Source organism: Amycolatopsis methanolica 239, from assembly GCF_000739085.1.
Lineage (GTDB): Bacteria > Actinomycetota > Actinomycetes > Mycobacteriales > Pseudonocardiaceae > Amycolatopsis_E > Amycolatopsis_E methanolica.
Genome location: NZ_CP009110.1, coordinates 1 through 54,276, shown reverse-complemented (window position 1 = coordinate 54,276; position 54,276 = coordinate 1). Strand labels below are relative to the sequence as shown.

The 54,276-nt window shown below is 69.9% G+C and carries 61 protein-coding genes, 2 tRNA genes and 1 pseudogene (1 of these 64 only partly in view); 34 read left to right on the top strand and 30 right to left on the bottom strand.

All coding sequences use genetic code 11. The features are described 5' to 3' along the window. The 5 genes in view from AMETH_RS00290 to pknB are tightly spaced (at most 37 nt apart) and all read left to right on the top strand, a layout consistent with a single transcriptional unit that may run on beyond the window. On the top strand, positions 1 to 1,135 hold the 3' portion of the coding sequence (locus tag AMETH_RS00290; protein WP_017986008.1) for a PP2C family protein-serine/threonine phosphatase. It extends 191 nt beyond the left edge of the window; 1,135 of the gene's 1,326 nt are visible here — the last part of the coding sequence; the start codon falls outside the window, past its left edge; the stop codon is at positions 1,133 to 1,135. Next, positions 1,135 to 2,631 (top strand): FtsW/RodA/SpoVE family cell cycle protein, encoded by a 1,497-nt coding sequence (locus AMETH_RS00285; protein WP_017986007.1) that lies wholly within the window; start codon positions 1,135 to 1,137, stop codon positions 2,629 to 2,631. Before AMETH_RS00290 ends, AMETH_RS00285 begins: the two co-directional genes overlap by 1 nt. Beyond that, positions 2,628 to 4,094 carry a peptidoglycan D,D-transpeptidase FtsI family protein gene (locus AMETH_RS00280; protein ID WP_017986006.1) on the top strand — a complete coding sequence of 489 codons (1,467 nt, stop codon included), beginning with the start codon at positions 2,628 to 2,630 and terminating at the stop codon, positions 4,092 to 4,094. The genes AMETH_RS00285 and AMETH_RS00280 overlap by 4 nt, the downstream gene beginning before the upstream one ends. Positions 4,095 to 4,097: 3 nt before the next feature. Continuing rightward, on the top strand, positions 4,098 to 5,279 hold the full coding sequence (locus tag AMETH_RS00275) for a protein kinase domain-containing protein (protein ID WP_017986005.1): 1,182 nt from the start codon (positions 4,098 to 4,100) through the stop codon (positions 5,277 to 5,279). A 37-nt stretch (positions 5,280 to 5,316) separates the two neighbouring features. Further along, entirely contained in the window at positions 5,317 to 7,299 is a 1,983-nt protein-coding gene (gene pknB, locus AMETH_RS00270) for a Stk1 family PASTA domain-containing Ser/Thr kinase (RefSeq protein ID WP_038531769.1), read from the top strand. A 49-nt stretch (positions 7,300 to 7,348) separates the two neighbouring features. On the opposite strand, the gene AMETH_RS00265 is transcribed toward pknB, so the two are convergent. The 3 genes from AMETH_RS00265 to AMETH_RS00255 form a co-directional block, all read right to left on the bottom strand. Continuing rightward, positions 7,349 to 7,834 (bottom strand): hypothetical protein, encoded by a 486-nt coding sequence (locus AMETH_RS00265; RefSeq protein WP_017986003.1) that lies wholly within the window; start codon positions 7,832 to 7,834, stop codon positions 7,349 to 7,351. A gap of 145 nt (positions 7,835 to 7,979) precedes the next feature. Then, positions 7,980 to 8,624 (bottom strand): ATP-binding cassette domain-containing protein, encoded by a 645-nt coding sequence (locus tag AMETH_RS00260; RefSeq protein WP_223843278.1) that lies wholly within the window; start codon positions 8,622 to 8,624, stop codon positions 7,980 to 7,982. A gap of 125 nt (positions 8,625 to 8,749) precedes the next feature. Beyond that, the gene (locus AMETH_RS00255) at positions 8,750 to 9,391 is read right to left on the bottom strand and encodes an aminodeoxychorismate/anthranilate synthase component II (protein ID WP_017986000.1); all 642 of its coding nucleotides are present in this window, start codon (positions 9,389 to 9,391) and stop codon (positions 8,750 to 8,752) included. A gap of 172 nt (positions 9,392 to 9,563) precedes the next feature. Between AMETH_RS00255 and AMETH_RS00250 the strand changes: the two genes are divergently transcribed. Further along, entirely contained in the window at positions 9,564 to 10,880 is a 1,317-nt protein-coding gene (locus AMETH_RS00250) for an FAD-dependent oxidoreductase (RefSeq protein ID WP_017985999.1), read from the top strand. On the opposite strand, the gene AMETH_RS38495 is transcribed toward AMETH_RS00250, so the two are convergent. After that, the gene (locus AMETH_RS38495; protein ID WP_017985998.1) at positions 10,877 to 11,032 is read right to left on the bottom strand and encodes a hypothetical protein; all 156 of its coding nucleotides are present in this window, start codon (positions 11,030 to 11,032) and stop codon (positions 10,877 to 10,879) included. The genes AMETH_RS00250 and AMETH_RS38495 overlap by 4 nt on opposite strands. Continuing rightward, a complete protein-coding gene (locus AMETH_RS00245) occupies positions 11,032 to 11,868 on the bottom strand; it encodes a class E sortase (protein ID WP_017985997.1) in 837 nt (278 codons plus the stop codon). Before AMETH_RS00245 ends, AMETH_RS38495 begins: the two co-directional genes overlap by 1 nt. 92 nt (positions 11,869 to 11,960) lie before the next feature. Here AMETH_RS00245 and crgA point away from each other — a divergent pair, with 92 nt between their 5' ends. Then, positions 11,961 to 12,227, top strand: a complete 267-nt coding sequence (gene crgA / locus AMETH_RS00240; RefSeq protein ID WP_017985996.1) for a cell division protein CrgA — start codon at positions 11,961 to 11,963, stop codon at positions 12,225 to 12,227. Positions 12,228 to 12,416: 189 nt separating this feature from the next. Continuing rightward, a complete protein-coding gene (locus AMETH_RS00235; RefSeq protein WP_017985995.1) occupies positions 12,417 to 12,716 on the top strand; it encodes a PH domain-containing protein in 300 nt (99 codons plus the stop codon). Here the strand turns inward: AMETH_RS00235 and AMETH_RS00230 are convergent. Next, on the bottom strand, positions 12,713 to 13,657 hold the full coding sequence (locus tag AMETH_RS00230) for a rhomboid family intramembrane serine protease (protein WP_017985994.1): 945 nt from the start codon (positions 13,655 to 13,657) through the stop codon (positions 12,713 to 12,715). The two genes, AMETH_RS00235 and AMETH_RS00230, sit on opposite strands and share 4 nt — an antisense overlap. A gap of 22 nt (positions 13,658 to 13,679) precedes the next feature. After that, positions 13,680 to 14,231 (bottom strand): peptidylprolyl isomerase, encoded by a 552-nt coding sequence (locus tag AMETH_RS00225; protein ID WP_017985993.1) that lies wholly within the window; start codon positions 14,229 to 14,231, stop codon positions 13,680 to 13,682. Between the two features lie 97 nt (positions 14,232 to 14,328). On the opposite strand from AMETH_RS00225, the gene AMETH_RS00220 reads away from it, so the two are divergent. After that, complete coding sequence (locus AMETH_RS00220) at positions 14,329 to 14,931, top strand: hypothetical protein (RefSeq protein ID WP_223843020.1); 603 nt, start codon at positions 14,329 to 14,331, stop codon at positions 14,929 to 14,931. A gap of 148 nt (positions 14,932 to 15,079) precedes the next feature. On the opposite strand, the gene AMETH_RS00215 is transcribed toward AMETH_RS00220, so the two are convergent. Together AMETH_RS00215 and AMETH_RS00210 are read right to left on the bottom strand one after the other, a co-directional pair. Beyond that, entirely contained in the window at positions 15,080 to 15,532 is a 453-nt protein-coding gene (locus AMETH_RS00215; RefSeq protein ID WP_026153664.1) for a DUF6918 family protein, read from the bottom strand. A gap of 162 nt (positions 15,533 to 15,694) precedes the next feature. Further along, the gene (locus AMETH_RS00210) at positions 15,695 to 16,210 is read right to left on the bottom strand and encodes a DUF2020 domain-containing protein (protein WP_026153663.1); all 516 of its coding nucleotides are present in this window, start codon (positions 16,208 to 16,210) and stop codon (positions 15,695 to 15,697) included. 99 nt (positions 16,211 to 16,309) lie between these two features. Here AMETH_RS00210 and AMETH_RS00205 point away from each other — a divergent pair, with 99 nt between their 5' ends. Both AMETH_RS00205 and AMETH_RS00200 read left to right on the top strand, forming a co-directional pair. Next, entirely contained in the window at positions 16,310 to 17,341 is a 1,032-nt protein-coding gene (locus tag AMETH_RS00205) for a M14 family metallopeptidase (RefSeq protein ID WP_223843018.1), read from the top strand. A 33-nt stretch (positions 17,342 to 17,374) separates the two neighbouring features. Beyond that, positions 17,375 to 18,004: a helix-turn-helix transcriptional regulator gene (locus tag AMETH_RS00200; RefSeq protein WP_017985988.1), complete on the top strand. Its 630-nt coding sequence runs from the start codon at positions 17,375 to 17,377 to the stop codon at positions 18,002 to 18,004. Here the strand turns inward: AMETH_RS00200 and AMETH_RS00195 are convergent. From AMETH_RS00195 to AMETH_RS00170, 6 genes are all read right to left on the bottom strand, one after another. Beyond that, positions 17,994 to 18,872, bottom strand: coding sequence for a spermidine synthase (locus AMETH_RS00195; protein ID WP_026153662.1), 879 nt, complete (start codon positions 18,870 to 18,872; stop codon positions 17,994 to 17,996). The two genes, AMETH_RS00200 and AMETH_RS00195, sit on opposite strands and share 11 nt — an antisense overlap. Before the next feature lie 10 nt (positions 18,873 to 18,882). Next, complete coding sequence (locus AMETH_RS00190) at positions 18,883 to 19,719, bottom strand: hypothetical protein (protein WP_017985986.1); 837 nt, start codon at positions 19,717 to 19,719, stop codon at positions 18,883 to 18,885. Further along, the gene (locus tag AMETH_RS00185; protein WP_223843017.1) at positions 19,716 to 21,029 is read right to left on the bottom strand and encodes a hypothetical protein; all 1,314 of its coding nucleotides are present in this window, start codon (positions 21,027 to 21,029) and stop codon (positions 19,716 to 19,718) included. Before AMETH_RS00185 ends, AMETH_RS00190 begins: the two co-directional genes overlap by 4 nt. After that, complete coding sequence (locus AMETH_RS00180) at positions 21,026 to 21,316, bottom strand: DUF6403 family protein (protein ID WP_209436836.1); 291 nt, start codon at positions 21,314 to 21,316, stop codon at positions 21,026 to 21,028. Before AMETH_RS00180 ends, AMETH_RS00185 begins: the two co-directional genes overlap by 4 nt. 256 nt (positions 21,317 to 21,572) lie before the next feature. After that, a tRNA-Ala gene (locus AMETH_RS00175) sits at positions 21,573 to 21,645 on the bottom strand. A gap of 29 nt (positions 21,646 to 21,674) precedes the next feature. Further along, positions 21,675 to 21,863: a DLW-39 family protein gene (locus AMETH_RS00170; RefSeq protein WP_017985983.1), complete on the bottom strand. Its 189-nt coding sequence runs from the start codon at positions 21,861 to 21,863 to the stop codon at positions 21,675 to 21,677. Between the two features lie 169 nt (positions 21,864 to 22,032). Here AMETH_RS00170 and AMETH_RS00165 point away from each other — a divergent pair, with 169 nt between their 5' ends. Together AMETH_RS00165 and mbp1 are read left to right on the top strand one after the other, a co-directional pair. Then, a complete protein-coding gene (locus tag AMETH_RS00165; protein ID WP_017985982.1) occupies positions 22,033 to 23,430 on the top strand; it encodes an FAD-binding oxidoreductase in 1,398 nt (465 codons plus the stop codon). A 60-nt stretch (positions 23,431 to 23,490) separates the two neighbouring features. Beyond that, positions 23,491 to 23,724, top strand: coding sequence for a microaggregate-binding protein 1 (gene mbp1 / locus AMETH_RS00160; protein WP_017985981.1), 234 nt, complete (start codon positions 23,491 to 23,493; stop codon positions 23,722 to 23,724). 642 nt (positions 23,725 to 24,366) lie between these two features. On the opposite strand, the gene AMETH_RS00155 is transcribed toward mbp1, so the two are convergent. Both AMETH_RS00155 and AMETH_RS00150 read right to left on the bottom strand, forming a co-directional pair. Then, positions 24,367 to 25,224: a YceI family protein gene (locus tag AMETH_RS00155; RefSeq protein WP_017985979.1), complete on the bottom strand. Its 858-nt coding sequence runs from the start codon at positions 25,222 to 25,224 to the stop codon at positions 24,367 to 24,369. 103 nt (positions 25,225 to 25,327) lie between these two features. Continuing rightward, on the bottom strand, positions 25,328 to 26,461 hold the full coding sequence (locus tag AMETH_RS00150; RefSeq protein WP_017985978.1) for a PP2C family protein-serine/threonine phosphatase: 1,134 nt from the start codon (positions 26,459 to 26,461) through the stop codon (positions 25,328 to 25,330). Between the two features lie 107 nt (positions 26,462 to 26,568). Here AMETH_RS00150 and AMETH_RS00145 point away from each other — a divergent pair, with 107 nt between their 5' ends. After that, complete coding sequence (locus tag AMETH_RS00145; RefSeq protein WP_223843016.1) at positions 26,569 to 27,429, top strand: LLM class flavin-dependent oxidoreductase; 861 nt, start codon at positions 26,569 to 26,571, stop codon at positions 27,427 to 27,429. Positions 27,430 to 27,930: 501 nt separating this feature from the next. Next, complete coding sequence (locus tag AMETH_RS00140; RefSeq protein ID WP_017985976.1) at positions 27,931 to 28,470, top strand: NUDIX hydrolase; 540 nt, start codon at positions 27,931 to 27,933, stop codon at positions 28,468 to 28,470. On the opposite strand, the gene AMETH_RS00135 is transcribed toward AMETH_RS00140, so the two are convergent. Continuing rightward, entirely contained in the window at positions 28,456 to 29,583 is a 1,128-nt protein-coding gene (locus tag AMETH_RS00135) for an NsdA family TPR-like regulatory protein (protein ID WP_026153659.1), read from the bottom strand. The two genes, AMETH_RS00140 and AMETH_RS00135, sit on opposite strands and share 15 nt — an antisense overlap. Positions 29,584 to 29,736: 153 nt before the next feature. On the opposite strand from AMETH_RS00135, the gene AMETH_RS00130 reads away from it, so the two are divergent. Then, entirely contained in the window at positions 29,737 to 29,943 is a 207-nt protein-coding gene (locus tag AMETH_RS00130) for a hypothetical protein (RefSeq protein WP_017985974.1), read from the top strand. 17 nt (positions 29,944 to 29,960) lie between these two features. Here the strand turns inward: AMETH_RS00130 and AMETH_RS35415 are convergent, their stop codons facing one another. Continuing rightward, positions 29,961 to 30,311, bottom strand: a complete 351-nt coding sequence (locus AMETH_RS35415) for a winged helix-turn-helix domain-containing protein (RefSeq protein WP_209436835.1) — start codon at positions 30,309 to 30,311, stop codon at positions 29,961 to 29,963. Positions 30,312 to 30,456: 145 nt separating this feature from the next. Here AMETH_RS35415 and AMETH_RS00120 point away from each other — a divergent pair, with 145 nt between their 5' ends. From AMETH_RS00120 to AMETH_RS00060, 15 genes are all read left to right on the top strand, one after another. Beyond that, positions 30,457 to 30,750, top strand: a complete 294-nt coding sequence (locus tag AMETH_RS00120) for a hypothetical protein (protein WP_017985972.1) — start codon at positions 30,457 to 30,459, stop codon at positions 30,748 to 30,750. Between the two features lie 11 nt (positions 30,751 to 30,761). Further along, positions 30,762 to 31,631 carry a hypothetical protein gene (locus AMETH_RS00115; protein WP_156131580.1) on the top strand — a complete coding sequence of 290 codons (870 nt, stop codon included), beginning with the start codon at positions 30,762 to 30,764 and terminating at the stop codon, positions 31,629 to 31,631. A gap of 120 nt (positions 31,632 to 31,751) precedes the next feature. Then, entirely contained in the window at positions 31,752 to 32,072 is a 321-nt protein-coding gene (locus tag AMETH_RS00110) for a hypothetical protein (protein WP_017985970.1), read from the top strand. Continuing rightward, positions 32,069 to 32,329: a hypothetical protein gene (locus tag AMETH_RS00105; RefSeq protein ID WP_017985969.1), complete on the top strand. Its 261-nt coding sequence runs from the start codon at positions 32,069 to 32,071 to the stop codon at positions 32,327 to 32,329. The genes AMETH_RS00110 and AMETH_RS00105 overlap by 4 nt, the downstream gene beginning before the upstream one ends. Beyond that, positions 32,326 to 32,502, top strand: coding sequence for a hypothetical protein (locus AMETH_RS38490; RefSeq protein WP_017985968.1), 177 nt, complete (start codon positions 32,326 to 32,328; stop codon positions 32,500 to 32,502). Before AMETH_RS00105 ends, AMETH_RS38490 begins: the two co-directional genes overlap by 4 nt. Beyond that, entirely contained in the window at positions 32,502 to 32,741 is a 240-nt protein-coding gene (locus AMETH_RS00100; RefSeq protein ID WP_017985967.1) for a hypothetical protein, read from the top strand. The genes AMETH_RS38490 and AMETH_RS00100 overlap by 1 nt, the downstream gene beginning before the upstream one ends. A 5-nt stretch (positions 32,742 to 32,746) precedes the next feature. Then, positions 32,747 to 32,995 (top strand): hypothetical protein, encoded by a 249-nt coding sequence (locus AMETH_RS00095; protein ID WP_223843015.1) that lies wholly within the window; start codon positions 32,747 to 32,749, stop codon positions 32,993 to 32,995. Beyond that, on the top strand, positions 32,982 to 33,329 hold the full coding sequence (locus AMETH_RS35410) for a hypothetical protein (protein ID WP_017985965.1): 348 nt from the start codon (positions 32,982 to 32,984) through the stop codon (positions 33,327 to 33,329). The genes AMETH_RS00095 and AMETH_RS35410 overlap by 14 nt, the downstream gene beginning before the upstream one ends. Further along, entirely contained in the window at positions 33,326 to 34,450 is a 1,125-nt protein-coding gene (locus AMETH_RS00085; RefSeq protein ID WP_017985964.1) for a hypothetical protein, read from the top strand. Before AMETH_RS35410 ends, AMETH_RS00085 begins: the two co-directional genes overlap by 4 nt. Continuing rightward, the gene (locus tag AMETH_RS00080) at positions 34,447 to 36,660 is read left to right on the top strand and encodes an FtsK/SpoIIIE domain-containing protein (RefSeq protein WP_017985963.1); all 2,214 of its coding nucleotides are present in this window, start codon (positions 34,447 to 34,449) and stop codon (positions 36,658 to 36,660) included. Before AMETH_RS00085 ends, AMETH_RS00080 begins: the two co-directional genes overlap by 4 nt. 362 nt (positions 36,661 to 37,022) lie before the next feature. Next, on the top strand, positions 37,023 to 37,193 hold the full coding sequence (locus AMETH_RS38485; protein ID WP_017985961.1) for a hypothetical protein: 171 nt from the start codon (positions 37,023 to 37,025) through the stop codon (positions 37,191 to 37,193). Between the two features lie 86 nt (positions 37,194 to 37,279). Then, positions 37,280 to 37,792 carry a hypothetical protein gene (locus AMETH_RS00075; protein ID WP_017985960.1) on the top strand — a complete coding sequence of 171 codons (513 nt, stop codon included), beginning with the start codon at positions 37,280 to 37,282 and terminating at the stop codon, positions 37,790 to 37,792. Then, entirely contained in the window at positions 37,792 to 39,042 is a 1,251-nt protein-coding gene (locus tag AMETH_RS00070; RefSeq protein ID WP_026153658.1) for a DUF3631 domain-containing protein, read from the top strand. The genes AMETH_RS00075 and AMETH_RS00070 overlap by 1 nt, the downstream gene beginning before the upstream one ends. Positions 39,043 to 39,097: 55 nt before the next feature. Beyond that, positions 39,098 to 39,337 (top strand): helix-turn-helix domain-containing protein, encoded by a 240-nt coding sequence (locus AMETH_RS00065; protein WP_051079477.1) that lies wholly within the window; start codon positions 39,098 to 39,100, stop codon positions 39,335 to 39,337. Next, on the top strand, positions 39,337 to 40,707 hold the full coding sequence (locus AMETH_RS00060; RefSeq protein WP_017985958.1) for a site-specific integrase: 1,371 nt from the start codon (positions 39,337 to 39,339) through the stop codon (positions 40,705 to 40,707). Before AMETH_RS00065 ends, AMETH_RS00060 begins: the two co-directional genes overlap by 1 nt. Positions 40,708 to 40,829: 122 nt before the next feature. On the opposite strand, the gene AMETH_RS00055 is transcribed toward AMETH_RS00060, so the two are convergent. The 10 genes from AMETH_RS00055 to AMETH_RS39515 form a co-directional block, all read right to left on the bottom strand. After that, positions 40,830 to 40,906 (bottom strand) — tRNA-Ile (locus AMETH_RS00055). Between the two features lie 30 nt (positions 40,907 to 40,936). Further along, on the bottom strand, positions 40,937 to 41,653 hold the full coding sequence (locus tag AMETH_RS00050) for a DUF3566 domain-containing protein (RefSeq protein WP_017985957.1): 717 nt from the start codon (positions 41,651 to 41,653) through the stop codon (positions 40,937 to 40,939). Then, on the bottom strand, positions 41,654 to 44,173 hold the full coding sequence (gyrA, locus tag AMETH_RS00045) for a DNA gyrase subunit A (RefSeq protein WP_017985956.1): 2,520 nt from the start codon (positions 44,171 to 44,173) through the stop codon (positions 41,654 to 41,656). Positions 44,174 to 44,215: 42 nt separating this feature from the next. Beyond that, positions 44,216 to 46,183 (bottom strand): DNA topoisomerase (ATP-hydrolyzing) subunit B, encoded by a 1,968-nt coding sequence (gyrB, locus tag AMETH_RS00040; protein ID WP_017985955.1) that lies wholly within the window; start codon positions 46,181 to 46,183, stop codon positions 44,216 to 44,218. Positions 46,184 to 46,360: 177 nt separating this feature from the next. Beyond that, positions 46,361 to 46,972, bottom strand: coding sequence for a DciA family protein (locus tag AMETH_RS00035; RefSeq protein WP_017985954.1), 612 nt, complete (start codon positions 46,970 to 46,972; stop codon positions 46,361 to 46,363). Positions 46,973 to 47,087: 115 nt separating this feature from the next. Beyond that, positions 47,088 to 48,245: a DNA replication/repair protein RecF gene (gene recF / locus AMETH_RS00030; protein WP_017985953.1), complete on the bottom strand. Its 1,158-nt coding sequence runs from the start codon at positions 48,243 to 48,245 to the stop codon at positions 47,088 to 47,090. A gap of 10 nt (positions 48,246 to 48,255) precedes the next feature. Beyond that, a complete protein-coding gene (gene gnd, locus AMETH_RS00025) occupies positions 48,256 to 49,146 on the bottom strand; it encodes a phosphogluconate dehydrogenase (NAD(+)-dependent, decarboxylating) (RefSeq protein WP_017985952.1) in 891 nt (296 codons plus the stop codon). A gap of 31 nt (positions 49,147 to 49,177) precedes the next feature. Next, positions 49,178 to 50,311: a DNA polymerase III subunit beta gene (gene dnaN, locus AMETH_RS00020; protein ID WP_017985951.1), complete on the bottom strand. Its 1,134-nt coding sequence runs from the start codon at positions 50,309 to 50,311 to the stop codon at positions 49,178 to 49,180. A gap of 587 nt (positions 50,312 to 50,898) precedes the next feature. Continuing rightward, positions 50,899 to 51,354, bottom strand: a complete 456-nt coding sequence (locus AMETH_RS39520) for an EamA family transporter (protein WP_017985950.1) — start codon at positions 51,352 to 51,354, stop codon at positions 50,899 to 50,901. A gap of 33 nt (positions 51,355 to 51,387) precedes the next feature. Beyond that, positions 51,388 to 51,606, bottom strand: a complete 219-nt coding sequence (locus AMETH_RS39515; RefSeq protein ID WP_223843014.1) for a hypothetical protein — start codon at positions 51,604 to 51,606, stop codon at positions 51,388 to 51,390. A 180-nt stretch (positions 51,607 to 51,786) separates the two neighbouring features. Between AMETH_RS39515 and AMETH_RS39510 the strand changes: the two genes are divergently transcribed. The 3 genes and pseudogenes from AMETH_RS39510 to AMETH_RS39500 form a co-directional block, all read left to right on the top strand. Continuing rightward, entirely contained in the window at positions 51,787 to 51,960 is a 174-nt protein-coding gene (locus AMETH_RS39510) for a LysR family transcriptional regulator (protein ID WP_017985948.1), read from the top strand. Then, positions 51,957 to 52,361: a LysR substrate-binding domain-containing protein gene (locus AMETH_RS39505; RefSeq protein WP_223843013.1), complete on the top strand. Its 405-nt coding sequence runs from the start codon at positions 51,957 to 51,959 to the stop codon at positions 52,359 to 52,361. The genes AMETH_RS39510 and AMETH_RS39505 overlap by 4 nt, the downstream gene beginning before the upstream one ends. 37 nt (positions 52,362 to 52,398) lie before the next feature. After that, positions 52,399 to 52,524, top strand: a pseudogene (locus AMETH_RS39500) (LysR substrate-binding domain-containing protein); the annotation flags it as partial. Between the two features lie 135 nt (positions 52,525 to 52,659). Here AMETH_RS39500 and dnaA read toward each other — a convergent pair. Continuing rightward, positions 52,660 to 54,276: a chromosomal replication initiator protein DnaA gene (dnaA, locus tag AMETH_RS00005; protein WP_017985947.1), complete on the bottom strand. Its 1,617-nt coding sequence runs from the start codon at positions 54,274 to 54,276 to the stop codon at positions 52,660 to 52,662.

Here is a 54,276-nt window from a genome sequence, read left to right as displayed (position 1 = left end):
CGACCTGCTGACCATGCTGAGAGACGCGGTGGCCGGCGGCAACGCGGCCATCAGCGAACTGGTGGCGAACGACCCGGACCTCGACGGGATGGGCACGACGCTCACCGCGATGTTGTTCTCGGGTTCGCGCCTCGGCATGGTGCACGTCGGCGACTCGCGCGCCTACCTGTTCCGCAACGGGCAGCTCACCCAGATCACGCGCGACGACAGCTTCGTCAACGAGCTTCTCGAACAGGGCCGCATCACGGCCGACCAGGCCGCGACGCACCCGCAGCGCTCGCTGCTGCTCAAGGCGCTCACCGGGCACGAGGTGGAGCCGAGCCTGACCGTGCGCGAAGCCCGCGCGGGCGACCGGTACCTGCTGTGCTCGGACGGCCTGTCCGGCATGGTCAGCGACGAGACGCTGGCCGAGGCGATCCGCATCCCGGACCCGCAGGACTGCGCCGACCGGATGATCGAGCTGGCGCTCAAGGGCGGCGGCACGGACAACGTGACGGTCATCGTCGCGGACGTGGTGGACGTCGACTACGGCGAGAACGCCCCGATCGTGGGCGGCGCGGCCGGTGACGGCAGCGACCAGTACGACCACCAGGGCGACTCCCCCGCGGCCAGGGCTCGCGCGCTGACCCAGCCGCCGCCTCCGCCGCCGCAGATGATCGCGCCGCCGGAGGAGCCGAAGAAGCGCCGCAGGTGGCGCTGGATCGTCGGCGTCCTGCTGGTGCTGGTGGTGCTGGGCGCGGGCGCGATCGCGACCCGTTACTTCGTGCTCAGCCAGTACTACGTCGGCGAGGGCGCCAATTCGGAGGTCGCGATCTTCCGCGGCGTGCCCGGCAGCATCCTCGGCATCCCGCTGCACCAGCAGGCCGAGGGCTCGTGCCCGTCCGGCGACCAGCTGTGCGACGAGCTGACCGTGCCGCAGCTGCAGCAGGACGCGCAGGCCGCGGTGCGCAACGGCGTGAAGAAGGACAGCCTGGCCGACGCGCGCGACTACATCGACAACTTCCTGCGCTACAAGACGCTGCGGGACTGCACCCAGACCACCATTCCCGGCGTGCCGACGCTGCCGAGTGAATCGACGAGCCAGCAGGCGGGGAGGGACTGCGCGACGACGACGGTGCCAGGTGGCGGTGGCTGATGAGCCAGCCACCGCTGTCGGACCAGGCAGCCTCCATCTACGCGACCAACCCCCCGCGGGACATGCCGACCCGGCGTGGCACGGAACTGGCCATGCTGGGTTTCGCCGCGTTCATCGTGACGTGCGCGTTCGTGCTCGTGCAGGCGAACCAGGAGCAGGAGCTGTCCTGGTCGATCGTCTGGTACGGGCTGGCCTACCTGGGCTTGTTCTCGGTCGCCCACGCGGCCGTGCGCAAGTGGGCGGCGTACGCGGATCCGCTGATCCTGCCGTGCGTCGCACTGCTCAACGGCCTCGGCCTGGTGATGATCTACCGGATCGACCTGGCCAACGCGGAGAAGGCGACGCAGGCCAGCAAGGACTTCACCGCGGACGCGCCGAAGCAGGTCCTGTTCACCGCGCTCGCGCTGGCGCTGTTCCTCGCCGTGCTGATCCTGGTCAAGGACCACCGGACGCTCACCCGCTACGGCTACACGGCGGGCCTGGCCGGCATGGTCGCCCTGGCGTTGCCCGCGCTGTTGCCCAGCTCGTTGTCCGAGGTCAACGGCGCGAAGGTGTGGCTGAAGCTGCCAGGCTTTTCGATCCAGCCCGCGGAGTTCTCGAAGATCCTGCTGATGATCTTCTTCGCCTCCTTCCTGGTGGCCAAACGCGACCTGTTCATGATCGCGGGCCGCAAGGTGTTCGGCGTCGAGCTGCCCCGCGCGCGTGACCTGGGCCCGCTGCTCATCGCGGCCGGTGTCTGCCTGCTGGTCCTGGTGTTCGAGAAGGACCTGGGCACCTCGCTGCTGCTGTTCGGCATCGTGCTGGTGATGCTCTACGTCGCCACCGAGCGGGCGATCTGGGTGGTCACCGGGCTGAGCTTCTTCATCGTCGGCTGCCTCATCGCCTACCAGCTGTTCACGCACGTCGAGCAGCGCGTGGCGAACTGGATCGACCCGCTGGAGACCTACTCCGACCCTGGTGGCGGCTACCAGATCGCGCAGGGCCTGTTCGGCCTCGGCACCGGCGGGGTCGGCGGCACCGGCCTCGGCGCCGGGCGGCCGGAGATCGTGCCGGAGTCCAACACCGACTTCATCACCGCGGGTCTCGGCGAGGAGCTCGGGTTCGTCGGGCTCGCCGCGATCCTGATGATCTACCTGCTCCTGGCCACCCGCGGCATGCGCAGCGCGCTCGCGGTGCGGGACACGTTCGGCAAGCTGCTCGGCTGCGGCCTGTCGTTCGCGATCGTCATGCAGGTGTTCGTGATCGTCGGCGGGGTGACCAAGCTGATCCCGATGACCGGCATCACGACGCCGTTCCTGTCCTACGGCGGCTCGTCGCTGCTGGCCAACTACATCCTGGTCGCCCTGCTGCTCCGCATCTCGGACGCGGCGCGGCGACCCGCCCAGAAACCCCGGCCCAAGCAGCCGCAGCAGCAGGCTCCGCTGGCCGAGGCACACACGGTGATGGTGCAGCGGCCGCCGGCCGGGGGCAATCCGACAGGGGAACCGACGGCATGAACAAGCCCATGCGCCGCGTCGGCATCGCCATGATCACCATGGTGGTGCTGTTGCTGGTCAACATCACCTACATCCAGGTGGTGAAGGCCGACGACTACCGCACCGACTCGCGCAACCAGCGGGTGCTGCTGGACCAGTACTCCCGGCAGCGCGGCAGCATCGTGTCGCAGTACGACGGCCAGGTGCTCGCCGACGTCGTGGCGACGAACGACAAGCTGAAGTTCGAGCGCCGCTACACCGACGGCCCGATGTACGCGCCGGTCACCGGCTACTACTCGGTGCGCTACGGCTCCGGCGGGCTGGAGCGCGCCGAGGACGACATCCTCAACGGCGAGGACCCGCGGCTGTTCGTGCGCCGCCTGTCGGACATGGTCACCGGACGGGACCCGCGCGGCGGCAACGTGCAGCTGACGATCAACCCGGCCGTCCAGGCGGCGCTGTACAACGCGATGACGTCCAAGGGCTACACCGGCGCCGCGGTCGCGATGAACCCGAAGACCGGCGAGATCCTCGGGATGGTCTCCACCCCGTCCTACGACCCGAACGCGCTCGCCTCGCACGACAGCACCGCCCAGCAGGAGGCGTGGACGCAGTTCGCGGACGACCCGAAGGAGCCGATGCTCAACCGGGCGATCTCGCAGACCTACCCGCCGGGCTCGACGTTCAAGCTGCTGGTCGCCGCCGCCGAGCTGGAGAACGGCGCCACCGCCGACACCCCGGTAAGCAACGCGCCGAACGTGCAGCTGCCGGGCACCCGGACCACGCTGGAGAACTACGGCGGCGCGGCCTGCCCCGGCACCACGTTCAAGGAGGCGCTGGCGCACTCCTGCAACGTGCCGTTCGCGACGTTCGCCGGCCAGCTGGGCGCGGACAAGCTGAACCAGATCGCGGTCAACTTCGGCATCGGCACGCCGCTGTCGATCCCGATGAACGTCGCGCCGTCCAGCCTCGGCGAGATGGACTCGCAGGCCGCGCTGTACCAGAGCGGCATCGGCCAGCGCGACGTGCGGCTGACCCCGCTGCAGGACCTGATGCTGTCCGCCACGATCGCCAACGGCGGCATGGCCATGAAGCCGCAGCTGATCAAGAAGCTGCTCGCGCCGGACCTGTCCGACCTGGAGACCTTCTCGCCGCAGGAGCTGACCGGCACGCCGGCGCTGTCCGCGGCGAACGCGGCCGTGCTGCGCGACATGATGATCGCCTCCGAGGCCAACACCAAGGGCGGCGGCAAGCGCGCGAACATCCAGATCGCCTCCAAGACCGGCACCGCCGAGCACGGCACCGACCCGAAGTCCACGCCGCCGCACGCCTGGTACACCGCGTTCGCGCCGGCCGCCGACCCGCAGATCGCCGTCGCCGTCATCGTCGAGTCCGGCGGCAACCGCGGTCTGGAGGCCACCGGTGGCACCGTGGCGGCCGAGATCGGCCGCGCCGCGATCAACGCCCAGCTCGGGGGTGGATAGCGCATGCTGTCCACCGGTCAGCTGCTGGCCGATCGCTACCGTCTCGTCCACCGGATCGCCGTCGGCGGGATGGGCGAGGTCTGGCAGGCCAGCGACACCCGGTTGGACCGGATCGTCGCGGTGAAGGTGCTCAAGGCCGAGCTGTCCCAGGACGCGGAGTTCCTGCACCGCTTCCGCACCGAGGCACGCACGACGGCGTCGCTGAACCACCCCGGCATCGCGGCCGTGCACGACTACGGCGAGACGGTCGCGGGCGAGCACGCGATCGCCTACCTCGTGATGGAGCACGTCGACGGCGAGCCGCTGGCCGGGATCCTGATGCGCGAGGGCAGGCTGGCGGCCGACCGGACGCTGGACATCCTCGAGCAGGCGGGCAACGCGCTGCAGGCCGCGCACGAACGCGGTCTGGTCCACCGGGACGTCAAGCCGGGCAACATCCTGGTCACCCCGAGCGGCACGGTGAAGGTCACCGACTTCGGCATCGCGAAGGCCGCCGACGCGGCGCCGGTGACCAGGTCCGGCATGGTCATGGGCACTGCCCACTACATCGCGCCGGAGCAGGCGCTCGGCCACGACGCGGAACCGGCGAGCGACGTGTACTCGCTGGCCGTGTGCGGTTACGAGTGCCTGGCCGGGCACCGGCCGTTCCTGTCCGAGAACGCGGTCACGGTCGCGATGATGCACATCCGCGACCTGCCGCCGCCGCTGCCGCCGGACGTGCCACCGCACGCCCGCGCGGTGATCGAGGCGACCCTGGTCAAGGACCCGCGGCAGCGCTACAACAGCGGCGGCGAGTTCGCGACCGCCATCGCCGCGGTCCGCAACGGGCACGCGTTACCGACGCCGTCCGGACTGGTGCAGACTTATGCCCCGGTCGTCGGCCCGGTGGCAGCCGTCGGCCCGGTTTCGCAGCCGGCGATGCAGCCGGTCAGCCCACCCGGTATGCCGCACCCGAGCGGGGTGCTGCCGATGCCGGTGCCACCGCGGCGGCGGGTGCCGATCGCCGTGTGGGTGCTGCTGGCCGTTCTGGTGGCCGGGATCGTGGTGGTTCTGCTGGTGTTCCTGCCCGACTGGGGTGGCGACAGCGGAACCGGCCGGGTCCCGGGCGGTCAGGTCGGCACGACCGACATGGTTCCCGGCACGCGGCAACTCCCTCCCCCTGAAGAGACGACCTACGAGGCATGATGAGCACACCTTGGACGGAACGGAACGGCTTTCTCCGATGACTGCACCCAGGATGCTGTCCAACCGCTATGAACTGGGCGACACGCTCGGTTACGGCGGCATGTCCGAGGTCCACCACGGCACGGACGTCCGGCTGGGCCGCGAGGTCGCCGTGAAGATCCTGCGTGCCGACCTCGCCCGCGACCCCCAGTTCCAGGAGCGGTTCCGCCGCGAGGCGCAGAACGCCGCGGCGCTGAACCACCCGGCGATCGTCGCCGTGTACGACACCGGTGAGGCGCAGACCGAGTACGGTCCGCTGCCCTACATCGTGATGGAGTACGTGCGCGGCCGGACGCTGCGCGACATCGTCAAGACCGAGGGGCCGTTGTCGCAGAAGCGGGCCATGGAGGTCATGGCGGACGTCTGCGCCGCGCTCGACTTCTCGCACCGGCACGGCATCGTGCACCGGGACGTGAAGCCGGCCAACGTGATGATCACCGACCAGGGTGCGGTCAAGGTGATGGACTTCGGCATCGCGCGCGCGATGCACGACGGCCAGGCCGCGATGACCCAGACCGCCGCGGTGATCGGCACGGCCCAGTACCTGTCGCCGGAGCAGGCGCGCGGCGAGGGTGTGGACGCCCGCAGCGACGTCTACGCCGCCGGGTGCGTCCTGTTCGAGCTGATCACCGGCGAGCCGCCGTTCACCGGTGACTCGCCGGTCGCGGTGGCCTACCAGCACGTGCGGGAGGACCCGAAGGCGCCGTCGGCGGTCAACCCCGCGGTGTCGGCGGAGCTCGACGCGATCGTGCTGAAAGCGCTGGCCAAGGGCCCGGCCAACCGGTACCAGTCGGCCGCCGAGATGCGCGCCGACCTGGTCCGGACGCTGTCCGGGCAACGGCCGTCGGCCCCGATGGTGATGACGCCCGACGAGCGCACGCAGGTGATCGGCGGGGCGCCCGGCCACGCGGCCGACTACGACCCCGACGCGGTCGAAGAGGACGAGAAGCGCCGCAAGCGCAGGCGCATCACGGCCGCGGTGATCTTCACGTTGATCGCCCTCGGCCTGATCGCGTTCATCATGTGGCTGGCGGGCGCGTTCGAGTCGAAGCCGGAAACCGCGATGATCCCCGAGGTCAACGGTCAGCAGCAGGCGCAGGCCGAGGCGACGTTGCGGGACAAGGGTTTCACCAACATCGTGCTCGCGGACAAGCCGTGCGTGCGCCAGCCCAACGGCGTGGAGACCTGCTCGGCCGACTCGATCGGCAAGGCGATCAACACCGATCCCGCCGCCGGCGTGAGCGTCGCGCTCGACCAGAAGATCACGCTGTACATCGGACGGGCGCCGGCGAACGTCGCGGTGCCGAGCCTGCTCGGCAAGACCCGGGACGAGGCCGAGGCACTGCTCAACCAGGCCGGGCTGATCCTCGACCCGAACGTCCCGGAGGTGGATGTCAACGACGAGGACCAGTACGGCAAGGTCCAGAGCCAGAACCCGAACGCGAACACGCAGATCGCGCAGGGCAGCACGGTGTCGATCAAGGTCGGCAAGACGCCGAACATGGTGGAGGTCACCGACTACACCGGCCAGCAGTACGACGTCGCGAAGGCCGGCCTGGAGGCGCTCGGCTTCAAGGTCAGCAAGCAGGAGGCCGATTCCGACCAGCCGGAGGGCCAGGTCCTCAACCAGAAGCCGAACGCGGGCCAGCAGCGCGAGGGCTCGACTGTGACCCTGACCGTGTCGAACGGGTCGCAGCAGAAGATCTCGATGCCGGACCTGCGTGGGCTGACCCAGAACGAGGCGCTGCAGAAGCTCCAGCAGATGGGCTGGGAAGGCACGGTGAACTACCAGTCCGACAGGCTGTCCGACGAGGACATGGACGGCAAGGTCACCGGCAGCGTGCCGACGGCGGGCACCCAGATCACCAAGAGCGAGACGATCACCCTGCTGATCGGCGAGTCCAACAGCGGCGGCGGTGGCGGCAACGACACGACGTCGCCGACCAGCTCGCCGAGGTTCCCGATCCCGGGCGGCCCGTAGAGTCCGACCGACGAGGGCCCGCTTCCCCACCGGGGAGGCGGGCCCTTCGCTATGCCCGCCGGTGCACGATCCGGCCCGTAACCGCGGCGCTCACCACCAGCAGCAGCACGCCGCCGAGCAGGCCGAGCGCCACCGCGCTGGTGTGCGAGCCCGCTCCGGTCAGGGACCGCGGCATCGGGTTCACCACCGGCACCCACCGGACCAGCAGCACGACCCCGAGCAACACCAGCGCGGCGAGCACGGTGTAGCCGATCCGCGGCAGCACCAGACGGGAGCACGGCAGTCCGAGCCCGATGCCGGCCGCCGCGCAGGCCGCGTGCGCGACCACCCCGTCGTTCAGGACGGCGGCGGGCAGACCGTGGTGCACCAGGGCCGCCCACGCGAGGGACACCGCGGTGAGCACCACGCAACAGAGCGCGGCCGCGGCCACGAACCCGGTGCGCACAGTGGACAGCCGGCGGGCGTGGACCAGCGTGAAGAGCCGCTGCACCGGGTCTTCGGCGTCCACCAGCGCGACGGTCAGCCAGCACGCCACGACGGTGAGACCGCCTGCGCGGACGGCGAATTCCGGCGGGACTGGCGCCGTCGGGTCGTTGTACAGGACGGCGAGCAGGACCAGGTAGGCCAGCGACGGCGGCAGCAGCGCTGCGAATGCCCGAGCAGCGCGAGCTGGTAGCGGATCACCGGCGTGCCTCCGGGGTGTCGACCCGCGCCACGGACCAGCCGCTGTTCAGCGCCTTCAGCAACAGCTCGTCGGTGCGCTGCGCCGCGACGGTCAGTTCGACGTGATCGCCGGTGCGGCGCGTCGCGAGCACACCCGGCAGGTCCACCTCGCCGGACCCGCGCAGCACCACCCTGGCGGCCCGGTCGACAGTGGTCAGCACGCCGCCGGTCAGCCGGTGGACCTCGGTCGCGTGGGCGCGCTCGTCGCGGTGCTCGGTGAACACCACGCTCGCGCCGCGGGCGCTGGTCTCGGCGATGATCTCGGCTAGCACGCCGTGCGCGTCCGGGTCGATCCCGGACCACGGTTCGTCCAGCACGAGCAGGTCCGGTTGGGTGAGCAACGCCTGGGCCAGCCCGACTTTCTGCGCGTTGCCCTTCGACAGCTGCCGCAGTGGCGCGCGCGGGCCGCCGGCCAGCGCCAGCCGGTCCAGCAGCGCCCGCGGGTCCACTTCGGATGCACCGGAGATCCGGCCGAGGTGCCGCAGGTAGGCGAGCGCGCTCATCCGCGTCGAGGCCGGAAACCGGTCCGGCACGTACCCGACGCGCGGGCGGCCGGTCACCGTGCCGGACGTGGGCCGGGACACCCCGGCGAGAATCCGCAGGAGCGTCGACTAGCCGGAGCCGTTGGCGCCGACGACGCCGACCACGGTCCCGGGGCGCACCTCGAGGTCGACCCCGGTCAGCACCCGGGCGTCACCGTAGCGCTTGCCGACCCCCAGCAGCCGGATCACGCAGCGGCGGCCTTCTGCAACGCCGCGACCTCACGCTCCAGCGCATCGACCACCGGCGCCTGGACCGGGTGACCGGCGGTCGCCATCCAGTTCGCCAGCATCCGGTGGCCGCCCTGCGTCAGCACCGACTCGGGGTGGAACTGCACGCCCTCGACCGGCAGCTCGCGGTGCCGCATGCCCATGACCACACCGGACTCGGTGCGCGCCGTGACGTCGAAGGAGTCCGGGATCGTCTCCGGCAGCACGGTCAGCGAGTGGTAGCGGGTCGCGGTGAACGGGTCGGGCAGGCCGGCCAGCACGCCGTTGCCCTGGTGGTGCACCTGGCTGGTCTTGCCGTGCAACAGCTCCGGCGCGCGGTCCACGGTCGCGCCCCACGCCACGCCGATCGCCTGGTGGCCGAGGCAGACGCCGAGCATCGGGGTGTGAGTGTCAGCACACTTGCGCACGACGTCGATGCTCTGGCCGGCGCGCTCCGGCGTGCCGGGGCCGGGCGACACGAGCACGCCGTCGAACTCCGGCACGCGGTCGAGGTCGACGACGTCGTTGCGCCAGACAGTGCATTCGTTGCCGAGCTGGGCCAGGTACTGGACCAGGTTGTAGACGAAGCTGTCGTAGTTGTCGACGACCAGAACGCGCATTGGGTCAGGGTATGCGACGCGAAGCGTCTCCGTTGAGGGTGGCGGCGGGGAAGCGGCCGGCCAAGAGTGCCGGCGTCCACGATGTGGACCGCAATTCATATCACAGTGAAAGTAAGGGTCACCTATCTTTACCGTGGCAAGGGTGAGCCGTAGTCCTCTTCGCGTCGCCATCGTGGGCGCCGGCCCCGCCGGCATCTACGCCGCCGACATCCTCGACAAGTCCGACGCCGACGTCAGCATCGACATCTTCGAACGCATGCCGGCGCCGTTCGGGCTGATCCGGTACGGCGTCGCGCCCGACCACCCACGCATCAAGGGCATCGTCACCGCCCTCCACAAGGTGCTCGACCGGCCCGGCATCCGCCTGCTCGGCAACGTCGATTACGGCACCGACATCAAGCTGGACGACCTGCGCGAGTTCTACGACGCGGTCATCTTCGCCACCGGCGCGATGAGCGACCGCGCGCTGAACATCCCTGGCGTGGACCTGCCCGGCAGCTATGGCGCCGCGGACTTCGTGTCCTGGTACGACGGCCACCCGGACGTCCCGCGCACCTGGCCACTGGAGGCGACCAGCGTCGCCGTCCTCGGTGTCGGCAACGTCGCGCTGGACGTCGCCCGGGTGCTCGCGAAGACCGCGGACGAGCTGCTGACCACCGACATCCCGCCGAACGTGTACGAGGGCCTGAAGTCGAGCAAGGTCACCGACGTGCACGTGTTCGGCCGCCGCGGGCCCGCCCAGGCCAAGTTCACCCCGCTCGAGCTGCGCGAGCTGGACCACTCGCCGAACGTCGAGGTCATCGTCTACCCCGAGGACATCGAGTTCGACGACGGCTCGATCGCCGCGATCCGCGCCTCCAAGCAGGTCGACATGGTGGTCAAGACGCTGCAGGAGTGGGCGATCCGCGACCAGGGCGACCGGCCGAAGCGGCTGCACCTGCACTTCTTCCACTCGCCGACGGAGATCCTCGGCGACGACCGGGTCACCGGCCTGCGCACCGAGCGCACCGAGCTGACCGGCGACGGCAACGTCCGCGGCACCGGCGAGTTCCACGACTGGGACGTCCAGGCCGTGTACCGCGCGGTCGGCTACTTGTCGTCCGAGCTGCCGGAGATCCCGTTCGACCACGACAGCGGCACGGTCCCGAACGAGGGCGGCCGGGTGCTGGACATCGACGGCGACCAGGTGCCCGGCGTGTACGTGACCGGCTGGATCAAGCGCGGCCCGGTCGGCCTGATCGGCCACACCAAGGGCGACGCGGCCGAGACGATCCGCAACCTGCTGGCCGACGCGGACCAGCTGACCGCGCCGAAGCAGGCCGACCCGGACGCGATCACGTCGTTCCTCGCCGACCGCGGTGTCCCGTTCACCACCTGGGAGGGCTGGGGCAAGCTCGACGCGCACGAACGCGCCCTCGGCGAGCCGCAGGGCCGCGAGCGCGTGAAGGTCGTCGAGCGCGACGAGATGGTCCGCGTCTCGCGCGGCTAGTTCACCGACACCTGGTTGAAAGGCAGCATCGGCTCCAGCCAGGGGAACACCACGAACAGCAGCAACGCGATCACGCCGAGCACCAGCACGAGCGCGATCAGGGCCCGGACCGCGACCGGTCCGGGCAGCCTGCGCCAGATCCAGCCGTACATCACACGCCTCCGATCGCCTGCAGCAGCTGTTCGTAGGTGGCACCCGGGGTCTTCGGGTACTGGTTCGTCAGCACGGCGTGCACGATCAGCCGCTGCTTGTCGGAGAACCGCGGGTGGCAGGTGGTCAGCGTGAGCAGGGCGACCTGCTGGGCGGGCGGCAGCACGTCGGCGGTCTGGTGCGGCACCGGCGCGACCACCTCGCCTTGGTCCGGCGTCACGATCTCCCGGCCGAAGGTGCGGCCGTACGGTCCGCCGTCCGCCGCGTCCGTGCGCAGCGTGCCGACGTTCGCGCACTGCGGCCGCGTGGCCTTGTCCGCGTTCCAGTTCGCGAGTTCGTCGGCGTGCGGCAGGACGCGGTAGACGAAGAAGTCGCTCTGCGTCTCGATCACGATCGCGTCGCACGAGGCGAGCAGGTCGAGGTCGTTGAACGGGGCGCCCTTGCCGACGCGGTGCCCCGCGACGGCGAAGTTCCCCGGCTCGCCAGGCAGGGCGGTGCCCTTGTAGTGCCCCGGCCCGACTTCGAGCGCCTTCGCGTCCGTGCCCTCCTGGATCGTGAAGTGGTAGTCCGCGCCGAAGCTCGGGATGTACATCTTCGCGAACGCCTCGCCGTCGATCAGGTCGGCGTGCCGCGTGCGGCCCTGCGCCCAGTCCTGGTCCAGCGCCACCGTCGCGCTGGCCTGCTTGCGCGCGGAGAACAGGTCCGTGACGTAGAGCTCGTAGACCACGAACAGGAGCACGACGAGTCCGGCGGTGATCAGCAGCTCGCCGATGGTCCGCACGGTCCTGGCGAAACCGCCACCGGACTTCCGCGGTGGCGGGGCGTCGAGGACTGCCACGCGCGCTCCTCTCTCGGGGACGCTTACGTTAACGTGTGAATGTACGGGTGGATGCGCACCACCTGGCCAGACACGAACACCGCGAGGTTCCGATGCCCAAGTCCAAGGTCCGCAAGAAGACGGCTTACACGCCGCCGGCCGATCGGCGCACGCCGGTCAAGGTGCGTGCCGCTGGGCCGTCCAGCCTGGTCTACAAGATCGTGATGTTCGGGCTGATGCTGCTCGGCCTGGTCTGGCTCGTCGTGAACTACATCGCGGGCGACAAGATCCCGTTCATGGCGGACCTCGGCAACGGCAACTTCGCGGTGGGCTTCGCGTTGATGATCGTCGGTCTGCTCATGACGATGCGCTGGCGCTGAGCGGAAGATCACGGCGATTGCCCCGAACAGCCGCTTGACCCCTAATTACAGCACTGTGACTTTTCCCCAGTGTGGATAACCACTGTGGATAACTCGTCTCCGCACTGGGCTCCGCGACCCGTTCTGGTCGGAGCCGGTTGTGCCGCGGCCGTTTTCGCGACGGCCGCGGCGGTACTGGCGAGCGACCGCATGGGCACCGTGTTCTTCGCCGTCGCGGCGACCGCGCTGACCGCGTTATCACTGCACGGTTTGCTCGTCCGCCCCCGTCTCACCGCGGATCCGCGTGGGCTGCGGATCCGCACCACGACGGGAAAACACGACCTGCACTGGCCCGAGGTGACCGCGCGCGTGCGCACCACGCGCCGCTTCGGCCGCGACTCGGCGACGCTGGAAATCGAAGCGGGCGACCAGCTGTTCGTCTTCGGCTGGCTCGAACTCGGCGCCGATCCGCGGGACGTGCTCGACACGCTGACCGCGTTGCAGCCCTAGCCGGCGAGCCCCGTGCAGGACAGCAGGTTCCCGCGCAGTTCGCAGGACACGCCCGCCAACTGCGCGTCACGCACGAACACCAGCACCACCAACGCGATCAGCAGCGCCGCCACCGCCCCGCCCTGCCAGTATTGGCGCCCCTTCGCCGGCGCGTAGACCATCGCCGCCGTGACGAGCGCACCGACGATCAGGCCGCCGAGGTGGCCGAGCAGGGAGATGTTCGGCAGCGACACGGTGATGATCAGGTTCAGCACGATCGTGCCGATCGCGTACGCCGGGTTGAGCCGCAACCGGATCACCGCGACGAGCATCGCGCCCAGCAGGCCGTAGATCGCACCGGACGCGCCCGCGGTCGCCCTCGTCATGCCGTCGAACAGGTACACCGCCACCGCGCCGCCCAGCAGCGACACCAGGTACAGCGCGGTGAAGCGGACCCGTCCCAGCAGGGTTTCCATGTCCCGGCCGAGGATCCACAGCGCGAGCATGTTGACGGCGAGATGAATCGGCCCGTAGTGCAGGAAGCCGGACAGCACCAGCCGCCACCACTCGCCGTCGTCCGCGATCAGCACCGGTAACAGCACGCCGTCGCGGAACAGCGGCGCCGCGTCGTTGCCGGTCAGGCTGCCCGCCTGCGACACCGTGACCACGTACACCAGCACGTTGAGCACGATGAGGATCGGCGTGACCACCGGCCGGTGCGAAACCGGGGCGCCGGCGATCGTGCGCGGGGTGTAGCGCTGGACGTTCTGCTCGCGCCGCCCGGTCTGCACGCAGTCGATGCACTGGTAGCCGACCGAGGCCTCACGCAGGCAGTCCGGGCACGCCGGACGGCCACACCGGACGCAGGTGAGCCCGGTGGGGCGCGACGGGTGCCACCAGCAACCGGGCAGGGCCGACTGCTGGGGCGGCTGCGAGACAGGCGGGTGGGGAGGCATGTTCACGATGCCTCCAACCTACCCTGGCTCAGCCTGCACGTTCGATGTCGATCTTCTCGATGACGACGTCCTGCAGCGGCTTGTCCGCCGGGCCGGTCGCGGTGTTCGCGATCGAGTCCACGACGTCGCGCGACTGCTGGTCGGCGACCTCGCCGAAGATCGTGTGCTTGAAGTTCAGGTGCGGCGTCTTGGCCACGGTGATGAAGAACTGCGAGCCGTTGGTACCCGGTCCCGCGTTCGCCATCGCCAGCAGGTACGGCCGGTCGAACTGCAGTTCGGGGTGGAACTCGTCGCCGAACTGGTAGCCGGGGCCGCCGCGGCCGGTGCCGGTCGGGTCGCCGCCCTGGATCATGAAGCCCGAGATGACGCGGTGGAAGATCGCGCCGTCGTAGAACGGGCCGGAGTTCTCGCCCTTGGCGTTCGGGCGCTGGTACTCCTTCGTGCCCTCCGCGAGGCCGACGAAGTTGGCCACCGTCTTGGGGGCGTGATCAGGGAAAAGGTTGATCCGGATGTCACCGGCGTTGGTGTGCAGCACGGCGGTCGCCTTCGCACCAACGAGGGATTCACTGCTCTGGGTCACCGCTTCATCGTGCCATCCGCAGCGAGATCGGCCGGAAACGGGCAGGATGGTTACGGGGATGGAACGTGAGACGAAACGATTGTCGAGGTGAAAGGCCATGACCCGAGCTGCGGACTCGGTGGGCGAGTCGGTCAAGGCCGGCTTGCTCGGCCTGAGCAAGCGGGCCGTCGAGGTCGGCAAGGCAGGCGCCGAAGTGACCGCTCAGGCCGCCCACGCGGCCGAGAAACGGCTTTCCGAGAGCACCGAGGAGGCGCGCAAGGAAGCCGTCAAGCGGGGCCGTCAGGCCCGGAAGGACCTGACCAAGGCGAGCAAGCAGGCGCGCAAGGAGGCCGCGGCGCGGCTCGCCGAGCTGCGCAAGCCCGGCCGCAAGGCCCGCAAGGCCGCGGTGCAGGCCGCGAAGGCGGCGGGCGAGTCGAAGCGCAAGGCCAAGAAGGACTTCAAGCAGGCGAAGAAGGACTTCCGGGCCGCGCTGGAGGAGGCGAAGCTGGCCGCCAAGGGCACGAAGAAGAGCCGCAAGTGGCCGCTCTTCCTGGTGCTGGGCGTCCTGGCCGCGGCAGGTGCCGCGGTCGCGCTGCGTGGCAAGCAGGAGCCGCCGGTGGCCACCGAGCCGCCGCGCGCGGCGCCGAAGCCGGCCACCCCGGAGTCGACGGCGAACGGCCAGCACGCGCCGAGCCCGTCACCTGCGGAAAAGCAGAACTGACACGTTCCACCGGAGGTGCCGCTCGGCTCTGGTTCGAGCGGCGCCTCCGCCTGCGCGGGCGCCATCCGCGGGACGCCCGCACATGCGAAACGGCCGCTTTCCCTACTGGTACCGAAGGGAAAACGGCCGTTCGCGCGCGTGGCCTGCCTCAGGCGGCGGCCGCGTGCTTGTCGATCAGCTTGCCCAGGCGGGGCAGCGCCTCCTCGACGTTCTTCTTGCCATTCGGGCGCAGCTTCTCGTAGACCTTCTTGATGCTGTCGCGGCTGCTCTTGGCGGCGCGCGCGTCGGTCACGCTCAGCAGCGCGTCGGCGGCCTGGTCACCACGGCTGGACAGGTAGGCGCCGAAGTCGCCGCCACCCTGGGCCTTGAAGTCGGCGTAGAACGGCTCGAGCGCGGCGGTGAAGTCGTCGAGCAGGCTGTCCACGGCGGAGCCGATGATGCCCGGCTTGATCTTCTTGACCGCGGCGAAGCCGGTCTTGATGACGGCGCCGGACACGCCGCCCTTGTCCGAGACCTCTTCGTCGACCAGCGTCTCCAGGTCGGTCACAACGGCCGGACGCCTGCTGGAGTCGAGCAGGATTTCCTTGAGGGTGTCAGCCACGAATGTCTGTCCTTCTTCACATCGAGGTACACGGGGGGGCTTCTCGCAGCCCGTGGCACGGCGCCGGCCGCAGGTCTCGACCGTACGCGTGCTGGTCCTCCCCCGGCTGCGAGGTGCGATCAGGGTAATACAAGATCAACTTGACACTGCACCCTGGCGGCCTTAAAGCCGCGAGATCGCCTGCCGGGCAACGGTTCTCGCCTTCACCGTCTGTTGCTGATCGGTGGTCACGACAACCGCCGTACCGTCCTTGGCCACGGCATATACCGCGCCGTCCGGTTTCGCTGCGTAACCGCCCTGCCACCCTGGCGGATCGGTCGCGGGGTTGCTCGTGGCCACCGGGGCCGCCTGGTCGACGATCGCCTTCGCCACCGCCGGATCGCCGGTGTAGACCCACACGGTCAGCTGGAGCTTCCCGGAGAGCGCGTAGAAGAAGCACGCCGGATGCGGCTGGTCGGCGGAGACCTCCACCTTCGACACCCGCTGGCCGTTGGCGTTCGCGACGAACGAGTTCTCCAGGTACGGGCAGGGCGCGGCGCGGGCCGGCGTGGGCTCCGGCGGCAGTTGCACGGCGATCGTCGGCGGCGCACTCGGCGATGGGGGCGCCTCCGGAGCCTGTTGGGCGGCACAACCGGCCAGTGCGGCGGCCGCGAGCAGGGCGGGCATAACTCGTCGCATAACCCGATCAGTGAACCACCCGGCAGCCACCGGGTTGTCGCTGGCGCGCCGCTACAGCAGGGTAGAAGAAGCTACTCTACGTGTTCATCCGGAGGCGAAATGTATTCACTTCGGGCCGCCGGTGGCGTGCTCGCCCTGGTGACCGGAGCCGCCCTGCTGGCCGGGACCGCGCCCGCGCATGCCGTCGCGGCCGAGTTCCCGGCAGGCGACGAGGGCTACCACACCTACGCCGAGGTCACGACGGAACTGCAGAAGGCGGCCGCGAACCACCCGGAGATCGCGGTGCTGTCCAGCGTGGGCAAGTCCTACGAGGGCCGCGAGCTGAACCTGATCAAGATCAGCGACAACGCCGCCGCCGACGAGGGCGAGCCGGAGGTGCTGTTCACCTGCAACCAGCACGCGCGCGAGCACCTGACCACCGAGATGTGCCTGCACATCGTGCAGCGCTTCACCGACGGATACGCGAGCGACCCGCACATCCGTTCGATGGTCGACGGCCACGTGATCTGGGTGGTCCCGAACGTCAACCCGGACGGCTCGGAGTACGACATCTCGGACACCGACTACAAGTACTGGCGCAAGAACCGCAGGCCCGTCGAGGACGGCAAGATCGGCACCGACCTGAACCGCAACTGGGGCTACAAGTGGGGCTGCTGCGACGGCTCCAGCGCGCGGCCCGCGTCAGACACCTACCGCGGCCCGTCGGCCTTCTCCGAGCCGGAGACGCAGGCCGTGTCGAGGTTCGTCGACTCCCGCGCGGCGGGCGGGAAGCAGCGGATCAAGGCGCACATCGACTTCCACACCTACTCCGAGTTGGTCCTCTGGCCGTTCGGGCACACCGAGGACGACACCGGCGAGGGGATGACGGCCGAGGAGAACGCGCGCTTCCGCGACGTGGGGCAACGCATGGCGGCGACGAACCAGTACAAGGCCCAGCAGTCCAGCGACCTCTACGTCACCGACGGCGACATCAACGACTGGATGTGGGGTACCCACAAGATCCTGACGTTCACCTTCGAGATGTACCCGACGAGCCCGTTCCCCGGCTTCTACCCGCCGGACGAGGACATCGTCCGGGAGACGACCCGCAACGACGCGGCGGTGGACATCCTGATCTCCGAGGCGCGCTAGACAATCGATCCAGGTTTTGTACATCATGCCCAGGTGACCGATGCCGACGCGGTGCTCTCCGCGCTCCGACCCGTGCTCGACGGCCTGGCCGCCACCTTCGGCGGCAACTGCGAGGTCGTCCTGCACGACTACCGGCGGCCGGAGGGCTCCGTCGTCGCCGTCGCGGGCGAGGTCACCGGCCGCGCGCCCGGCGGCTCGATGAGCGAGCTGGGGTTGAGCCTGCTCAAGCAGGGCCGCGACGCGCGCGACCAGATCAACTACCTGACGCGGACCCCGGCCGGGCGCGTGATCAAGGCGTCCACGATGCTGCTGCGCGACCGCGACGGCGAGGTGTTCGGGGCGCTGTGCGTGAACCTGGACGTGACCGACCTGCGGCACGCCGCCGTGCTGCTCGGCGAGCTGGCGGCGGTGACCGCGCTGCCCGACGCGACCACGACGTTCACCAATGACGTCGGTCAGCTGATCCGCGCGGTCGTGGCCGAGGAGGAGCTCAAGCTCGGCCGGCCAGTGAGCCGCATGACGCGCGCCGAGCGGCTGGACCTGTTCCGGGCCCTCGACGAGCGCGGGCTGTTCGCGCTGCAGAAGGCCGTGCCGGAGGTGGCCGCCGCGCTGGGGATCTCCCGCGCGTCGGCCTACAACCACCTGGCCGAGATCAGGTCCTAGGCGGCAGGCCGAAGACGTTCCACGGCGGGCGCGGGGTGTCCAGCGCCTCGTCGTCGCGGATCGGTTTGGCGTTGCCGCGGAACCGCTCCAGCTCCGCGCCGCTGGTGACGCGGGACGGGAAGGCCGCGGACGCGGCGCGACGGGTGATCCCGTCGACGGGCAGGTCCGCACGCGAGGCGACCAGCACGACGTTGCCGAACCGCCGCCCGCGCAGCACGCCCGAGTCGGCGAGCATCACGACGTGCGGGAACACGGCGCCGATCGTGGCGACGACCCGGCGGGCGAACTTCAGGCCCGGCCCGTCGGCGACGTTGATCAGGTACGTGCCCGCGGGCCGCAGCAAACGGGCGACGTCGGTGGTGAACTCCAGGGTCGCCACGTCACCCGGCATCTTCGCGCGCTGGAAGACGTCCGCGACGACCAGGTCGGCTGAGCCGTCGCGGCGCGTGGCCACGCCCTCGCGGCCGTCGGAGATGCGCACCCGCAGGTTGGGAACCGCACGCAGGTCGAGCTGCTCGCGGACGAGCTCGATGAGCGGCTCGTCGGCGTCGAAGACGAGCTGCCGTGAGCCGGGCCGCGTCGCCGCGATGTAGCGCGGCACGGTGCAGCCCGCGCCGCCGAGGTGCAGCGCCTCCAGTGGGCCGTCGGCGAGGCAGTCGATGACGTCCCCGATGCGCCGCACGTACTCGAACTCCAGGTGCGTCGGATCATCGAGGTCCACATAGGACTGCGCGACCTCGTCGACGGTCAGGAGCCACGCGTTGGGGCGGTCGGCGTCGGCGAGCAACTCGGCGAGTCCGAAGCGGACCGGGTAGCGGCCTGGAACTGGACGGGCGGTGCCGCGCCGCTTCGTGCCTCTGCCTGCCATTGCCGCAACTCTACGTGACGCGGCGGCAGCGTTCGCTCAGCGCGTCGACCCGCTTGGCCAGCGCGTTGTACTCCGCCTCGGTGCGGGCGTCCGGGATGTCGTCGAGCAACCGAACGTAGTCGTCGATGATCGAAGCGGGGTGCCTGCCGTCGAGGTCGATGATCTGCTGGGCCAGCACGGCAGCCCCGGCGTTGAGCCTGCTGCGCGCGTCGCCGGCCGCCGTCCGCTGTTCCTGCACCCGGATCGCCAGCCGGGCGGCGCGCCGGGCCGCGAGGTTGAGGCCCACCGCGCCGAGCACGACGGCCAGCACCGCGGCGCCGGCGATGAGGAACCGCGGCAGCGGCGCGCTGATCTCGCGCGCGCCGTCCGGGACGGTGCCGGCGCGGACGAGCAGGTCGTAGTTGACCGCGACGACCTTGATCGCCTCCCGCGGCCGGTCGGCGAACTGGTCGATGCCGCGCTTGATGATCTGCTCGGCCACGAAGGCCTTGCCGAAGTTCTCGTCGTCGCGGTCGGGCAGGAGCGCGCAGCCGTAGGTGTCGTACTCGTCGTCGCCCTGGCTGAGCAGCAGGACGAGGTTGCCGTCGGCGGCGCGCTCGACGTCGTCACAGCCTTCGCGGAGGTCGGCGCCGGGTTCTTCGACGATGACGACGAGCCGACGGTTGCCGATGACGCGTTCGGCCGCGGCCTCGTCGAGGTCCACCCCGTCCGCGACGTACACCGAGGATGTGCGCACGTCGCGGGCCATGGCACCCTCGAAGATCCCGCCGGTCCACAGTGCCCAGACCGCGAAGGCGAAGCAGACGACGGTGGCGATGCCGAAGGTGCTGCGGAAGAACTTCGTCATGCCAGCCTGCCCCGGAGGTAGACGGCGGGCCGGTACTCCCGGCGCTTCAAGGTCTTCGCCACGTGGTCGAGTTCGGCCTCGGCGTCGTCGAGCAGGGCGGCGACGTGCTGGTCCGGCAGGTTCTCGGCGACGGCTTCCCGAGCGGACTGGAGGGTGGCGATCGCCCTGGTCAGCGCTGGGTCGGTGGTGTCGCCGGTGAGGCCGGAGACCTCGATGGCCAGCGCGGTGAGGCCGGCCATCCGCACGCTCGCGCCCGGCCGCCGCTGCCCGGTCGTGCGTACCGCACGCGCCGTCAGGACCAGGAACACGAGCGCGCAGGCCGCGAAGATCCACGGCAGCGCGGGCAGCGCGACCCGGACGGGGTCGAATGGCTGGTACGGCAGTGGCCGGTCGAACAGGCCCGCATAGCGGACGTCGGTGACGCGGTCGAGGTAGGCGCCGAGGATGTTGCGCTGCGGGTAGGCGTAGAGGCTGAGCCGGTCGCTGTACTGGCCGTAGAAGCCGGCGGCGGCGATCTCGGCGAAGTCGGCGGCCTGCGGCCCGTGGTACTCGACCCACTCGCCGTACATGACGACGATCGGTTTGCCGGAGAAGACGCTGGTCAGCGCGGTGCCGTAGTCCGGGATGGGCTGTCCGGCCCGCTGCCGGGGCAGGACGACGAACAGCGCGCCGTTCGGGAAGGCGTCGGCCGCGGCGGGGATGTCGGTCATGCCGTGCGTCCCGCTGGCGCGGAGGTCGGCGACAACGGGTTCGAGCTCGGCGGCGGTCGGCTGGCGGTACCGGATGGTGTCGGCGTCGGGTGGTTCAGGCCGGTCCTGGATGTGGGCGATCAGGAAGAGCAGCAGGTCGGTGACGTCTCCGGCGGCGAACTGGGCGCGCCAGCCGGTGAGCCGGTCGGCGGCGACCCGGCCGGGGTCGCCGGTGACCTGGGTGCCCATGATCGTGATGTTCGCGTTCTCGACGTCGCGGACGCGGTCGCGCTCGGCCTCGTCCAGCCCGGGCGGGGCGACGAGGATGCGGACGTCGGTGGCGCCGATCGCCGCGCGGACCTGCTGTTCGTCCCACTGCGCGATCGAACCGGGCAGCCGGGTGACCGAGGTGGCGGCGACGAGCGCGGTCATCTCCGCCACGGAGGGGACGGTCGTGTCGCTGAGCTCGCCGGCCTCGCCCTCGCGGATGGGGTCGGTGCGCGTCGGCGACTGCCCGTAGCTGACGTCGAAGGTCTGCCCCTGTGCGACGAGGAAGACGACGAGGACGCCGATCGCGGCGGCGAGGCAGCCCCAGCGCAGCCATTCGAGCCCGCGCTTCACGCGTCGCGCCACAGTTGATCGGCGCGCCGGGCGGCGTGCTCGGCGGTCTCGGCCGCGCCGGTGCCGCCACCGTCGGCAAGCAGGCGCTCCGCCTTGGTGAGGAGGTGTTCGGCCTCTCCGATGTCGGTCATGGCGGCATCACGACTGATCTGCGCCCTGGCGACGGCTGCCCGCGCCGAGGACCAAGCCGTGCCGGTGGAGCGGCGCCGGTCGCGACACCGCGGAAGCAACACGGCACCACCGCCCGCGAGGACGAGCACCGCGGCAGCGGCGAGCCAGACGGCCAAGGAGGACAAGGGAACCCCAGCGGATCAGGTGATCAACGAGCCCTGATTGTCCATGATCAGCAGACCGGGCGCGACAGTTTCACCCCAAGACATCACATCAGCCGCTTCGCCCTCCGGCGCCCCTTACGCGGCCGACGCAACCACCAGCGGGGGTTCGGGGGGCGCGCCCCCCGAGCGGGGCGTGGGGGCTGCGCCCCCACAAGACACGCGAAACGCAAACGACTCGCGCTCTCCGCGAGCACGAGCCTCCGATGCGTGGAGCTGAGGGGAATCGAACCCCTGACCTCTGCCTTGCAAAAGCAGCGCTCTACCAATTGAGCTACAGCCCCGGACGCGGGCCCCCAAGCCCGCGTGAAGTTCAGTTGTTCGTGCCTGCCTCGGCGGCCTTCGCCGGCGCGCTGCCGTTCGTCGAGACCGCGGCCAGCGGGCGCTCGGTCGGAGCGGTGGCCTCGCGCCACAGGTCGGCCTCAGCCTTGGCGTCCTTGTTGCGCTTGATCACGAACAGCACCCCACCCGCGACGACTGCGAGCGCCAGCAGCTTCTTCACGTTCAGGCCCCTCTTCGACGTTCCGGCTGACCTCACGATGCTACTGCACCCGCCCGGGGGAGGTTCGCGCGGTGCGGACGGCCGCCATCTGTAATGCAGGTCACACCGACTTCGACTTCCTCTGGTGGTTCGCGCCACGTCCACTATCCGCCCGCGAAAGCAGGAAGCCATGAACCCCTTCGACGTGGAGACCTTGCGGCGGTCCCTCGACGGCGCCGCCCTCACCCCCGGCGATCCGGGGTACGACCAGGGCCGTGCCGTGTGGAACGGCCTCATCGACCGCCATCCGGCGGTCATCGTCCAGCCGTCCGGCCCGCGTGACGTCGCCACGGCGCTCGCGACCGCCCGGAACTCGGCGCTGGAGGTGGCCGTCCGCGGCGGCGGGCACAACGTCGGCGGGGCCGCGGTGGCCGACGGCGGCCTGACCATCGACCTGAGCAGTCTCGACCAGGTCGTGGTCGACCCGGGCACCCGCACCGCGCGGGTCGGCGGCGGGGCGCGGTGGCAGCAGGTCGACACCGCCACCCAGGGGCACGGCCTAGCCACGGTCGGCGGCACCGTCAGCGACACCGGCGTCGGCGGCCTCACCCTCGGCGGCGGCTTCGGCTGGCTCACCAACCAGTACGGCCTGACCTGCGACAACCTGCTTTCCGCGGAGGTCGTCCTCCCCTCCGGCGACGTGCTGCGCGCGTCGGACACCGAGAACACCGACCTGTTCTGGGCCCTGCGTGGTGGCGGCGGGAACTTCGGCGTGGTCACCGAGTTCGAGTTCCGGCTCCACCCGGTCGGCCCGGTCGTCCAGGTCGGCCTGTTCTTCTGGGAAGAGGACCGCGGCGCCGAGGCGCTGCGGCACATGCAGGGGATCATCGAGTCGTTGCCGCGGAAAGCCGGCGCCATCATCGCGGCGCTGAACGCTCCGCCCGCCGATTTCGTGCCCGAGGAGCACCGCTTCCGTCCGGGTTACGCGCTCCTCCTCGCCGGGTTCGGCCCGGAGCCGGAAATCGCCGACGTCGCGCAGCAGGTCCGCGCCGGTCTCGCGCCGCTGTTCGAGTTCACCACCCCGATGCCCTACGTCGCGCTCCAGCAAATGCTCGACGAGACCGCGCTGCCGGGCGTCCTCGCGTACGAGAAAGCGCTTTACCTGGACCGTTTCTCGGAGCCGGTCATCACCGCGGTCACCGAACGGCTGCCGCTGCGCAACTCGCCGATGTCGTTCCTGCCCAACATGTTCGCGGGCGGCGCCTTCACCGAGGTCGCCGACGACGCCACGGCTTTCGGCGGCGCCCGGAAACCCGTGGTGCTGTTCAGCATCGGCGCGTTCGCCAACGACGCGGACCTGCTCGCGCGCGACCGGCAATTGGCCAGGGATCTGTGGGACGCCGTGGCACCGCATTCGTCCGGCACCGGCGGCTACGTCAATTTCATGACCGACTACGAGGACGACCGGGTGCGCGCGAGTTTCGGGGCCGCGAAATACGCGCGGCTGGCCCGGATCAAGGCGCACTACGACCCGGAGAACCTGCTGCACCGGAATCCGAACATCAAACCCGCACTGGCACCCGCGTAAGTGATTAGCCCCCTGTCACCCGGGTAGCCGATTTGTGACGGTGACGAAGGAGGGGCGGAAATGACCGACAAGGAAGACCGTCAGGAAGGCATCAAGGGCGCGGTCGAGGGCCTGAAGGGCAAGGTCAAGGAGACCGCCGGCACGTTCCTGGGGAACGACTCGGCCCAGCGGGAAGGCCGCGCGCAGCAGGAGAAGGCGGACGCACAGCAGCGCGTCGCCGAGAAGGAAGCCGAAGCCGACCGGGCGCGGGAGGAAGCGGCACCGGGTGAGGCGCGGCAGCGCCGCGAGCAGTAACCCACCCCGAGACACGGCCAGGTCAGACGCGGCTCAGTTCCCCGTCTGTCCTGGCCGTTCCACGTGGAACCAAGGTTGACCTTGCCCCTGGGGCAGGCCCCACAGTCGCTTCCGCCGGGCAAAATGCCTGGTACGAGGAGGGCGACATGGGATGCCGTTGGCGCGGATTTCCCTGGCCCTGTCCAGCGCCGTTCCGGCAGCCGAGGTCCTCGCGTACTGGCGTTCGGTCGAGGCCGATGTCGCGGCGCGCGGGCGGCTCGTCGCCTTCCTCGTCGAGCAACTGTCCGGAAAGGACACTGCCATGACGAATCCTGACGCCGCCCACCCCCGGGCCGCACCTGCTGGCCGGCGAGCTGCACCAGCTGACACAGAACCACGTGCAGGGCACCGCGATCCCGGCCACGCTGGTCAAGGCCCTGCACCGGCAGCCGGCCGAGCCGGATCTGCTGCTGCGCGACGGCCGGGACGGCGTGGTACCTGCTGTGCTCCGACGGCCTCTACAACGCGGTGCCGCCCGGTGTGCTGCACGCCGAGCTTGCACGCGGCCGCGACCCCGGGCGACGCCGTCGGCACGCTGGTCGACCTCGCCAACCGGCGCGGCGGCCCGGACAACATCGCCTGCGTGGTCGCCGACGTCGCGGCCTAGGCGCCGCGGACGGCCTGAACGTCGAAGCGGAGCTCGACCGTCGAACCGACCACCACCAGGCCCTTCGCGAGCGTCTGCTGCCAGTTGATCGTGAAGTCCTCGCGGTGCAGCTCGGCCTTCGCGACCGCGCCGAGCCGCTCGCCGTTCCACGACCGCAGGCCGAGGTAGCTCGCGTCCAGCCGCACGCCGCGGCTCGCGCCGCGCAGGTTAAGTGTGCCGTCGATCTGCCAGCGGTCCCCGGCCACGCGCTGGGCCCGGTCGCTGAAGAAGTGGATCTTCGGGAAGCGTTCGACGTCGAGGAAGTCGGGCGAGCGCAGGTGCTCGTCCCGCTTCTCCGCGGCGGTGTCGATGCTGGCCGCGTCGATGACGACCTCGATCGACGAGTTCTCGATCCGCTCGCCGACGGTGATGCTGCCGTGGAAGCGCGTGAACCGGCCGTGGACGCGGGACAGGCCGATGTGCCGCGCGACGAAGCGGATCGACGTGTGGTCCGGGTCGATCACCCAGCGGCCCGCCCCCGGCAGGCGGACGCTCGCGTCGGGGTGCAGCTCGAGGTCACCCAGCGAAGTGTGGTCGCCGCTGGCGACGTCGACGGTGTGGGTGAGTTCGCGGTAACCGCCCGCGGTGATCGTCACTTGGTAGGTGCCGGTGGCCGCGGTGACGACCGCCAGCCCGTAGTCGTCGGACACCGCGCGGAAGACCCGCGGGCTCCGCCTGTGCCGGAGGACCATCTCGGCCCCGGCCAGCGGGTTGCCCGTCTCGTCCCGCAGCCGGGCGCTCACCAGGCCGGCGCCGGCCGCGAACGTGACGGGCTCCCCCTGTCGGCCGTCACGTCGACGCAGGCGGCTGAACATCGGAGGGTCTCCCATCGGTCGGCGGTCCGCAGGCGACCATAACCAGCAGAACGGTGTTCCGTGACCCGGTCGTTACCAGAGTCACCGCTCCGGCAGCGCTGAATCACCCCTCCCAGTCGAGGCAGATCACGCAGGCGTCGTCCTTGGGGTGCCCGTCGGCGGCGTCGACAACGGCCCTGGTCAGCGCCTGCGCCACGGCACGCGGGTGCAGCCCGGCGGTCTCCCGCGCCAGCCCTCGCAGGTCCACCGATGCCGCCTCCCGCTCCAGCATCCCGTCGGTCAGGAGGAACAGCCGGTCGCCCGGGCGCAGGTCGACGACCTGGACCTCGTGCGGCTTGTCCTGCAGGCCGGTGCCGAACGGGGTGTCGCGGTGCAACGGCACCTCGCGGACGTGGCCGCCGCGCAGGAGCAGTGGGAGCGGGTGCCCGGCGTTGACGGCCTCGGTGCGGCCGCCGGCCAGTTCGATACGGAACAGCTGACCGGTCGCGTACGGGATCTTCGCGTGGTGCAGCACGGCCCGGTCCGCCTCCGCCGCCTGGTCGGCGAGGGGCCGGTTGGCCCGGCGGGCGCCGCGCAGCGCCCCCATCAGCAGGGTCGCGACCAGGCCGGATTGGACGTCGTGACCGACCGCGTCGGTGATCGACAGGTTCAGCGTGCCGTGGTCGAGGGCGTAGTCGTAGGTGTCGCCGCCCACGTCGTCGGCGGGCACGAGCGCGCAGGCGAGCGTGAACTCCGGGGCCTCGCAGGACGGGGCGGGCGGCAGCAGCTGGTGCTGGATCTCGGCCGCGAGGCTCACGTGGGTGGTGCGCTCGCCCCACTCGTAGAGATCGGTGAAGCGCCGGTCGGTGACGATCAGGTAGGCGAGGGCGTGGGCCATCTCGCCCACCTGCCGCAGCACGTCGGGGCCAGGCACGGTCGTTTCGAGCAGGCCGATGGCGTCGCCGCGGTGCGTGACGGGCACGATGACGCGCCCCTGGTCGTGGAACGGCTCCTGGCTGTGCAGGACGCGCTCGTAGACGCTGCCGGCCAGGTCGACGCGGTCGGCGTCCGCGCCGTGCAGTGCCGTTCCGTCGAGGCGCACCAACTCACGGCCCACGAGGTCGACGAGCAGGAACGAGGTGTCCGCCGCGGCGAAGCGCTCGGCCAGGTAGGCGGCGACCACGTCGACCGAGCGGACCGGAGAGGCCCGCTCGGCGGCGGCGAGCACCGCCGCAAGGCCGGACCGGACATCGGACATGCCCGCGCTCCCTCCTTTCGGTGGCGCCGTGGGTACCCGTTCGGCTGCGCCGGTTAACCCTCGAGCGGCGAGTCTGTCGGATTCACGGTGGTTCGTTCGTAGAAGACGTGAAGTCCGGCATCAGGCCGGGCCGCGTGAGAGGGGCTTCACCAATGACAGGTCAGATCAGGCCGTTGCGGTTCGGCGTCGTCGCACCGATCACCACAGACATGCCGACTTGGCGTGATCAGTTACGCGGGCTGGCCGACAGTGGTCTCTCGACGGTCCTGATGCCCGACGTGCCGCAGTGGCAGCCCGCACCGGGCCCGGCGCTCGCCGTGGCGGCAACGATCACCGACCTGCGCGTGGGAACCTGGGTGTACGCATCTCCGGTTCGACCTGCGTGGATCACCGCGTGGGAGGCGCACTCGCTGTCCGTGCTCACCGATGGGCGTTTCGAAATGGGCATCGGCACCGGCCGTCCCGGAATCGCCGACCAACTCCGTGAGCTGGGTCTGCCGCTAACTCCGGAGAGCCAACGGTGGAGCCAAGTGCGTGACGTGGTCACCGCCCTGCGTGACCTCGACGGTCCGGACCTGCACACGCCGGTGGCCATGGCCGTGCGCGGCCCGAAGGCACAAGCGCTGGCAGCTGAACTCGCCGACACGGTGACCTTCGTGATGCCGCAGATCGAGACGCGGGCAGCGACGACGCAACGGGTACAAGACTTCGACAACCGTCGCGGTGCGGAACTGGCCTTGCACGTCCCCGTGGTCGGCGACTCGGTCGCTGCGTTCATGGCCGCACCCGACACCGACCCCGCCGCCGTCCGGGCCGCGGACTCGCTCGCGTTCCTGCCCAGCGATCCCGCTGCCGCGGCCGAAGAAATCCAACGGCGACGCGAGGAGATCGGCTTCTCCTACTTCGTGTTCGGCGCCGACGCCGCCGGTGCCCTCGCGCCGGTCGTCGCCGAGCTGGCGGGACGGTAGGCAGCCAACAAGCACTCGGACAGTGGCGTAACCAATCCGCGCGGATCTGCGGGGCATGTCGCCCAGAATGACGCTCAGCCCCCGTTTCCCTTGGATGGGAGACGGGGGCTGACCTGTTGTGGGCCCAGGAGGACTTGAACCTCCGACCTCTTCGTTATCAGAAGAACGGGTCGCGTCTCAGGCGTGTCCCGCGGTCTCAAACGGCCCTGTTCGCTCGCCGTCGCGACATCGGGGCGTCTCACGTTGTCTCAGGATTCACACCCTGTCGCGAGCCGCACTGGACACAGGATTGGACACCACTTCCGGGGCGCTTGCCTCCTACCCACCGGGTCGGCGGGCGAGCAGCATCTCCAACATCTCGGCCGGTGTCGCACAACGAAAGCCCGTGTCGTCAGGCCGCCGGAACGAGGACTTCTCCGACAGCGTTTGACATGCGAGACGACCCACGGGAGGTTCATCGGCGTGACCCCACACAGCGCTAGAGCGGGAGACCCTATCCCCATGGACAAGGACCGATGGATCGTCCACGGCGAGCGTCCCGTCTACGAGACCGAGTGGGTCAAAGTCGGCTTAGCCGACATCTCGCAGCCATCGGGCGAGCGCTTCGAGCATCACACCGTGTGGTTTCCGCCCGTCGCCATGGCGATCGTCTTCAACGACACTGCGGATCACGTTCTCATGGCTTGGCGACACAGGTTCGCACCAAACATCTGGAGCTGGGAAGTACCCGGCGGCATCATCGACGGCGACGAGTCCCCTGAGGAGACCGTCGTCCGCGAGATCGAGGAAGAGACCGGCTACCGGCCGCGCTCGATCGAGCCGCTGATCACGTTCGAGCCCGCGGTGGGCATGCTGCGCAACCCGAACCACCTCTTTGTCGTCCGAGGCGTCGAGCAAGTCGCCGACCCGACCGAGCAGAACGAAGGCACCTTCCAGTGGATGCCCTTCCGCGACGTTCCCGACCTCATCCGAGCAGGCCAGGTCGGGAACTCAGGCGCTCTGATCGGGCTGCTGCACGTTCTCGCGCTAGGCGGCAAGTAGCTCCGCGATCCGGGCTCGCTGCCGGGCTGAGCCTGTTGTGCCGGCCAGCTCGGCGGCTTGTCGGGCCTGCACGCGCGACTCGTCCAGGTCGCCGCGCTTCCGCAGGGCAAGCGCGAGGTCTACACGAAGCCCCGCCTCTGCTCGCCGTGAGGTGAGCGTGGTGAGCCCATCGAGCGCCGCTGTCAGGTCCTCGATCGCCTGGTCTTCGCCGAGTCGCGCCAAGCAGTTGCCCCGCCACCGGGCGAGGTGCGCGCCGTTCAGCATCAGGTACGGCAACTCAGGGTCGTTGTCGCCAGCTGGCAGCACGTCGGCCGCTTGATCGAGCCGCCGCATCGCGCCGGATCGGTCCCCCGCCGCGGCCAGGAACTCGGCGTGCGCCGCGGCCAACCACGACCGAAGGCGTGCGGGGACCTGTCCGAGCAGCCTGGGTTCGCTTGCATACTCGACCAGCTCCACCGCATCGGCGGCCCGGCCGGCATCGAGCAGAACGTAAGCCTGCTGCGCCGTGACGTGCGCGAGCACGGCTGGGTTCTCCCCCTGCCGTGCTGCGGACTTCGCGATGTCGTGCAGGTCCCACGCTTTCCGGAGATCACCCGCATCGAGCGCTTGCCAACCGGCGAGCGCAGCCGCCTCAGCGAGGGTCACCGCCGCTGTCGGAAGGTGGCCGCTCGGCAGCGCATTTCGCAGCATCTGCTCAAGGTTGCGGACGTGGGCTTCGGTCTGCGGAATGATCGCCGCCCCCAGCAGCCGGTCCTGCAGCCGGTAGAAGTTCGTCTGCTGGTCTAGCAGCGAAATCACCGCTGGATCGAGCCGGACCACCTCGAATGTGCTCGGGAGGTCGAGCGCAGGTGGCGGTGTGGTCTCGACCAACCCGAGCGCGGCCGGTGGAAGCTCGAATACCTCGCACAGTTCGTCCCGCCAGTCCGTCGGGATCACCGCGCCGGTCTCCCACGACGTGTACATCCGCTTCAAGCTGGCTTCCTTCGGGGGCATCTTGCCCCGGCGACGGCGAGCCTGCGTGAGCTTGGCCCGGACCTCGCCTTGCGTCATCCCGGCGGCAAGGCGAGCACGGCGAAGCTTGCTCTCGGTTGCCCCGCTGTCCCCCACGGTCACCTCCCTTGCGGGCATTGTGCCTGGTCAGCCCCTGGTGAGTCGAGCGAATCACCAACGACTCACCAGGGACTCATCTCCCCAAGAAGCCGGAACCAGACGAATCTTGAGGCATGGCAACGGAAACCGCCGAGCCGCAGAACCTGGGAGGTAGCCATGGGCAAGAAGGGCAACATGATTCCGGTCCCGACTGGTGGGAGCGGGCTACTGCCGAAGGTGCTGGGCGCCCTGATCGCGCTCGCGCTACTGGTCTTCGTTGTGAAGCACCCGACCGATGCGGCGAACTGGGCCAAGGCACTCGCCGCGGGCATCGGCAGCATCATCGACGGGATTGCCGCCTTCACCCGGCAGCTCGCCGCATAGCCGAGCCTGTTGACTCGTCACGAGCCGAGACGCCCCAAGGCAGCAGACAACCGACGCTCCAGGTCTTCGAACTGGTGCCTGATCGTGCGGACTTCGTCGCGAAGTTCCAGCAGCTCAGTCCGAGCTTCAGCAAGCCGGGACTCTGGCGTCTTCCCAGCATCCTCGGGAGCGAGCACAACCGCGGCACTCTTCTCCCTCAGGGCGACAAGACCTTCCGCAGCGAGCAGCCGAAGTGCCTGATTCGCCGTGGTGCGAGAACCGCCGTGCTGCGCGACCAGCTCGCGAGTGCTGGGCAACCGCTCCCCCGGCTTGAGATCACCCGCAAGGATGCGCTCACGTAGCTGACCGGCGATGTCTTCCCTGGTCACGACCATCGAATCCCCTTCCGCAGCGCACCCAGTCTAGCGCTGTCCTAGGCCAGACCCTTGACAAGCAAATCTGTCCTACTTACTGTCTCACTCAAGCCAACTGGCCTAGGACAGAAGTCCTCGAAGTTCAACGAACAGGAGAGCAATGAAGTTCGCACGGATCACCAGCCCCACGGCCGTCGACGCGCTGTTTCCGCTGGTCGATGAGGACATTTCCGCCGTGGCGCGGGATGAGGAGATCGCGGCGGAGGTCGCGGAGATCGATGCGCTGATCGAGGAGGCGGAGCGGGAGTGGGCCGCGGCGGAGCGTGTGGAGTCGTTCCGGGTGTCGCGGGAGCTGACTGACCTGGTCAGCGCGCGTCGGGCGGTTCGGCGGGTGACGCGGGAGGTGCTGCGTTCCCGGGTCCGCACCGGCAGTGCGGGTAAGGCGGCTGCCTGACCATGTGGCGGTTGGACGGGGACTTCGAGGGCACGGCGGAGCTCCACATTCCGGGTGGCACGAGTGCCGGGTCGGAGACTCTCACGCTCACCTCGGGTCAGATCGGGCCGCAGGAGGAGGAGTTCTTCGGGCAGAGCCACTGCCACTGGCTGGCGGCGGCGATGAGCTGCATGACCGGCTGGGAGCTGGTGGGGGTCAAGCTCTACTACCCCGGCCAGGGGTGGACGGCCGTGCACACGGCGGTAGCCACGCCGGATGGGGCGGTGCTGGACATCTACGGCCGCCACGACTCCTTGGACGCCTTCGCCGAGCGGTACCGGAAGCTGACCGGCCTGGAGGTGGAAGTGCGGCGGCTGCCGCGCGAGGAACTGTTCCACGACCACCTCACCACCACCGATTCGCGCCTGATCGACGACCCGTTGTGGTGGACCCGCACCGACTCCGACCGCCGGATGCCAGCTCTGTACCAGCACTACGCCCGGCTGGTGCTCACCAAGGCCGGACACGAGGTGCCCGAACACTGCCGCCCCGCCCCATCACCGGACGCCAACGGGACGCAGACGCCCCCACCGCCGAGCACGACGGCAACCACCACCACAACAGCAGGAGGAACACCCGCAATGTCGAGCATCGAGGAAATCCGCGCGGTTCTGGCCGGCAGCAACGAGCAGGCCGAGGGTGTGCTCGGCGCACTCGGGCAGGCATCCCAGGCCGTGTCCGAGATCCAGGGCCGCCTGCACTCCGTCGCCGGGGGCAGCAGCCAGGCCCCGGTGCAGGAGGCCCTGAGCCTCTACGCCGAGCTGCGCGACACCGTCGAGAAGCTCATGGGCATGGTCGCCGCCGCCCGCTCCGCGGTCGAGACCTACGCCACCAGCCTCTAGGAGGCCGCCGTGAGCAACGCCCAGTCCATTTCGGGTCCCGGCGCGGCGCATCCCGCCAAGAACGTCACCGCGCCGGGTCTCCCCAACCACTCGCGTAACGACTCGAAGGGAAGGACCCCAATGGTAGGCAAGGCCCGCGCCCGGATCAGCACCGCGGCCGCCCGGCTGGCTCTGGCGATCGACGATGAGCTGGTCACCTACACCCCGCAGGCACTCAACGAACTGATCTCGACCGTAGTGGCCCGTGAGGTCGCCGGACGGCTGCGCGAGCGGGCCGCCTGGCACCGGGAGCAGGCCGCCAGGCAGGCCGAGATCACTCGCCAGGTCCCGCTGGGCGCTTCGCAGCCTTCGTTCCTCCGCGCCCGGGATCACCACCGCGAGGCCGACGCCCTGGAGGCGCTGGCGCAGCGCGAGCTGGACCGGATCAAGGAGGCCGCGTGAGCGCCCGCATCGCGGTCGGCACCACCCCGGCCCAGCTCAAAACGCTGTGCATCCGCCGCTACGAGGCCACGACCGGCAAGCGGTGGCGGGAGGCCACCGAGACGGCCAAGCGGAAGTGGCTCGCGAAGACCGAGCCGGTGATCCGCGGTGAGGAAGGCATCGCCGCCGACGCGGTGTGGCGGGACGGGGCGTGGCAGCCCGCCGGCCAAACCGACCTGTTCTCCCTGACCGACGCCGACACGGAGGTTCCGGCATGAGCAAGACCAACGTGCTGCCCAAGAAGAACACCCTGAGCAAGCTGCTCTGGCTCGCCGTGCTGGTCGCCGTCGTGGTGTGGATCGTGCAGCACCCCTACCAGGCCCGGCACGCGCTGGACAGCGTCGTGCACGCGCTGACCGTGCTGTTCTCTGGCCTGGGAGGTGGCCGCTGATGACCGGCCCCGAGCACTACCGCGAAGCTGAGCGACTGCTGGAGATGGCCGCCGTCTCTGCCGCACGGGATGCCTACCGCGAGGTGCCGCTTGACCGGCCGCCGTCGCCGTTCGTGGAGGCCGCACAGGTCCACGCGACGCTGGCGCTGGCTGCGGCGACAGCGATGGGCGGGGACCTCGACGTTCCTGAGTGGACGGCTTGGCGTCGTGTCGCCGCGACCAAGCGGGGTGAGCGGTGATGTCGATGTTCGAGGTTCTGCGTCGGTGCGGGACGTTCGCGCTGCTGGTGTTCACCGGCGTGGTGCTGGTGTTCCTGCTGCTGCACCTGATCCGCATTCCGCTGGTGCTGATCGCGAAGGTGCTGGAGATCTCCATGCGCCGCCTGGACGGGTTCGTGGCCCGGCACGCGAGCAAGCCCCCGGCCGGTCCGAAAAACCAGTTCTTCCACCACCCCACCGTCACCCGGGAGGAGGCCATCAATGTTCACGCCTGAGCCCAAGCCCACCACCGACCACACTGGACAGTCCACGACCGAGGCGGTCGAGGCGCGCCGCGCGGCCGATCTGGCGATCTACACCAACGCCAAGTACCCCACCCGCACCACCCAGACCGTGTCCTGGATCGGCTGGCACTTCGGCGAACTGTCCGGCGTGGTCGTGCCGCTCGGTCTCGGAGCGGCGGTGTGGGACGGCTTCTACGCCCTGTCACTGCTGACCGCCCTGGGGTGGGCGGCGAACGAGCTGCGGCTGCGTCGTCAGCAGCGCGCCGTGCGCACCCGCCCGGCCGCCCGTGGCAAGTCCACGAAGGACGGGGAGGTGTCGCAGTGAGCTGGTATGAGGAGCGGCGCGAGAACAAGCGCACGGAGGCGATGATCCGGCGCGAGGACGCCGCGGCGGCCGCGCAAGTGCGGATCGCCGAGCGGCAGGCCGCGGCGCAGATCAAGCGCGAGGACGAACAGGCCCGCCGCGAGGCCCAGCAGCAGGCAGCCGCCGCCCGCCGTGAGCGATGGGCCGCCGCCGTACGTGGCCTCCGCGCCTGGCTCGGCGCGCACGTGGTGGAGCTGCTGATCTACCCGATTGCGCTGCTGTCGTTCGTGCTGGCGGCCCCGGCGATGGCCCGCTACGGGGTCGAGGTGTTCGCCTCCGGGCTGGGTGCGCTGCTGCCCGGGATCACCGAGCTGGGGATGTGGGCGTTCGCGGTCGCGGTGGTGATCCAGCGCCGCCGCCACCCGGATCGCTCGGTGTGGGGTCTGGTGGCCGGGGTGCTGGTGTTCGGCGCGGTGGCGTTCGGGATCAACTTCACCCACGGTCTGACCACCGCGTGGGACCACGGCGTGGTGATGGGCACCGCCTCGATCGCCGGGGTGGTCGCCCACCAGCTCACGCTGGCGACCGCCCCGAAGTCCGGGCAGCAGCGGCGGGAGGCGCGGATCGAGCGGGCCGCCGCCCGCAAGGTCGCCCGCATCCGCCGCGCCGCGGTCAAGCGCGCGGTGGCCGAGATCGACGCGGACGGCTCCGCCCGGCTGCTCTACGCCCCCGGCCGCTACACCCTCACCCGCTGGCGCGCACTGGAGCCCGCGACCGCGCCCGGCCTGCCGGTGGCCGCCTCGACCGACTGGGACCGCGAGCTGGCCGACCTGCTCGCCAACACCGCCATTGGCTCGAAGCCGTCGATCGAGGGCGAGCAGGACCCGGGCGACTCGATCGAGGGCGGGGCGGTGGCGACCCTCGACCACGGCCCTGACCTGCATGAGTCGACCCCCGACCAGCAGCGAGCCGACCGCAAGCCCGGCCGGTCGATCGAGCAGCTTCGCGCCGAGCTGGCCGCCGCGATCGAGGCCGGGACGGTCAACCCGACCTCGGCGGAGTCGATCCGCAAGACCCTGCGCGTGTCGGCGGCCCGCGCCCGCCAGCTCCGCGACGAACACACCAAGGGAGGCCGCAAGTGACCCAGCAGCACGAGCAGGAGGAGTTGGCGCGGGTGCACTACCTGCCCACCCACCGCGCCGACACCACCCCGACCCCTGCCGAGACCGAGGTGGTGGAGGGGGAGCTGATCTCCGAGGAGGAGTACCAGCGGCTGTTCACCCAGCGCGGGCAGGCGATCGAGCGCTACAAGGGCTACCGGCGCGACCTGGTCACCGCCGGGCGGGCGGTGAAGACCGTCGCCTTCCACGACCGCACCAAGACCCTCGTGAAGGCCACCGGGCGGCACGTGTTCGGCTACCCGATCGCCGGGGCCGGGGTGGTGCTCAAGCGGTGGCGCGACACCCACGGCGCGTCCCGCTACGAGCGGCAGATGCTCGCCGCGGAGCTGGAGGGCGACCACGAGCGGCTGCTGGAGTGGGAGGCCCGCGACGTGGCGGAGAAGCAGCGCCGCCACCAGCGGGTGATGGACTGGGTCGCCGCGCCCGGGCAGTGGATTAAGGCCGGGGCGCTCGGGATCGTCGGTGTGGCCGGGTTCCTGCTGGTCCTCGGGATGATCCTGGCGGTCAGCTCCGGGCACATCGCCGACGTGATCGGCCCGATCAGCGCAGTGGTGGACGCGATCGCGTTCGCGGTGTGGTTCGTGGTCACCTACGGGGTGTTCCTGCTGGCCGGGGGCACCGCGGCCGGGTTCTACTACCTGCACTACCAGGGCCGCAAGCATGTCGAGCTGCCCGGCTGGCTGCGCTCGGCCCCGGCCGCCGCGGGCGGCCCGGAGACGGCGGTGGACGAGTCGGTGATCATGAACGCGCTGCGCAACCTGGGCCACCCGGCGCTGAACAAGAAGCTCAAGGAGGGCTGGGGCACCGCGATCACCCCGACCTGGGTGCAGCCGCCGCTGCCGGTCGGGCACGGCTGGGAGTTCGTGCTTCGGCTTCCGTCCGGGGTGCCCGCGACCAGCATCAACGCCCGCAAGACCGTGCTGGCGCACAACCTCGGGCGACGCCCGGAGGAGGTGTGGGTCGAGGTCGACGACAACGACCCGATGGCGATGAAGTGCCTGGTCCTGGACCCGGGGTCGCTGCGGAAGCCGGTGCCGGACTACCCGCTGCTCGACGGCGGACAGACCGACTTCTGGACCGGGTTCCCGGTCGGCATCGACGCCCGCTGGAACCCCGTGGAAACGCCGGTGTTCGAGCGCAACTTCGTCAAGGCCGGGATCATGGGCTCCGGTAAGTCCACGCTGGTCCAGACCGAGCTGGCCGGGGCGGTGCTCGACCCGCTGGTGGACATCGACGTGTTCTGCTTCGCCGAGAACAACGACTACGAATGGCTGCGCCCAGTCGCCTCGATCATCTCCATGGGCGACACCGCCGAGAACGTCCAGGCGTGCATGGACCACATCCACGCCCTGCACGACTCCCTCGCCGAGCGGGGCCGGCTGCTGCGCGAGTACGGCATCAGCGCCGTCACCCGCGAAGCCGCGGAGAAGGACGACCGGCTGCGGCCCCGGATCGTGGTCATCGACGAGTGCCAGAGCTTCTTCCGGCAGGACAAGCCCGAAGACCGGCGCGAGGTGGTCAACCTGGTCGTGCGGTTCTTCTCCGCCGCCCGCAAGTACGGGATCGTGCTGAACTTCGCCACCCCGACCCCCTCGGACCAGTCCCTGCCGCGGGACCTGGTCGCGGTCACCACCAACAAGGCGTGCTTCGCCATCGGTGACAAGGCCCGCAACAACGTCGTGCTCGGGGAGAAGGCGTACGAGAACGGGCTCTCGGCGCTGGAACTCAAGCCCGCGGTGAAGAAGGGCGGCAAGATCGTGGCCCTCAACGACGTGGGCACCTCGGTCACCGTCGGGTACATGGACACCCCCGGCCTGCTGCGCTCCTACAACCTCACCGACCAGCAGAAGGCCGCGATCGTCACCCGCGGAGTCGAGCTGCGCGGCGGCCGGGTCCACCGCGCCGCGATCGAGCAGCCGCAGCAGCGTGACCTGCTCGCCGACGTAGCCGCCGTGCTGGAGCCCGGGGAGGACAAAGTGCCGGCCACCGACGTCTGCTCCCGGCTGCGCAAGCTGGCCCCCGACTACCGCCCCTACCTCAGCCTCAAGGCCGAAGGGCTGCGCGACCAGCTCGCCGAGCACGGCTGCAAGGTCACCAAGGTCAGCGTCCTCATGGTGTTCACCGAGCGTGTCCACCAGGCGCTCGCTGCCCGCGAGGGAGGGAACGGCTGACCGGGCCGGAAAACCCGCCTGCCAGCCCACCTCGCGGGCGGGTTCTCCCTCCGCTCCCTCACTCCATTCAGTACTGAAACCGCAGATCAACCCTAGGGAAGCCGCCTAGGGGCACGCCGGGGGAATTTTCCCTACCCATCACCGGATTCCCTCGCCCGCTCCCTGCCGATTCCCTACCCCCGCACGCCCACCGATCGTCACTCACAGTCACTTTCGGAGGTTCGATGACTGCCCGCCTCGCCCGCCTGATCGCCGCCTTCGTCGCCACCTGCCCCGACTGCGGCGCGCAGCTCCCGGCCGACCAGGTCATGTGCTCCATCTGCGCCAACAAGTAGCCCACCGTCTGGAAAGGACACGCCTCGATGGGAAGCAACAAGCCCTTGGTGCACCGCGGAACCAAGTCCTGGTGGACCGGCGACGTGAAGACCCTCTGCGGGCTCACGATCCCGCGTGGTGACGCGAAGTCGCCCTGGTTCACCAGCCCGGCCTGCCCGCAGTGCGAGGCCATTCACGCAGCCCGCAAGCGCAAGTAGCCACCGACCCTGCCGGGCCGTCCGCGACACCGCCTCCGGGCGGCCCGGCAGCCCCCAAGACCGTCCGCACTCGCGAAAGGTTGTCCATGCCTACCGCCACAGCGACAGACGCCCTGACCGACCCGGAGCGCCAGTTCCTCGGCTGCCTGATGCAGATGCCCGCCCGCCCCGCGCGACGGGTGCTGGCCGGGATGCGCGCGACCGACTTCACCGGCGGCATGGCCGCCCACGTCCTCCAACTCGCCATCGAGGTCGTGGCCGCCGACCACACCCCGGCCCCGGTCACCCTCTACGCCCACGCCCTCGCCACCGGCCAGGCACCGGGTGAGAAGCGCCGCGAGTGGCTGTCCGGCTGGCTCGTTGACACCTTCCGCGACGCCCCGCCGCCTGAGCTGGCTCACCACCTCAAGGCCGTGCTGCTGGAGGCCGCGTGGCGGCGCGCGCTGCTCGCCCACGCCCGCCGCATCGAGCAGGCCGCGTCCAGCTCGCCCACTGCCGTGCTGCGGGAGCTGGCCGACGACACCGCAGCCATCGACGAACTGTGGACCCGCTACCAGGCCGCCACGACGGCCCCGACCCACCTGGAGGTGGCCGCCTGATGACCGCCAACCCCGGAGCGACACTGCTCGCCCAGCTCCACGACGCCCTGACCCGCTACGTGGTCATGCCCTCCGAACAGGCCACCGACGCTGTCGTCCTCTGGATCGCCGCCACCCACGTCCAACCCGCCTGGGCACACGCCCCGCGGCTGGTGATCCGGGCACCGGAGCGGCGGTGCGGCAAGTCGCGGCTGCTCGACATCGTGGAGGCCACCTGCCACGACCCGCTGATCACGGTCAACGCCAGCCCGGCCGCGGTGTACCGCTCGATCACCCCGGACCCGCCGGTGCTGCTGGTGGACGAGGCCGACACCATCTTCGGCCCCAAGGCCGGGGACAACGAGGACCTGCGGGGGCTGCTCAACGCCGGACACCAGCGCGGCCGGCCAGCGCTGCGCTACGACGCCGCCACCTCCAAGGTCGTGACCATCCCCACGTTCGCGATGGCCGCGCTCGCCGGGATCGGGGCGATGCCCGACACCATCGAGGACCGCGCCGTGGTCGTGCACATGCGCCGCCGCGCCTCCGGGGAGAAGACCTTCCCCTACCGCGCTCGCCGCGACCGGGAACCGCTCCGGGCGCTCGCGCAGCGGCTCACCGAGTGGCTGCGCGGCGACATGGCCGTCCTCGAGCGCGCCGAACCGGCCATGCCCGTTGAGGACCGGGCCGCCGACACGTGGGAGCCGCTGGTGGCCGTCGCCGACCACGCCGGGGGCGACTGGCCCGAACGTGCCCGCACCGCCGCCGTGGAGATGACCCGGGAGCACAACGAGACCGGGGAAATCTCCGACCGGCTGCGGCTGCTCATCGACTGCCGCACCGCCTTCGCCGACGACCTCGCCCTGCCCACCGCCGAGCTGCTGCACCGCCTGCGCGGGCTGGAGGAGTCCCCGTGGCGGGAGTTCGGTCCGACCGGGCTCACCGCCATGAAACTCGGGTCGCTGCTCAAGGAGTACGGCATCCGCTCGGCCACCATCCGCTTCCCCGGCAGCGGGCAGGCCAAGGGCTACCAGCGCGCCGACTTCGCCGACGCCTGGAGCCGCTACGCACCCGATCTCGACACGTCCGGAGGGGGTGAGCCGTCCCAGCCGTACCAGCCTCATAACCCCAGCTCAGACCCGGTACGGCTTGACGAGTGGTACGGCTCAAGCCGTACCAGCAAAAAAGCCGTACCGCCCCTGACCAGCAAAAACGAGGCTGGTACGGCTGGGACGGCAACCCCCCTCAAAGTCGTCGGCAACAACGCCTGACCACCCCTACATGCCCCCTCGACCACACCCAGTTCGACTCATGGGAGCACACCACATGGACACCGCAGGATCGGTAACCACGACGGCTGGTCAGTCCCTTCCGCCATTGATCCCGCTGCCGACCGCCGCCCAGCTCCTCGGGCTCAGCCGTGCGTCCGCATACCGGTACGCCGCTGCCGGTGAGCTGCCTGTGCGTCGCTTCGGCCGCCGGGTCTTCGTCCTGCGCTCTGGCCTCGCCGCGCTACTTGAAGTCGACGAGTCCGAGCTGCCCACGATTGGTGAGGAGGCCGCCTGATGCCACGTACCAGGAAGCGCCGCGGTATCCCCGGTTCGGTCACTCGACGCGGCAACAAGTGGGCGTTCGCGTTCGACGGTCCGGCGGACCCGCTGACCGGTGAACGGAACCGGATCCGGAAAAGCGGCTTCGAGTCCGAGGACGAGGCGTGGGAAAAGATGGCCGAGGCGCAGGCCAAACTGCGGGAGGGCCAGCTCACCAAGCCGTCGAAACGGACAGTCGCCCAGTTCTTCGAGGAGTGGTTCCCGAGGATGCGCAACAGCATCGGGTCACCGACGACGGCGAACAACTATGAGACCTTGGCTCGCGCGTACGTCATCCCGGTGATCGGTAAGAAGCGCCTCCAGGACATCGACGCAGTCACCGTGACCTCCCTCTACGAGCACCTGCTCAACAGCGGCCGGAGGAAGCGCGACACGAACGGAGAGATGTTCAGAATCTGGCAGGAGGTGACTGGCCGCGGTGATGAGATCAGCGCGCGGGAGCTAGCCCGGGAGGTCGGAGTGACGCACGACGCGGCCTACAAGGCGATGCGGAGGTTCCGCGCCGGACGCACGCCGACCGGCGAAACGAACGGCCTGAGCAAGAAGACGGTGCGTTCGGTCCACATCATGCTCAGGTCAGCCTTCGCCGATGCGGTGACCTGGAAGTACGTACCCACGAATCCCGTAGCGGCTGTCAAGGCTCCGTCCCCGGAGAATCGAGGCCACCGGACCTGGACCCCGACGGAGCTACGACGGTTCCTCACGGCCGTCCAGTCGGACCGCCTCTACGCGATGTGGCTGCTGCTGGCTACGACCGGAATGCGCCGCTCGGAAGTCGCCGGCCTCCGCTTGGACGGGCTGGACCTCGACAACGGGGCGCTTGCGGTGAGGACGACGAGGGTGGTCACGAACGGCAAAGTTCGACAGGGGTTTGGCAAGTCGCGCCGGAGCCGTCGTCGCCTCTCGCTGGACAAGGCGACAGTGGCCGCCTTGCTCACCCACGTGGAGATGATCCAGGCCGAGAAGGCGACCTGGGCCGACGCGTACCAGGACCACGGCCTGGTGTTCTGCTGGGAGGATGGGCGGCCGATCTACCCGGACACGATCACCGAGTGGCTGGCCCGTATCGCCGACCGGCTGGGGCTGCCGCACCTGACCCTGCATGAACTCAGGCACACCTACGCCACCACGGCGCTGCGGGCCGGGGTCCATCCCAAGATCGTCAGCACCCGGCTGGGTCACGCCACGGTCGCGTTCACCCTGGACCTCTACACCGCGGACATCCCGGAACTCGATCAGGCCGCAGCTCAGGAGATCAGCAACCTGTTCCTCGGTACGCCTGGCTTCGGGACAGATGCGGTGGAGGTCACACTAGAAGCCGCCTGACGCCCCCACTCACCACGGAAATCAGGCCGTTTGGCCACAAGGTTGGCCACAAGTCCGGCTCGCCCGCTAGAACCACAAAACCCCGGTGGCGCTGTCTTGCCTGATCAGCGCTACCGGGGTGGTGGTGGGCCCAGGAGGACTTGAACCTCCGACCTCTTCGTTATCAGCGAAGCGCTCTAACCGCCTGAGCTATGGGCCCTCGAACGGAGAGAAGACTACAACATGCCTTCTACTCGCGTTCCGACAGGGTCACCTCTAGGCCTCCGGCCAGGTCGGCGGACACGTTGTAGATGAACGCGCTCACAGTGGCCAGCGCGGAGAGCAGCACGATGTTGATCGCGCCGAGGATGGCCGCGATGCCGAACACCCGGCCGGCGCTGATGAGCGGTTCGTTGGTCACGCCGGCGCCCTCGCCGGACACCAGGGACGAGTAGGTGCCGTTCAGCTTGTCCCACACGCCCATGCCGTCGAGCACCGTGTACAGCACGCCGACGGCCACCAGCCACACGAAGAACAGCGCGACACCGAGAACCAGCGACAGCTTCAGCACCGACCACGGGTCGAACCGCTTGATCTGCAGGCTCGCCCGCCGCGGGCCGCGGCCGGGGCGGCGCAGTGCGCTGGGCGTCGAACGTCCCTTCGTGCCGGCACTGGCGACGCTCACCGTTTCCTGCCCCCTCAACCCTGACAACGCGTCGTCGCGCGCCGCGGGGTTGCCGAACAGACCCTGCGCCGCCGAACCGGTGACGACCGGCTGGTCGTCACCGTTCGAGTACAGCACAGTTTTCTCGGCCTGGCCTTCCGACGACCACCCGTCCCGGTATCCGCCGGCCTTGGGGTCGGTCGTCGTGCCCTGACCGGCGTCGCGGCTCAGCCGCTGCCAGGGCGGCGTGCCCGCGTCACCGGTCTGCGCACCGTGCTGTTCGGGGTTCTCCGGTGTCGTCACTTAGCTCTCTTCCGAGACGGGTTCTTCGGTTCCTCCGTTGCCTTCACCATTACCGACGCCCGAGGGCTCATCAGCGTTGCGTGCGACCGCGAGGAGAGTCGTCCCCTCGCCCAGGTTGATCAACCGCACGCCCTTCGTCTGCCTGCCCGCCTTGCGCACCTGGTCCGCGGGCGTGCGGATGACGCCGCCGCTGGAGGTGATGGCGTAGAGCTCGTCGTCGGCGTCGACGATGAGCGCCCCCACCAGCCTGCCACGCTTGCGGTCGTGTTGGATGGTCAGCACGCCCTTGCCGCCGCGGCCCTGCACCGGGTAGTCCTCGATCGGCGTCCGCTTGGCGTAACCGCCGTCGGTCGCGACCAGCAGGAACTTGTCCGGCTTGACCACGTTCAGCGCGAGCAGCTCGTCGCCGTCGTTGAACCGCATGCCCAGCACACCCGACGTGGGGCGGCCCATCGGGCGCAGCGTCTCGTCGGTGGCGTGGAAGCGGATCGACTGGCCCTCGGCCGACACCAGCAGCAGGTCGTCCTCCGGGCCGGCGAGCACCGCACCGACCAGCTCGTCGCCCTCGCGCAGGTTGATGCCGATCAGGCCGCCGGAGCGGTTCGAGTCGAACTCGCTCAACCGCGTCTTCTTGACCAGGCCCTTCTTCGTGGCCAGCACCAGGTACGGCGCGACCTCGTAGTTCGGGATCTCGATGATCTGCGCGATCGTCTCGTCCGGCTGGAACGCCAGCAGGTTCGCGACGTGCTGACCGCGCGCGGCGCGGTTGGCCTCGGGCAGCTCGTACGCCTTCGCGCGGTAGACGCGGCCCTTGTTCGTGAAGAACAGGATCCAGTCGTGCGTCGAGCACACGAAGAAGTGCTGGACGATGTCGTCCTGCTTGAGCTGCGCGCCCTGCACGCCCTTGCCGCCACGGCGCTGCGAGCGGTACAGGTCGGTCTTGGTGCGCTTCGCGTAGCCGGTGCGCGTGATCGTGACCACCACGTCCTCGACCGCGATCAGATCCTCGACCGACACGTCGCCGTCGAACGGGATGATCTGCGTGCGCCGGTCGTCGCCGAACTTGTCGACGATCTCGGTCAGCTCGTCCTTGACGATCTGCCGCTGCCGCTCCGGCTTGTCCAGGATGTCCTGCAGGTCGGCGATCTTCAGCTCGATCTCGGCCAGCTCGTCGACGATCTTCTGCCGCTCCAGGGCGGCCAGCCTGCGCAGCTGCATGTCCAGGATCGCGGTGGCCTGGATCTCGTCGATGTCCAGCAGCTCGATCAGGCCGGTGCGCGCCTCGTCGACCGTCGGCGACCGGCGGATCAACGCGATGACCTCGTCCAGCTGGTCCAGCGCCTTGACCAGACCACGCAGGATGTGGGCGCGTTCCTCGGCCTTGCGCAGGCGGAACCGGGTCCGCCGGACGATGACCTCGATCTGGTGCTTGACGTAGTGCCGGACGACCTGGTCCAGCCGCAGCGTGCGGGGCACGCCGTCGACCAGCGCCAGCATGTTGACACCGAAGTTGTACTGCAGCTGGGTGTGCTTGTAGAGGTTGTTCAGCACGACCTTGGCGACCGCGTCCCGCTTGAGCGTGACCACGATCCGCATGCCGCGACGGCTGTTGGACTCGTCGGCGATGTCCGCGATGCCGGTCAGCTTCCCGTCGCGCACCAGGCTCGCGATGTTCTCCACCAGGTTGTCCGGGTTGACCTGGTAGGGCAGCTCGGTGACGACCAGGGTGGTGCGGCCGCGGGAGTCCTCCTCGACCTCGACCACCGCACGCATCCGGATCGAACCGCGGCCGGTGCGGTAAGCGTCCTCGATCCCGGAGTTGCCCAGGATCAGGCCCTTCGTCGGGAAGTCCGGGCCCTTGATGCGCTGCATGAGCGCGGCCAGCGTCTCGTCGTCGCCGGCCTCCCAGTTGTCCAGCGCCCACACGACGCCCTCGGCCACCTCGCGCAGGTTGTGCGGCGGGATGTTGGTCGCCATGCCGACCGCGATGCCCGACGTGCCGTTGACCAGCAGGTTCGGGATCCGCGACGGCAGGACGTCCGGCTCCTGCGTGCGCCCGTCGTAGTTGGGCGAGAAGTCGACGGTCTCCTCTTCGATGTCCCGCAGCATCTCCATGGCCAGCGGGTCGAGCCGCGACTCGGTGTACCGCATGGCCGCCGCGGGGTCGTTGCCCGGCGAGCCGAAGTTGCCCTGGCCGTCGATCAGCGGGTAGCGCATCGACCACGGCTGGGCCAGTCGCACGAGCGCGTCGTAGATCGCCGAGTCGCCGTGCGGGTGGTAGTTGCCCATCACGTCGCCGACCACGCGCGAGCACTTGTTGTACCCGCGCTCGGGCCGGAACCCGGAGTCGTACATCGAGTAGAGGACGCGGCGGTGCACCGGCTTGAGGCCGTCCCGCACGTCCGGCAGCGCCCGCGACACGATCACGCTCATCGCGTATTCGATGTACGAGCGCTGCATCTCCTGCTGGATGTCGACCGGCTCGGTGCGGTCGTGTTCCGGCGGCAAGGTTTCCGTCATGGGGTCCTTCTACTGACGAATGGGAATCGGAGGCGGGGCGCGCTACACGTCGAGGAAGCGGACGTCCTTGGCGTTGCGGGTGATGAACGAGCGCCGGGCTTCGACGTCCTCGCCCATCAGAACGCTGAACAGCTCGTCCGCCGCCGCGGCGTCGTCCAGCGTGACCTGCAGCAGCAGCCGGCGGGACGGGTCCATCGTGGTCTCCCACAGCTCTTCGGCGTTCATCTCGCCGAGACCCTTGTACCGCTGGATGCCGTCTTCCTTCGGCAGCTTCCGCCCGGCCTCGGCGCCGGCGGCGAGCAGGCCGTCGCGCTCCTTGTCCGAGTACGCGTACTCCGGCTCCGACCGCGGCCACTTGATCTTGTAGAGCGGCGGCTGCGCGAGGTAGACGTGGCCGTGCTCGATCAGCGGGCGCATGAACCGGAACAGCAGCGTCAGCAGCAGGGTGCGGATGTGCTGGCCGTCGACGTCGGCGTCGGCCATCAGCACGATCTTGTGGTACCGCAGCTTGGACAGGTCGAAGTCGTCGTGGATGCCGGTGCCCAGCGCGGTGATCAGCGACTGGACCTCGTTGTTCTTGAGCACCCGGTCGATGCGGGCCTTCTCCACGTTGATGATCTTGCCCCGGATCGGCAGGATCGCCTGGAACCGCGACTCCCGCCCCTCCTTGGCCGACCCGCCCGCGGAGTCACCCTCCACGATGTAGAGCTCGCACTCCTCCGGGTTGGTCGACTGGCAGTCCTTGAGCTTGCCGGGCAGGCCGCCGATCTCCAGCGCGCCCTTGCGGCGCACCAGGTCACGCGCCCGGCGGGCGGCCATCCGCGCCTGCGCGCTGGACAGCGCCTTGTTGATGATCGTCTTGGCCTCGGCCGGGTTGCGCTCGAACCAGTCGGACAGCCACTCGTTGGTCTTGGACTGGACGAACGACTTGGCCTCGCTGTTGCCCAGCTTGGTCTTGGTCTGGCCCTCGAACTGCGGCTCGGCCAGCTTGATCGAGATGATCGCGGTCAGGCCCTCGCGCACGTCGTCACCGGAGAGGTTCTCGTCCTTCTCCTTGAGGAGTTTCTTGTCCCGCGCGTATGCGTTGACCACGCGGGTCAGCGCAGCGCGGAAGCCCTCCTCGTGGGTCCCACCCTCGTGGGTGTTGATCGTGTTGGCGAAGGTGTGCACCGACGGCGTGAACGAGTTGTTCCACTGCATCGCGACCTCGACCTCAAGGCCGTCGCCCTTGGCGTCGAAGCAGATGATGCTGGAGTGGATCGGGTCCTTCGAGCCGTTGATGTGCTTGACGAAGTCCTCGAGCCCGCCCGGGTAGTGGTAGACGCGCTCCTTGACCCGCGCCTGCTTGCCGTCGACGTCGGCCTCGGTCTCCGCCTCGGTGACCCGCTCGTCGCGCAACGTGATGCTCAGGCCCTTGTTCAGGAAGGCCATCTCCTGCAGGCGGCGCGAGACCGTCTCGGCGTTGTACGTCGTAGTCTCGAAGATGTCCGGGTCGGCCCAGAACGTGGTGGAGGTGCCGGTGCCCTCGGCGGGGCCGACCTCCTCCAGCGCGCCGGGCTTGGAGTGGTCGTAGTGCTGGCGCCACTTCTTGCCGTCACGGGAGACCTCGACGTCGAGCGCCCTGGACAGGGCGTTGACCACGGAGACGCCGACGCCGTGCAGACCGCCGGAGACCGCGTAGCTCTCGCTGTCGAACTTGCCGCCGGCGTGCAGCACGGTGTGCACGATCTCCAGCGTCGACTTCTTGTGGACCGGGTGCTCCTCGACGGGGATGCCGCGGCCGTCGTCGACGACGCGGACGCCGCCGTCGGCCAGGAGGGTGACCTCGACCTTCGTCGCGTAGCCGGCCATGGCCTCGTCGACCGAGTTGTCCACGACCTCCCAGATCAGGTGGTGCAGACCGCGTTCACCGGTGGAACCGATGTACATGCCTGGCCGCTTGCGGACCGCCTCGAGACCCTCGAGCACCGTGATGGAGGACGCGTTGTAGTCGTTCTGCTGAGCTGCCACGAGCCTGCTTTCTCCTCAGTCTTGCCCAAGGGACTCCCCACTCCCTTCCATCCTACTTGGCCAGCTCTGCTGACATGCCGCAAGGACACCCCTGATTTCGTCACAGAGGCCCGAACGCGAGCGTGGACGGGTCCGGCGCTATCCGGCGGGGGTCGGGCCGCGATACGACGCGCTCAGTCACCCATAGGTGTCGCGCGGCCCGCGACCGGGCACGTGCCGCGGGCCCTTCCGCCAGCTCGGGGCGGTCGGGCCGTGGATGCGCATGCGCTTGACCACACCGTGCCCGACCCCGGCGGCGATCTTGGCGATGAGCTGGCTCTGGAGCAGCCGCAGTTGCGTGGCCCACGCGGTCGAGTCGGCGCGGACGGTGAGCTCGCCGTCCTTCAACGTCACCGGCTGGGCGTGCTCGGCGACGTCCTCGCCGACCAGGCGGACCCACTCGCCGAAGACCCGGCTGCTGGTCACGCGCTCCTGCCAGCCGCGTTCGGCGACCAGCCGCCCGACGAGGCGGCCGAACGGCTGCGGGTCGCGGGCGTCCGGGCCCGCTCCCGACCAACGGCGCCGGCGCGGGCTCTGGCCGCCGAGCTCGAACTTCCGCCTGCCCGGCTCGGTGCCCCTGGCGTCGGCCTTGGCGCGAGCGGCGGCCAGCGCGGAGCGGACGAGATCACGTCCGGTAGTGTTCCCGTTCGGCTCAGCCGTGACATCACCGTCCGTGTCTGATCCACTCTTCTGGGGAGTACTGGCGGCTTCGCCGTTCGTTGAAGATCGCTCGTTCGGCCGCTTGGTCACGCGGGGCGATAACGCGTTCACCGTGTTATCCACACTATCCACAGAGTTGTCCCCAGATCGGTGGGTAACTCGTGTGGCCCCGGTCACTCGCTGTGGCTCATCGGGCCGTTTGTCGTCAGGCACTGCGCACCTCCCCGTCGGCGACGGTGAACCGGACCCCGGCCAGTTCCTCGGGGACGTCCTCGTCCACCGCCGCGGTGACCAGCACCTGTTCAGCGCCGGCGGCCACCTCGGCCAGCCGCGACCGGCGCCGCCGGTCGAGCTCGGCGAAGACGTCGTCGAGCAGGAGCACCGGTTCACCCGCTTCCCGCCGCAGCAGCTCGTAGGACGCCAGCCGCAGCGCGAGGGCGAACGACCAGGATTCCCCATGGCTCGCGTAGCCCTTCGCAGGGGCCTCCCCGAGGACGATTTCCAGCTCGTCGCGGTGCGGCCCGACCAGGCTGATCCCCCGTTCCAGCTCCTGCTGCCGCACCTGCGCCATCGCCTCCACCAGGATACCGGTGAGGACCTCCGGTTCGGCGCGTTTCCCGTCCGGAACCCCGTACCCCTCGGGCAGTGCCGCGCCCAGGCTGGACCGGTAGGAGATCTTGGCCGGCCGCGAGTCGGGCGCCACCCCGGCGTAGGCCGCGGTGGTGTGCGGCCCGAGGTCGGCGACCAGGTCCAGCCGGGCGGCGAGCAGCTGGGCGCCGACCACCGAGAGGTGGTTGTCCCACACCTCCAGGGTCGACAGCGCGTACGGGTCGTCGCGCGCGGCGCCCTTCTTCTTGCCCGCCGTCTTCAACAACGCGTTGCGCTGCTTGAGGATCCGCTCGTAGTCGGCGCGCACCCCCGCGTACCGGGGTGCGCGCTGCACCAGCAGCTCGTCCATGAACCGGCGGCGCTCGCCGGGGTCGCCACGCACCAGCGCCAGGTCCTCCGGGGAGAACAACACGGTGCGCAGGATCCCGAGGATGTCCCGCGGCTTGCCGACCGCCCCCCGGTTGACCCTGGCGCGGTTCGCCCGGCCGGGGTTGATCTCCAGCTCGACGGTCAGCTCGCGGTCCTCGTTGACCACGGCCGCCCGCACGAGTGCCCGCTCACATCCGTGCCGCACCAGCGGGGCGTCCGTCGCGACCCGGTGCGACCCGAGGGTCGCCAGGTAGCCGATCGCCTCCAGCAGGTTGGTCTTCCCACGGCCGTTCTGGCCGACGAGGACCGTCGGTCCGGGGGTGAGCGGCAGGTCAGCATGCTCCCAGGAACGGAAGTCGGTGACCTGCAGGTGCCGTATGTGCACGGCTGGGTGCCTACTCGCCGGCCTTCTTCACGGCGTGACCGCCGAACTGGTTGCGCAGCGCGGCGACGGCGCGCATCGCGGACGAGTCCTTCCGCCGCGAGGCGAACCGCGCGAACAGCGCGGCCGAGATGACCGGCGCCGGCACCGCGTTGTTGATGGCCTCCTCCAGCGTCCACCGGCCCTCGCCGGAGTCCTCGACGTACCCCTCAAGGTCGTCCAGCTCCGGGTCCTCGTCCAGCGCACGCACCAGCAGGTCGAGCAGCCAGGACCGGACGACGGTGCCGCGCTGCCAGCCCTTGATCACGGCCGGCACGTCCTCGACGACCTTCGCGGCCTCGAGCAGCTCGAAGCCCTCGGCGTAGGCCTGCATCAGGCCGTACTCGATGCCGTTGTGGATCATCTTCGCGTAGTGGCCGGCGCCGACCGAGCCGGCGTGCGAGAAGCCCTCCTCGCGCGGGCCGTCCGGGCGCAGCGCGTCGAAGATCGGCATGGCGCGCTCGACGAGCTCCTTGTCGCCGCCGACCATCAGGCCGTAGCCGTTCTCCTTGCCCCACACGCCACCGGACACACCGCAGTCGAGGTAGCCGATGCCCTTGGCGGACAGCACCTCGGCGTTGTGCTTGTCGTCGGTGAACCGGGAGTTGCCGCCGTCGATCACCAGATCGCCCTCGGCGAGCAGCTCACCCAGCTCGGCCACCGTCTCGCGCGTCGGCCCGCCCGCGGGGACCATCACCCAGACGGTGCGCGGCGCGTCCAGTTTGGACACCATGTCGGCGAGCGAGGTCGAGTCCGAGACCGCCTGGTTGCGGTCGTAGCCGACCACCTCGTGCCCGGCGGCGCGCAGCCGCTCGCGCATGTTGAAGCCCATCCGGCCGAGGCCGACCAGTCCCAGCTGAACCATGGAACTCCCCTTCGTGCTTTCTCCGTCGCGGTCAGCCGGGTAGGCGGACCGGCATCAGTAGATAGAGGTAACCAGGAACGACCTGGCCCTGCTCGTCGGCCGGCTTGATCAAAGCCGGACGGTTCGGGGTGGTGAATGTCAGCTCGGCGCGGTCGTGGTGCAGCGCGCCCAGGCCGTCGACGAGGTAGCCCGGGTTGAACGCGATCGTCACCGGCTCGCCTTCGTACTCCACCGGCAGCTCCTCTTCGGCGCTGCCCTCGTCGTCGCCGCCGGCCGACAGGCGCAGCGAGTTGTCGCCGAACTCCAGCCGGACCTGGGTCCCCCGCTCCGCCACCAGCGACACACGTTTGATCGCCTCCGAGAGCGGGGACACCTCGATCACGGCGCGGGACGAGTGCTGGTTCGGGAGGAGCTGCCGGTATGGCGGGAACTCGGCGTCGAGCAGCCGGGTGGTCGTGTAGCGGCCGTTGCCGGACAGACCGAGCAGGCCCTCGCCGCTGGCGAGCCCGACGGAAACCTTGTTGCCCGCGGTGCCGAGCGACTTGGCCGCCTCGGCGAGCGTGCGCGCCGGGACGAGCACCGCGGCGTCGGCCAGCCCCTCGGCGGGCTCCCACGCGAACTCGCGCATCGCCAGTCGGAAGCGGTCGGTGGCGACGAGGGTGAGCGAGTTGCCGGAGATCTCCAGCCGCATACCGGTCAGCATCGGCAGGGTGTCGTCCTTGCCGGCCGCGACGGCGACCTGGGTGACCGCCTGGCCGAACGCCTCGCCCGCGACCTCGCCAGCGAACGTCGGCTGGGCCGGCAGCTGCGGGTAGTCCTCAACCGGCATGGTCGGCAGGCTGAACCGGGCACTGCCGCACGTGATGGAGGCGCGGGAGCCCTCGACGGAGATCTCGACCGGCTGGGCCGGGAGCGCCTTGGTGATGTCGGCGAGCAGCCGCCCGGACACCAGCAGCCGCCCGCCGTCGGCGATCGTCGCCGGGACGCCAACCGTCGCGGAGACCTCGTAGTCGAAGCCGGAGACGGTGAGGGCGTCGGTGGAGCCGTCCGATCCGGCGTCGAGCAGCACCCCGCCCAGGACCGGGACCGGTGGCCTCGACGGCAGGCTGCGTGCCACCCACGCGACGGCGTCCGCGAGCCCGTCGCGCTCGACGCGGATCTTCATGTGCCCATCCTTTCGACAGCCGAGCCCCTCATCGCGGCCCGAGAAGATCGACAAACGTCCCCGGGCAGGCCTCGAGCAGCGCGCTGACCAGGGATCTCGCAGTGTGGTGTGGCCCGGTGCCGATGTCGCCAACGACGAGCGGGCTGGGTGTGGATACCCACGTTAGAACGTGAGCGGCACCGGCGTCACTCGGGGCAGCCCATCGATTTGTCGATAAGACGATCTTTCTCGGGGCTCTGTCCCCATGTCCACAGCCCCCTGTTTTTCTCCGAAGGACTTCTTGAGAAAAAACCAAGGGCAGTGACAGTAATAGGGGCTGTGGATTCTGGGGACTACTGCCGTCGTCGCAGGTCCGCTCGCGCGGCGGGGTGTGGACATCTGTGGAGTACTACCGGTGGACAACTCGGGCCGTCCGTGGACAACTTCGGGCGGTCCCCAAATGATCCACAGTTGTCCCCAGCTGTCCACAGAACTGTCCCCAGTTGTGGGGATGTTCGTCCCCATGGCCGCGCACAGACGCGGTCGCCGTGGAACCAACCCGGTGGGTGACCGCGCTCGCGTCGATCGATGCGTTCTCGTTACTGGGATCACAGACTCCGCGCCGCAGCGCGGCCCGCCGCGGCCGCACTCGCTGTCACACAAGCGATCCCGGCCCATACGGCGGGCGGCAGTCGCTCGCCGAGCACGAGGGCGCCGGCCACTCCCGCCACCGCCGCTTCGAGGCTCTCCAGCAGCGCGACCGTGCGCGGTGGAACCCGGCGCAGCGCGGCGAGATCGAGCGAGTACGGGATCACAGCCGACAGGACCGCGACGCCGAATCCCGCCAGCAGCAAGGAAGGCCGCCACACCGGCGCGGTCACACCGAAGGGCAGGGTGAGGATCGCGGCCACCGTCACCGCGAGCGCGAGGATCGATCCATCCGGGACACTCGCGCCGACTTTCCGGCTCAGCACCAGGTATCCGCCCATCGACACCGCGGACAGCAGAGCGAGCGCGACTCCCGCCGCCGGAAGCGTCGTCCCGGACGGCGAATGGAACGCCACACCCCGAACGCGGCGACCAGAGCGAAACCGGCGTCACGCGCACGCCGTGCCGTCGCCACCGCGACCCCCGAGCGGACCGAGCGATTGCAACGCGCTCGCCACACCCAGCGGCAGGAAACCCAGCGCCGGGTAGATCACGTTCATCCCGGCGATCGCCACGCCGAAACCCAGCACCGGCGGAAGGTTCCGGCGTGACGGCAACGCCGGGCGGTGGATCGCCAGTAGGACGAGCGCGGCGACGGAGAGCCGCAACGCGACCACCCCGCCTGGGCCTGCCGCGGCGAAGAGCTGCTTCCCGAACGCCTGCCCGGTCTGGACGCTGACGACGCTGCCGAGGACGAGAAGTGCGGCTCTTATGCTTTCCGAGTCTTGGCGCGGAGCCGCCGGATATCCATCGAGACTTCGTGCACGGAACTCTTTAGCCTCCACTACATGATCGACCTCCGGCGCCTGAGCGTCCTCCGGGTACTGGCCGAGCACGGCACCGTCACGGCCACCGCGGACGCGCTGCACCTGACCCCGTCGGTGGTCTCGCAGCAACTCCGGTTGCTCGCCGAAGAGGTCGGTGTCGAACTGCTGCGCGCGACGGGCGCCGCGTCCGGTTGACCCCTGCCGCGGTCGTGCTGCTCGAACACGCGGATTCGCTGTTCGCGCAATGGGAACGAGCGCGGGCCGACCTGTCCGTCGGCGAGGAGGCCGGCACCGTGCGCATGTGCGGCGTCTCCTCGACGGTCGCCGCGTTGCTCGGTCCGGCGGTCACGCGGCTACGGCGGGAGCACCCGCGGCTGACCGCGCGCCTAATAGAAGAGGAAAGCGCTGACTGCTACGAGCTGTTGCTCGCCGAAGCGGCCGACATCGCTGTCGTGCTGCCCACGCCCGAAGTAACGCCGTCGACGACCCCGCTTCACGCAGTGGCCGCTGCTCGACTAACCGCAGGATCTCCTCATCGCCGCAGGGCATCCGCTGACGCGGCAGGACGCGGTGGAATTCGCCGACGCCGCGCGTGAACCGTGGATCGTGAAGCCGCGCCACAACGACACGTGAGTGCTCCTGCAGGTCGCTTGCGCCGCCGCCGGTTTCACGCCGCACATCACGCACGAAGCCAAGGAGTGGTTCGCGGTGTCCGCGCTCGTCGCCGCCGGGCTCGGGGTGTGCCTCGTGCCGCGGCTCGCTCCCCTGCCGCCGCAGCACGAGGTGGTGCGGATTCCGTTGCGCGGCAACCCGCGTCCGTCGCGGCGCGGGAGTGCGGAGCAGTGGCCGATCGCCGCGCGATCGCGGCGATCGAAGCGGTGTGCGCGGAACGGGCTACTGACGGGCGCGCTGTTTGATGCGCGCGGTGAGTTCCTGGACCTGGTCGTAGATCCGCCTGCGCTCGGCCATCTCCTTGCGGATCTTCTTGTCCGCGTGCATGACGGTCGTGTGGTCGCGGCCGCCGAACGTCTGCCCGATCTTCGGCAGCGACATGTCCGTCAGTTCACGGCACAGGTACATCGCGATCTGCCGCGCCGTGGCAAGCGCTTTCGTCTTGCCGGGGCCGCACAGGTCGTCGACCGTCACGTCGAAGAACTCGGCCGTGGTGGCCATGATCGTCGGCGCGCTGATCTCCGGCGCCTGCGAGTCCGGGATCAGGTCACGCAGCACGATCTCCGCGAGACCGACGTCCACCGGCTGCTGGTTCAGCGACGCGAACGCGGTGACGCGGATGAGCGCGCCCTCCAGTTCGCGGATGTTCGCCTCCACGCGCGAGGCGATGAACTCGAGCACGTCACCCGGCACGGCCAGCCGGTCCTGCGCCGCCTTCTTGCGGAGGATCGCGATGCGCGTCTCCAGTTCGGGCGGCTGGATGTCGGTGATGAGGCCCCACTCGAACCGCGTGCGCAGCCGGTCCTCCAGGGTCTCCAGCCGCTTCGGCGGCCGGTCCGAGGACACCACGATCTGCTTGTTCGAGTTGTGCAGCGTGTTGAAGGTGTGGAAAAACTCCTCCTGAGTACCTTCCTTGCCTTCCAGGAACTGGATGTCGTCGACGAGCAGGATGTCGATGTCCCGGTAGCGGCGCTGGAACGCCACCTTCCGGTCGTCGCGCAGCGAGTTGATGAAGTCGTTGGTGAACTCTTCGGTCGAGACGTAGCGCACGCGCATGCCGGGGAAGAGCCGCTGCGCGTAGTGCCCGACGGCGTGTAGCAGGTGCGTCTTGCCCAGCCCCGACTCGCCCCAGATGAACAGCGGGTTGTACGCGCGGGACGGCGCCTCGGCGACGGCGAACGCCGCCGCGTGCGCGAAGCGGTTGGACGCGCCGATGACGAACGTGTCGAACGTGTACTTCTCGTTGAGCCGCGTCTTCGACGTCTCCGGCTGGGCCGGTGCGGTGTATGGCTGGCCCGCGCTCGGCTGGCCGGAGAACATCGGCCAGATCTCGTGCGCGGCGGCCAGCGCCTCGCCCTCTTCGTCGACTTCCTCGTCACCGTCGTCCTCAGGCAGGACGGCCTTCGCCGGTTCCGCCGGGTGCGCGCGGACCCGCCGCAGCGGCGGGAGCATGCCGTCGTCGAGCGGAGGCATCTTCGGGGGCATCACCGGCGCCTCGGCCGCGGCGACAGGCGCCGTTTCCACCCGGGCGGGTGACGGGTACGGGGCGGGCGGTGGTGGCGGGGGCGGGGTCACCTCGGCGGTGTCGACCTTCACGGCCAGCGATACGGGACGGCCGAGCCGGCGCGAGAGCGCGTGCGTGATCGGGTCCCGCAGGGCGCGCTCGATCGCTTCCTTCGCGAAGTCGCTCGGGGCGGCGAGCAGAGCCGTGCCGTCGAGCAGGCCGATCGGGCGGGTGACTCGCATCCAGGCCCGCTGCTGAGGCGAAAGCGTGCCGTCCGACAGCTCCCGGACCACCTGGTCCCAGACCACGCCCAGATTCAACTGGTGCTCGGACAC

What these genes read in the sequence shown, in the direction of transcription:
- crgA (WP_017985996.1), top strand. Translation starts at nt 11,961, where the DNA reads ATGCCCAAGTCCAAGGTCCGCAAGAAGACGGCTTACACGCCGCCGGCC.
- AMETH_RS00120 (WP_017985972.1), top strand. Translation starts at nt 30,457, where the DNA reads ATGAAGTTCGCACGGATCACCAGCCCCACGGCCGTCGACGCGCTGTTT.
- AMETH_RS00165 (WP_017985982.1), top strand. Translation starts at nt 22,033, where the DNA reads ATGAACCCCTTCGACGTGGAGACCTTGCGGCGGTCCCTCGACGGCGCC.
- AMETH_RS00060 (WP_017985958.1), top strand. Translation starts at nt 39,337, where the DNA reads ATGCCACGTACCAGGAAGCGCCGCGGTATCCCCGGTTCGGTCACTCGA.
- AMETH_RS00155 (WP_017985979.1), bottom strand. Translation starts at nt 25,224, where the DNA reads ATGTTCAGCCGCCTGCGTCGACGTGACGGCCGACAGGGGGAGCCCGTC.
- AMETH_RS00220 (WP_223843020.1), top strand. Translation starts at nt 14,329, where the DNA reads ATGACCCGAGCTGCGGACTCGGTGGGCGAGTCGGTCAAGGCCGGCTTG.
- AMETH_RS00285 (WP_017986007.1), top strand. Translation starts at nt 1,135, where the DNA reads ATGAGCCAGCCACCGCTGTCGGACCAGGCAGCCTCCATCTACGCGACC.
- AMETH_RS38495 (WP_017985998.1), bottom strand. Translation starts at nt 11,032, where the DNA reads ATGTACGGCTGGATCTGGCGCAGGCTGCCCGGACCGGTCGCGGTCCGG.
- gnd (WP_017985952.1), bottom strand. Translation starts at nt 49,146, where the DNA reads ATGGTTCAGCTGGGACTGGTCGGCCTCGGCCGGATGGGCTTCAACATG.
- AMETH_RS00210 (WP_026153663.1), bottom strand. Translation starts at nt 16,210, where the DNA reads ATGCGACGAGTTATGCCCGCCCTGCTCGCGGCCGCCGCACTGGCCGGT.
- AMETH_RS00100 (WP_017985967.1), top strand. Translation starts at nt 32,502, where the DNA reads ATGACCGGCCCCGAGCACTACCGCGAAGCTGAGCGACTGCTGGAGATG.
- mbp1 (WP_017985981.1), top strand. Translation starts at nt 23,491, where the DNA reads ATGACCGACAAGGAAGACCGTCAGGAAGGCATCAAGGGCGCGGTCGAG.
- AMETH_RS00190 (WP_017985986.1), bottom strand. Translation starts at nt 19,719, where the DNA reads ATGACGAAGTTCTTCCGCAGCACCTTCGGCATCGCCACCGTCGTCTGC.
- AMETH_RS00095 (WP_223843015.1), top strand. Translation starts at nt 32,747, where the DNA reads ATGTTCGAGGTTCTGCGTCGGTGCGGGACGTTCGCGCTGCTGGTGTTC.
- AMETH_RS00255 (WP_017986000.1), bottom strand. Translation starts at nt 9,391, where the DNA reads ATGCGCGTTCTGGTCGTCGACAACTACGACAGCTTCGTCTACAACCTG.
- AMETH_RS00075 (WP_017985960.1), top strand. Translation starts at nt 37,280, where the DNA reads ATGCCTACCGCCACAGCGACAGACGCCCTGACCGACCCGGAGCGCCAG.
- AMETH_RS00110 (WP_017985970.1), top strand. Translation starts at nt 31,752, where the DNA reads ATGGTAGGCAAGGCCCGCGCCCGGATCAGCACCGCGGCCGCCCGGCTG.
- AMETH_RS39510 (WP_017985948.1), top strand. Translation starts at nt 51,787, where the DNA reads ATGATCGACCTCCGGCGCCTGAGCGTCCTCCGGGTACTGGCCGAGCAC.
- AMETH_RS00065 (WP_051079477.1), top strand. Translation starts at nt 39,098, where the DNA reads ATGGACACCGCAGGATCGGTAACCACGACGGCTGGTCAGTCCCTTCCG.
- pknB (WP_038531769.1), top strand. Translation starts at nt 5,317, where the DNA reads ATGACTGCACCCAGGATGCTGTCCAACCGCTATGAACTGGGCGACACG.
- dnaN (WP_017985951.1), bottom strand. Translation starts at nt 50,311, where the DNA reads ATGAAGATCCGCGTCGAGCGCGACGGGCTCGCGGACGCCGTCGCGTGG.
- AMETH_RS00275 (WP_017986005.1), top strand. Translation starts at nt 4,098, where the DNA reads ATGCTGTCCACCGGTCAGCTGCTGGCCGATCGCTACCGTCTCGTCCAC.
- AMETH_RS00280 (WP_017986006.1), top strand. Translation starts at nt 2,628, where the DNA reads ATGAACAAGCCCATGCGCCGCGTCGGCATCGCCATGATCACCATGGTG.
- gyrA (WP_017985956.1), bottom strand. Translation starts at nt 44,173, where the DNA reads ATGACGGAAACCTTGCCGCCGGAACACGACCGCACCGAGCCGGTCGAC.
- AMETH_RS35410 (WP_017985965.1), top strand. Translation starts at nt 32,982, where the DNA reads ATGTTCACGCCTGAGCCCAAGCCCACCACCGACCACACTGGACAGTCC.
- AMETH_RS38485 (WP_017985961.1), top strand. Translation starts at nt 37,023, where the DNA reads ATGGGAAGCAACAAGCCCTTGGTGCACCGCGGAACCAAGTCCTGGTGG.
- AMETH_RS00070 (WP_026153658.1), top strand. Translation starts at nt 37,792, where the DNA reads ATGACCGCCAACCCCGGAGCGACACTGCTCGCCCAGCTCCACGACGCC.
- AMETH_RS00150 (WP_017985978.1), bottom strand. Translation starts at nt 26,461, where the DNA reads ATGTCCGATGTCCGGTCCGGCCTTGCGGCGGTGCTCGCCGCCGCCGAG.
- AMETH_RS38490 (WP_017985968.1), top strand. Translation starts at nt 32,326, where the DNA reads ATGAGCAAGACCAACGTGCTGCCCAAGAAGAACACCCTGAGCAAGCTG.
- AMETH_RS00205 (WP_223843018.1), top strand. Translation starts at nt 16,310, where the DNA reads ATGTATTCACTTCGGGCCGCCGGTGGCGTGCTCGCCCTGGTGACCGGA.
- AMETH_RS00195 (WP_026153662.1), bottom strand. Translation starts at nt 18,872, where the DNA reads ATGGCAGGCAGAGGCACGAAGCGGCGCGGCACCGCCCGTCCAGTTCCA.
- AMETH_RS00140 (WP_017985976.1), top strand. Translation starts at nt 27,931, where the DNA reads ATGGACAAGGACCGATGGATCGTCCACGGCGAGCGTCCCGTCTACGAG.
- AMETH_RS00235 (WP_017985995.1), top strand. Translation starts at nt 12,417, where the DNA reads ATGGGCACCGTGTTCTTCGCCGTCGCGGCGACCGCGCTGACCGCGTTA.
- AMETH_RS00130 (WP_017985974.1), top strand. Translation starts at nt 29,737, where the DNA reads ATGGGCAAGAAGGGCAACATGATTCCGGTCCCGACTGGTGGGAGCGGG.